Raw genomic sequence first — 54,887 nt, forward strand, 5'->3', positions numbered from 1 at the left:
AGAACCGGCATGATGAAGCGGTCGCAGGCCGGATCGCGGTCGTAATAGGCCTGGATATCGACACGCACGGTGGTCGGCCAATCCTTGTCGTCGGCCAGCATCGATTTGAAGGTCTGGCGGATGAGATCGGAGCCAATGTCCTGGTGCGCCAACCGCTCGGCCAGCCGGTGGATGACCGCCTCCTCCAGGCTCTCCTGGTTGAGGATGGTCGAATAGAGGAAGGCGGCGAGCAGCGGGTCGCGATTGACCGCGTCCATCGCTTCGTCCCGGATCGAGCGCCAGATCGGATCGACCGGCTGCAACGCGCTGTGTCGGGAAATGCTGATGCTGTTCATCGACGTCGTCCTGCCGCCTTGCCTAATATCGGGCCGCACATATAAGCCAGATCATAGCACGATTGAACTCAATTTTCCTTAGTGCTCTGTCAAATGGATTTGGTTCGCGGGAATTCAAGCCGGCATGGAAAATGAACTCTTGCTCGACAATGCCCTCAAACGCGAGCTTTCCGCCCTCTATGAGGGACGGGATCGCCACTACCACAACCTTGCCCATATCGAGGCGATGCTGGCGCTCGCCGGCGAGTACCGGAAGCTGCTCGGCGATCCCGAGGCCGTCGAGGCGGCGATCTGGTTCCACGACGCCGTCTATGACAGCCGGGCCAAGGACAATGAGGCGCAAAGCGCAGCGCTCGCGGAAAAGAAGCTCGCGGGCCGCATCGACGCCCAGCGCCTCGGCCGCATCTGCGCCATGATCCTTGCCACCGCAACACACCAGTTGCCGGGCTTCGAAGACACGGCCGCGGTGCGTGACGCCGCTCTTTTCCTGGACATGGACCTGTCGATCCTCGGCGCAGCGCCGGATGCATTCGATGCCTATGAGCGCGCGATCCGCGCCGAATATCAATGGGTGGAGGAGCCGATATGGCGGGCCGGACGTGGCGCGGTGCTGAACAGCTTCCTGACACGCCCGCACATCTTCCACAGCGAGGAATTCCGCCGGCGCTTCGAGCAGCAGGCCAGGCTGAATGTCACCCGGTCGCTCGAAGCGCTGCAAAAACCGGCGTGATATCGGGCTTGTGCCTTTCGGTTTATCGGGCTCTTACGCCGGGTCAAAGCGGATTTTCGGCGTAGAATTCCAGCACACGCCGCTTGAAGGTCTTGTCGCCGACGGCCAGCATATGGTCACGGCCTTCGATGTGGAAAGCCTTGGCGTTGGGCATCAGTGCGGCAAGTTCGTCGGGCGAGCCGCCAATGTCATCGGTGGTGCCGACGGCGATCAGCGTCGGCTGGGCGATCCGGGCAATTTCATCCTCGCTCAGCAACTCGCGGGAGGTGGCGATGCAGGCCGCGAGCGCCCGGCGGTCGCTGCGAGTCTGGTCGGCGAAGGCGCGAAACGAACGGCCGCGGGGATGAGTGGTCTTGGCCGGATCGTCGGCAAGAAGGGCTGCCGCGATCGGATCCCAATCGCCGACGCCGTCGATCATGCCGATGCCGAGACCGCCGAAGACCAGCGTCGCCACCTTGTCGGGATCCGACAGCGCCAGGAATGCCGCTATCCTCGCGCCCATCGAATAGCCCATGACATGGGCGCGCCCGATGCCGAGATGATCGAGCAAAGCAGCCGCGTCCGAGGCCATCCGGGCCGGGGTGTAATCTGCCTCTTCGTAGCTTTTCGATGACGAGCCGTGGCCGCGATTGTCCAGCGCAATGGCGCGGTAGCCGTCATCGTTCAGCGTCTTGAACCAGCCGGGCGAAACCCAGTTGACGTAATGGCTGGAGGCAAAGCCATGGATCATCAGCACAGGATCGCCCCGGCCCGATTCCGGCTGGCGGTCGAGGAAGGCGATATCGAACCCGTCATGGGAAAAAAACTGCATCGGCTATACTGCCCGCGTCCTCAACCGCCACCGCCGTTCGGCGCATCGCCATTGTCCGATGGCGGCACCTCGGGGCCTGATATGGTGCCAACGGCCGGATGGCGCACCAGGTCGCCATAATCGATACCGTTCCTGGCGGCGGTGCCCGCCTTGAGCTCAAGCACGAAGCGCACCGGCACGCCGGGCGAAATCAGCGCCTGGGATTGCGGCTCGCCGTGCTTGACCGCCCGGATCTTGCCATCCTGGCCGATAAAAACCAGGTCAAGCGGCATCGGCGTGTTCTGCATCCAGAAGTTGACCTGCTGCTGCATGTCGAAGACGAACAACATGCCGTGATCGTCCGCCATGTCCTGGCGATACATCAAGCCGGCCTCGCGTTCAGCATCGGTGTCGGCGATTTCGATGGAAAAGGAGCGATCTCCGCCTTTCGTCGCCACGACCAGCGGCGTCGGGTCCACCGGCAGGGTCATCACCCGGCTGTCGGCCGCCGTCGGTGCAGGCAAATAGAAATAGGCGCCCGCGGCGACGATGACGGCAGCCAGGACGCACATTGCGCCCGCCGTCAGCCAGTTCCTATGTGTCATGCGAAAATCCTCGGCAACCGCCCTAATGCGCGACCGGCAAGGTTCCCATATCGGGGTGGATTTCGGCAGCCATAAGGCCTTTGTCGCCGCGCCCGAAGCGGACAAGCACGACCTGCCCCGGCCGAAGCTCGGTGATGCCGTAGCGACGCAAGGTTTCCATATGGACGAAGATGTCCTCGGTGCCCTCGCCCCGGGTCAGGAAACCAAACCCCTTGGTGCGGTTGAACCACTTCACCAAGGCACGTTCCAGCCCGCTTTCGGGTGTCACCGAGACATGGGTGCGCTGTTCCTGCATTTCCGCGGGATGGACCGCTGTGGTGACATCCATCGAGAGAACCCGGAAAGCCTGCAATCCACGCTCGCCCTGCTTGACGAGGCAGACAACGCGCGCTCCCTCCAGAGCAGTCTGGAAACCATCCCGTCTAAGGCATGTCACATGGAGGAGGATGTCGCCTGAAACGCCGTCATCCGGGAGGATGAAGCCATAGCCCTTGGCTACATCGAACCACTTGATGGCGCCGGATATTTCGGTCAGATCGACGGCATCGCCGCCTTCGTCGCGCTTCATGGCGTCGCCAAGGGTTTCGGACCGCCCCGTCAAAGAGGCTTTTTCCCCCATAAGAATGCCCCCTTTTTTCAAGAACACCGCAACTGATTCTTGACACCAGATTAACACTGCGGCTTCCGGTGAGTGCAAGACCTGACGTGCCTTTTTTCACGGTTCATTATGCGAATACCGGATTTGTTCTTTGGCGGCGCCGGCAGCCGCCTGGGATTTGCCCTTTGGACGGCCCACCCCTATGTTGCGCCGCAACCCAACAAATCGAGGAAATCACATGCGCTATCTGCACACCATGGTTCGCGTCGCCGACATCGATGCTTCGCTCGATTTCTACTGCAACAAGCTCGGCCTGAAGGAAGTGCGCCGCTACGAGAACGAGCAGGGCCGCTATACGCTGATCTTCCTGGCCGCGCCGGAAGACGAGCAAAGCGGCATCGACGAGAAAGCACCGCTGGTCGAGCTCACCTACAATTGGGACCCGGAAGACTACAAGGGCGGCCGCAATTTCGGCCACCTCGCCTATGAAGTCGACGACATATACGCCACCTGCCAGCGGCTGATGGACAGCGGTGTCACCATCAACCGGCCGCCGCGCGACGGCAACATGGCTTTCGTCAAGTCGCCGGACGGAATCTCGATCGAACTTCTGCAGAAAGGTCCGGCGAAGGCAAAGGCCGAACCGTGGGCGTCGATGCCGAACACTGGAAGCTGGTGATCGATCACCTTTTCGAGCAGTCGGCAGCCGGCCTATGGCGGCGGGCGAGCTTGCGCCTATCTATGCGGCGATAGCGCCCGCCTCGAAAGCGGGCACCGTTTCGTGCGTTTCACCCTCGGAGATCCCTTCATGACGATCAGCCATGCCGATGTCACCACCGCACATGCAAGCCGTTATCTGCAGCAATTGTGCAAACATTGGGCGCACAAATTCCCCGTGGAATTCGATCCCAATCATGGCGCCATCGACCTTTCGCTCGGCCGCACCATCATGGATGCCGATGGAGCTGCGCTGCACATCACCGTATCGAGCGACGACCCCGGCTCTATCGAACGCCTCGAAAGCGTCGTCGCCGACCACATCAAACGCTTTGCGTTTCGCGAGGAGCTGACGTTCGACTGGAAACGCGCCGAGGCGGCGTAGGCTCTTGTCTGCGCATTACGGCAGGCATTAATCAGCCGCCGCCGGGCTTGCCGGCCATCTCCAGCAGCGCCAGCACCGAGCGCCAGTTGCGCGCAGTGCCCGGTACCTTCAGTACGCGTGGAATGAGATTGGCAAACACCGATTTGCCCAGTCCGTCGGGTGCATGCAGGTAAAGCACGTCGCCCTTGATCTCGAACCGCTCCGGACCCGTACATCTTTCGGCCAGCCGTGCCGCCTCCTCGGCGGTAGGCGCGCGCTCCAGCGCATACGCGTGCAGCTTTGTCGGCTCCTCGGCAATCTCCGGATAGGGATTTTCCCTGACCAGCCGTTCGACCCAGCCGAGATCGCGCACCATGATGCGCGAATGAAAACCCCATTTCTCCTCGAAAGCCGCTTCGATCTGTTTGGTCAGCGTGGCGGCGTCACCTTCCTTGGCCCGGAACACCGCATTGCCGCTCTGCACGTAGGTAGCGACATCGCAAAACCCGAGATCCTCCAAGAACGCCCGCAACTCGGCCATCCTGACGATGCGGTTGCCGCCGACATTAATGCCTGAAAACAGGGCGATGAAGACGTTTCCGCTCATATGATGAACCCGGCCAATGTCTCGTTGTCGGTGATATCCTGATACTGGACGCCTTCGGCCTCGAAATTCGCTTTCAGCAGATCGAAATTGCGGCGATCCTTGGTTTCGATGCCGATCAGAACCGAGCCGAAATTGCGTGCCGACTTCTTCAGATATTCGAACCGGGCGATGTCGTCGTCCGGCCCCAGCATTTCAAGGAAGTCGCGCAGCGCGCCCGGCCGCTGCGGAAAGCGGATGATGAAGTATTTCTTCAGGCCCTCGAAGCGCAGTGCCCGTTCCTTGACGTCCGGCAGCCGTTCGAAATCGAAATTGCCGCCCGAAACCACCGCCACGATGGTCTTGCCGCGGATTTCCTTCCTGGAAAAATCCTTCAGCGCATCGATAGCCAGCGCGCCTGCCGGCTCCAGCACCACGCCCTCGACATTGAGCATCTCGATCATGGTCGCGCAGAGCCGGTTTTCCGGGATCAACCGCACCGTGTCGGTGGCGAAGTCCTTGAGGTGACGCAGGGGCTCACGGCCGATCTCGGCGACCGCCGCGCCGTCGACGAAATTATCGACCTTGGCGAGTTTGAGCCGTTTTCCCGCCGCAAGGCTCTCGCGCAGGCTTGGCGCCCCTGCCGGTTCGCAAAAGACGAAGCGCGCCTCACGCCCCTGATCGGCGAAGTAGTGCGTCACCCCTGCGGCCAGACCTCCGCCGCCGACCGGCAGCATGACGATGTCGGGCATGCCCGCGCCGGGCATCTGGTGGGCGATCTCATAGGCGACCGTCGCCTGTCCCTCAATGATGTCCTTGTGGTCGAAGGGCGGCACCATATGAGCGCCGGCGCTTTCGGTGAATTCGATGGCGGCGCGATAGCAATCGTCGAAGAAATCGCCGACGAGCCTGATCTCGACGAAGTCGCCGCCGAACAGCCGCGTCTTGTCTATCTTCTGCTGCGGCGTCGTCACCGGCATGAATACAACGCCCTTTTTGCCGAAATGGCGGCAGACGAATGCAAAACCCTGCGCATGGTTGCCTGCGGAAGCGCAGACGAACAGTTCGGCCTGGTTGCCCTCGCCCAGTGCCTTGCGGAAGAAGTTGAAGGCGCCGCGGATCTTGTAGGAGCGCACCGGGCTCAGGTCCTCGCGCTTCAAAAGCACCCGCGCGCCGGTCTTCTTCGACAGATAGTCGTTCTCCTGCAGCGGCGTTTCCGGAAAGATCCGGCGGATCGCGGAAGCAGCGGTGGCAACACGGGAAGAGAAGCTGGTCATCGGAAAGCCACCTTGAACGCATGTCGTTTGGGAACGTCTATCATCGATTGGCCGCGGAACGACCGTTTGTCGCGAGCCTTGCCGCCGAGCAACCCGATTCCGTCTATTGCACAGGCGACCCCGTGAAACCATTGCCCCGTCACTCATGTTCCCAAGCGGTCGGCATTTAGTGACGCATTTGGCGTTAGTTGGAGGCGATTGTTAATGTAATTCTTGAAATTCATGCGGGTGCCAAGCCCCGAAAGGGCCCGCCCTGATGCCAGTCTGGCTTTCGTGCAACACTGCGGCGGCGGTCGCGAGACGCCGACCGCTTTTCGGCTGGGCACGACTTACTTCCGCCGCACTTGCGCTGTCGGGGAGACTTCGCGGAGGCGATTGGCCTTTCGGGCCGGAGTGGAATTTCAGACGTGCCGTTGAAGACGATTTTTGCCATTGGCCTAGCCTTGCTTGTCGCGGGTTGCGCGGGACAGCAGACTCAAGAGCTGCTCGGCAGCGCCATCGTGGCAGCGCCGGTGACCGAGATCGCCGGCAATCACAGCATCTTCATCGCCACCACGCGCAAGAAATCCGACGATCCGAACAAGGTCTTCGACGGCGAGCGATCGGCCACGCTGAACTACGCCCGCGTCAACGTCACCGTGCCCGGCATCCACCAGACCGGGCAGATCGAACGCCGCTCGCGCGGCAAATCGAACGATCCGGCCAAGTACTTCATGGCCTCCGAGGTCGTCGGCTACGACACCCAGCCGAAATTCGCCAGTGCGCTGAGTGCTGACATCGCGGCGCGCGGCGACCGCGTCATGGTCTTCGTCCATGGCTACAACACCGGCTTCGACGACGCCGTCTACCGCCTGACCCAGATCGTCCACGATTCCGGCTATCCCGGCACACCCGTGCTGTTTTCCTGGGCATCCGGCGCCAAGACCACCGACTATGTCTACGACAAGGAAAGCGCCAGCGCCGCGCGCGACCAACTCGAGGTGACGTTGCGTATGCTGGCGCAGACCGGGGCGCGGCGCATCGATATCGTCGCCCATTCGATGGGAACCTGGGTGACCATGGAGACGCTGCGCCAGCTCGCCATCACCGGCGACCGTGATCTCGGCGGCAAGCTCGGCGACGTCGTGCTCGCATCGCCCGACATCGATGTCGACGTGTTCAAGAGCCAGATGCGCCGCTATGGCAAACCCAACAAGCCGTTCATCCTGTTGTTGTCCGATGATGACCGCGCGCTCCGGCTCTCCGGTCTGATTGCCGGCGCGCGGCCGCGCGTCGGCGACTACAAGGACGCCGCCGACCTTGCATCCTACGGCGTAACGGTCGTCGACCTCTCCAAGATCAAGGGAGCGGACAGTTTCAACCATACGAAATTCGCCGACAATCCCGCGCTGGTGAAGATGATCGGCCAACGGCTGCGCGAAGACGATGGATTTGCCAGCGATCGCGACGTGACCGACCGCATTAGTCTGCTCGGGCAATAGATGCATCGCCGCGGGTTCGCGTGGCCCGCTCGGCCTTGCGGACGGTGTCGACCAACTTTGAACTGGACCGCGCCGGCCTCTGGCCTTATCGGAATATCCAACGACGTCACGCGTTTGACGTCCTCCTTTGCGGGAGCCGGCGTGTGACGGTGCATTCGAAGAGTTTCGTCGTCATTGCGTTCGCGCTGCTGGTCGCAGGCTGCGCCGGCCGAAACACGCACGATCTGCTGAACAGGACGACGGTTGCCGTACCCGCGTCCGACATCGCGGCCACCCACGAGATATTCGTCGCCACCACCCGCCAGAAGGCGACCAAGGACCCGCGGCAGGTGTTCGACGGCGATCGCTCCTTGACCACCAGCTTCGCCCGGGTCGACGTCACCGTGCCGAAAAGCCACAAGGTCGGCATGATCGAGCGTGTCCGGGGGCCTGCCAACAGCAATCCAGCCAAGGATTTCACCGCCAAGGATGTCGCGTTCTATGCGGATGCGCCGCAATTCGCCAAGGCGGTCGGTGCCGACATCGCCATGCGCGGCGACCGTGCGCTGGTTTTCGTGCACGGGTTCAACAATGGTTTCGACGACGGCATCTACCGGCTGACGCAGATCGCGCACGACACGAAATATCCGGGCACGCCGGTGCTGTTCTCCTGGGCCTCGAGCGGCAAGACGACGGGCTACATCTATGACAAGGAGAGCGCCAACGCGGCGCGTGACGACCTCGAGGCAACGCTCAGGATGCTGGCCAAGACGCGGGCCAAGAGTATCGACATCGTTGCCCATTCGATGGGAACATGGGTGACCATGGAGGCGCTGCGCCAGCTTGCCATCACCGGCGACCGCGATCTCGACGGCAAGCTCGGTTATGTCGTCCTGGCCTCGCCCGACATCGACGTCGACGTGTTCAAGAAACAGATGATCCGCTACGGCAAGCCGGACAAACCGTTCGCCATCCTGCTTTCAGCGGACGACCGGGCGCTCAAACTGTCTTCCCTGATCTCGGGCGACAAGCCCCGCGTCGGCGACTATGGCGACGCGGCCGATCTGGCCAGCTATGGCGTGTCTGTGGTCGATCTCAGCCAGACCAAGGGTGGCGACCGGCTGAACCACGCCAAATTCGCCGACAATCCGATCCTGGTTCAGTTGCTCGGCGACCGGCTGCGGGCCCCGGCCGGCCTGGCGTCGGACGAACCTCCAGTGCAGCTCAACAATCTCGGCCAAGGCCTCGGCAAGGCCGTCGGCTCGGTTGCCGAGATCGTCATCACCACGCCGTTCAAGGTGCTGACGATCGCCACCGGCGGATGAGCGAAGCGACCGCAACTGCTCTTATACGAAGAGGTCGACCTTCTGGAAGGTCGTCACGTCGATCAGGCCGACATCGGAAATCCTGAGCTCCGGAATGACGACCAGCGCCAGCAGCGAGTGCTGCATGTAGGCGTTGTTCAGCGAGCAGCCCATCTGGCGCATGGCCTCGGTCAGTTTGTCGGCCTTGGCTGCGACGATTTCGGCCCGCTCGTCCGACATCAGCCCGGCGATCGGCATTTCGACCAGTGCCAGTTCCTTACCCTTGGAAAACAGCACGACGCCGCCACCGACCTCGCCCAGTCGGTTGACCGCCAGCGCCATATCCCGCTTGTTGGTGCCGACGACGATGATGTGGTGGGCATCATGCGCCACGCTCGACGCCATCGCGCAATCGCCGATGTAACCGAAGCCGGAGACAAAGGCATTGGTGACGCCGCCGGTACCCCTGTGGCGCTCGACCAGCGCGATCTGGCAGACGTCGTTGCGGCGATCCATGGCGACCAGCCCGTCCTCGACGGCGAGATCCGCTTCCAGCGCCCGCGTCGGTGCCTGATTTTCGATGACCCCGATGACCCGGACCCGGACTTCGTTCGCGCCGTTGGGTGCCGTGATGTCGAAATCGTGGGCCTTCAGCTTCTTGCCGAGCTTGACGGTGTTCTTCGCCGCCTTGGGATAGTCGTAGACCGGAATGTCGATGTCGAGCTTGCCGGCCTTGGCCAGCCTGACGCCACGCGCATAGACCTCGTCGATGGTCATTTCGGCGAGATCCGAGACGATTAAAAGGTCAGCCAGCCGCCCCGGCGCGATCGATCCGATCTCGCGCTCCAGCCGGAAATGCTGAGCGGTGTTGAGCGTCGCCATCTGGATCGCGGTCACCGGTTTCAAGCCCTGGCTGATCGCGTGGCGGACCACGCGGTCCATATGCCCCTGGTGAACCAAGGTGCCGGAATGGCTGTCGTCGGTGCACAGGATGAAATTGCGCGGATCGATGCCGCCCTCGGTAACCGCCTTGATCTGCGAGGCGACGTCGTACCAGGCCGAGCCCAGCCGAAGCATCGCCTTCATACCCTGGCGCACGCGGGCGATGGCATCTTCGGCGCGCGTGCCCTCATGGTCGTCCTCCGGGCCGCCGGCGACATAGCCATGGAACGGCAAGCCGAGATCGCGCGAGGCATAGTGCCCGCCGACGGTCTTGCCGGCTTTCACGGTCGCGGCGATCTCGCCCGACATCACAGGATCGTTGGCGGCTACGCCAGGGAAATTCATCACCTCGCCCAGCCCGATGATATTTTCCCAGCCCATCGCCTCGGCGACGTCGGCGACCGTCAGTTCGGCGCCGGCATGTTCGAGCCCGGGGGCCGAGGGCACGCAGGACGGCATCTGGACATGCACGTTGATCGGCATGGCGACGGCCTCGTCATGCATCAGCCGCACGCCGGGCAGGCCGAGCACATTGGCGATCTCGTGCGGATCGATAAACATCGAAGTCGTGCCGTGCGGGATCACCGCGCGGCAGAATTCGGTCACCGTCACCATGCCGCTCTCGACATGCATGTGCGCGTCGCAAAGACCGGGCACCAGATAGCGCCCGCCGGCATCGACCACCTTGGTGCCCTGCCCGATGGCATGGCCGGCATTCGGGCCGCAATAGGCGAAGCGGCCGCCGGCAATGGCGATGTCGGTGCCGGCTACGATCTCGCCGGAGTGGACATTGACCCAGCGCCCGTTGCGGATGACGAGATCCGCGGGTTTCCTGCCCATGGCGACATCGACCAGATGTGTCGCCATTTCAGTCCATGGTCTGGGTTTGCTGCCCGACGGCGTGTTCGCCATGAAGCGACTCCTGTTTGCCCGACTGTGCCAAGCCGCCACGGTTTTGACCAGCCTCACACTTTCTCCCGATTGTTCCAAGACCGACGGAGAGCGTAAATCGGCCGCACAGAAATGCGATTCCGTTTTGCCGCAAATCGGGTTACCGTGCCTGCCAGGATCTTCCAGCTCTTCGTTCGGGCAGTTCGATGCGTCGCCTAATGCTTGCAAGTGTCGGTTTTCTTGCCGCTCTGGCCGCACCGGCTTTCGCAGCCGAACCTGTGGCCGATGTGCCGATGACCGCGCCCGGTTTCGACTGGACCGGCCACTATGCCGGCCTGCAAGGCGGTTATGGCTGGGGCAGTTCCGACATCTCGGGAACCGAGGGCGAGCCGTTTGCCGCCTCGCCAGACCTCGACGGCGGTTTCGTCGGTGGCCATGTCGCCGGTCTGTGGCAATTCGACCAGGCTGTGCTCGGCGCCGAAGCAGAGCTTAACTATTCCTCGGCAAAGGGCGCCGAAGAACTGGGTGCGGGAAATCTGCTCGGCACGGATGTCAAGTGGTTCGGTTCCATCAATGCCAAGGCCGGCTATGCGATGGATCGGTTCCTGATCTACGGCATCGGCGGCGTCGCCTTTGCCGGCATCGAAACCTCGCAAGATGCCGGTACCTCGTTCGACAACACGCGAACCAGCATAGGCTGGACGGTTGGCGCCGGCATCGACTATGCGCTGACCGACAGGTTCGTCGTCGGGGCGCAGTATCGTTACTATGATTTCAGCAAGGAGCATTTCGATGCGCCGGACGATTTTCTCGATCGCGACCAGAATGTGAAGCTGAATACGGTCGGCATCAATCTGAGCTACAAGTTCTGAGCCCCATCGCCGCGCCCGGTCACCGGGCGGGATCATGCTCGATCTCGCATGGTCCGCGACGGCAATTCTACGGCAATTCCAAGGACTGAGGGGCCGGCGTCCCCAGTGGGCGGGGGGATGGGTTGGGCCTGGTAGACGCCGGCCTCGACGGATCAGATCCGCCGCGCAGACACCGTATCATTGCCTGCGGCGCGCGGAATTGCGTGATCGCACCAGTATCACCATGCCCGCTTGTCTGAACGTCACCGGCGCAGCACTTGATGCCGCGTGCCGTTTATGATCCTGCCCTCGCACGCAGGCGCGCGTCCGCCATCGCAGTACCCGCGCCCGATCGCGCAGTGAACACTCAAAGAATTGCATCGAGAAAAGAGCCATCGAACCCGCAAGTGCGGACGAAGGTCCAAGAACATCAGCAAGACCTTGGTCCGAATACCTACAGCAGAGGTCCGATCAGCTCTCCTGCAAGGAACGTACTCGCATTCCTTTCATTTGTTGAACGGGTGCAGCAATGGTCCTTCATGTGCCCACGAGAGCAGGGTTGCCATCATTGCACCCTCAACCCCCTGCTCAGTTCGCAGGCAGAAAGCTCAAATCGAGATCTCGTGCGGCTTGAGCTGTCGTGAAACTACCCCGAGGGATCTGGAATGGAGAAACACTTATGAAAGCGATTTTTCTGACAAGTGCCATGGCGCTCGTTTTCGTTGCAATGCCGGTTGTCGCTTCGGCGGCAGAAGCCGACGTCGTCATCAAAACCCATCGCCATCATCACCGTCACGTGGCAGTGATCAACGATCAGGGCCATCGCCTCCATCATCGGCGCCATGGCACGGTGGCTTTCTATGACCAAGGTCGCCGGCATCATCGCCGCGACACCGTCGTCATAACGGGCTCAACTGAACGCCGTCACCACCGGCGTCACCCAGTGGTGATCTACGACAGCAACGACTAATATTGTGCAATCCGGCCCGGCTGATCGCCAACCCTGCCGGGCCGTGCCCGCGAGCGGCGGACCGACAACAAGGGAAGGAAGCCAGGCGGGTCTTCCCTGTTGAAAATGAGTGCTTAATCGCAGCCCGGGTATGAGAGGCCGGTCGTGCTCTCCAGCTTGAGCTTCTGGTCCCTCAAGAGGGCGCCAGTAAAAAATAAACGCCGGCGACCAGTGTCGATGTCAAACAAATCGCCATTGCCACGACCACCTTGGTCGCGAACCGCTCGGCTCTCGCGCAAAGCGCGTCAGCAAAATCGTCGCTCTGGATACTTTTCAAGAGCGGCTTGGTGTCGACGCCAGCCATGTGATTGTCGTTGTCGGGGATTGTGACACGGTCACGGCCATCAGTTTTGATGGAACCAGGGGTCATGCTTTGCCTCACGAAGCGTCGGATTGACATCAGCCACCGTTCGACGGCGCTGCCGGATTCGCCGATGCGGACGGCACTTTGGCTTTGGGAGCGTCAATCTTGACGCCAAATATTTTTTCCGCCTGCCAGAACAATGGCCACGGCAGCGCTGCCGCCAGAATTTACCACAGCGGGGCCGGCTGCCATGATCGGCCTCCAGTTGAAGATCATTAGCAAACGCAACGCACGCTTCCTACCGGCGGTTCCACTGCTGGGGCTTGGGTCCTATTGAACATGCGACCAAAGTCAGATCGTGGCGCGCAAAAGGCCCAAACCCACGGTTGTTTGGAACCCACGCGTCTAAGAGCGATTGCCTGACAGGCCATTGAACGATGGTTCCCCTGATCGATGGCCAGCATTGGGAGCCCTTGCCAACCCTGGCAATCCTTCGGGCGCCACCGCGCTTCGCGTCAAGCCCAACGAGAGAGAAAGGAAGCAACAATGAGAACCGATCTTACAACCGTCGTAGCGGGATTCCTGCTGCTTGCCGGCATCGGTGCCGCCGCCGCACAGGATGTGGTCATTCAGCCGCAGGACGAAACCGTCATACAAGAATACGTAAAGAAACAGCCTCTGGCCTCAGTCAAGATTCCCGGCGTTGAGCTCAATGTCGGGACCGCCCTGCCCGATACAGTCGAGCTTCATGAAATTCCCAACGTCAAATATCGCTATGTCGTCGTGGACAATCACACCGTCGTCGTGGATCCCGGCACACGCAAGATCGTAAAGATTATCCAGTGAGCGCTTGAACGCCACGATCCGCCGTTTCAGGTCGGCGGATCGTGGCAACGTTCGCCGAGGGCCCATAGCCGACGGCGCGCCTCGGCGCACGGTCGCCGAGCCGCCGCTAGAAGACCCGGGTGGCACCCGTTGGTGGCGGCTAGGCTCTGCAGAGCATTGAAGTAGAGTTAAGGTGGTGCGGACGACGGGAATCGAACCCGTACGATCAGAGATCGAGGGATTTTAAGTCCCTTGCGTCTACCAATTCCGCCACGTCCGCGCGCCTTTCGTTTCAACTACCTAGGCGATCTCGTCAATTAGGGCCATGCAGTCCCAAAAAAGCGTTGTGCAAAACACGTTCGTTTTCATTCGCCCCGCACCGATTCTTCGTCCCGCAGGGGCGACCGGTATCGGTCAAACAGCGATCGGATGGAGCTTCAGATGCTGGATCAGGATGATGGTCTTGGCGTCGATGATGCGGCCATCGGCAATGCCGGCCAGAGCCTCGTCGAGCGGCATTTCCAGCACCTCGATGTCCTCGCCTTCGTCCGCTGCGCCGCCACCGGCCGAAATGCGGTCGGCGGGCGAATAGAGGGCGGTGAAGAACCAGAGCCGCTCGGTGACGCTGCCTGGGCTCATGTAGGGCGAAAACAGCCGCTCCACATGGTTCAGCCGATAGCCGAGCTCTTCCTCCGCCTCCTTGCGGATGCAGGTCTCCGGATCGTTTTCGTCGAGCAGTCCCGCGCAGGCCTCGACCAGCGGCTCGCGGTGGCCGGTGACATAGGCGGGATAGCGGAACTGGCGCACTAGGAGCACGGTCGAACGATGGGGATCATAGGGCAGGATCACCGCGCCATCGCCGCGATCGTAAGTCTGGCGGATTTGTGTCTCCCATTGTCCGTCGCGGCGACGGTAGTCGAGGACGGTCTTCTTCAGAACCGCCCAGTCGTCGGATAGGATTTCTTCAGAACGGATGCGGATACGATCTTCCATCGGCTGCCTCCACGTTACCCGGGAGGCGTAGCCGCGAACCAGCGTTCACGCAATCGGGGCAGCGGTTGGTCCAGCAAGCATTTCACTCTCTCGTGTGTGGCATGGCGGCGATCGATCGCCTAAATAGCGCATCCTATTCCCGGAGTTTCGTTCATGACCACATCGCTTTTCCAGCCGATCACGCTCGATGACTTGAGCTTTCCCAACCGCATCGCCGTCGCGCCGATGTGCCAGTATTCGGCCGAGGACGGCTCGGCGAGCGACTGGCATCTCCACCACTGGATGAACCTGGCAATGTCCGGCGCCGGCATGGTGACGGTCGAGATGACCGATGTCGAGCGGCGTGGCCGCATCAGCCATGGCTGCCTCGGCCTCTATTCCGAAGACAATGAAGCCGCTGCGCGCCGCGCCCTGGACGCAGCAAGGCGCGTGGCCGCACCCGGCACCAAATTCGGCACTCAGCTTGCCCATGCCGGCCGCAAGGCCTCGAACCGCAAGCCTTGGGAGGGCGGCGGACCGCTGCAGCCGAACGAGGATCCCTGGCAGACCGTCTCGGCTTCGGCAATCGCCTACGATACCGGCTGGAACGTGCCGCGAGCGCTGGAGGAAGAGGAGATCCTCCAGCTCATCGAGCGGTTCGCCGAGGCGGCGAGGCGGGCCGAACGCGCGGGCTTCGACTTCATCGAGCTGCACGCGGCGCACGGCTACCTGATCTTCCAGTTCCTGTCGCCGCTCTCCAACCAACGCACGGACAGCTGGGGCGGCTCGCTGGAAAACCGCATGCGTCTTGTCGTCGAGATCGCCAAGGCGGTGAAAAAGGCAGCGCCAAAACTGATGCTGGGCGCCCGGCTGTCGGTCAAGGATTGGGTCGATGGCGGTTTCGACGTCGAGGATGCGATCGAAGTGGCGAAAGCGCTGAAGGCCGAAGGCGTCGCTTATCTCTGTTGCTCGAGCGGCGGCAATTCGCCCTTGCAGAAACTGCCCTCCGGCCCCGGCTATCAGGTACATCTGGCGGAAGCCGTGCGCAGGGGCGCCGGCATCCCTACCCGCGCGGTCGGTCTGATCGACGATCCCAAACAGGCAGAGGCGATCATCGCCGAAGGCCGCGCCGACATGGTTGCGCTGGCGCGCGCCTTCCTCGCCGACCCGCGCTGGGGGTGGCGAGCGGCCGCCACGTTCAGCGAGGCGATCCATCCCGCGCCGCAGCTCGCGCGCTCGGTGACGACGATGCAGCACTGGATGAAGGCGGCGGGTTGAGCGGCCCTTCCGAGAAGGCGGAACGCGTCGTCGGACGACCGCCGCAATAGAGCTTCCAAGGAGGTCTGGGACGTTTGGGCGCAGGCTGAAGACACGGTTGCAACCAAATTGACTGCTTTGCGTTGCGGCCATGATGGACAACAAGCCTTTTGAAACACCGGTCGTGGTCGAACTCGGCCATGTCGGCAAATATCGCCACATCCGCAGTACCCAAGAGGCGGCGGAGTGCCTGATGACGGTTTGGCCGCTCAATCGCGGCCCCCGTCATCGTGATGCTCTCGACACTTGCCTCAAAGTGCTGGAAGGTTATCGTTCGACAGCGGATGCGCGCCGGGCCCTTATCGAAGCCGCCAGGGAATCGGAAGTGCTGGTGCCAGACGACAAGCTGTCCGACGACCGCCTGCATTGAGCGGACGGACCTTTAAACCGGAGGTTTTTGATGGCGAAGCTGACTTACAAGATCGTCGAGCATGACGGCGGCTGGGCCTACAAGGTCGGAGCGACCTTCTCGGAGACGTTTCCCACGCATCAGGACGCGTTGCGGGCCGCCGAGATCGCTTCAGCCGAGCAGCAGGTCGCGGGGTCGACGGACGGCATCCAGTACGAGGATGCCGACGGCAAATGGCATGAGGAACTGGCTGATGGACGCGACCGGCCGCAGACCGAGGTTTCCGACTGATCTTTCAGCCCAAAACCCGATCGCCCCAAAGGCCGGCCGCCCCGGAGCGCCGACCGCGGACGTCGGGAGAGAAAAACGTCCTACGGTCAGCAGGGAGCTTACGGCTGATTATTTGCCGCAGTACTGGTCATTGACGTTGCCTTGAGCATTGGCGTCCGGACCTGGAGTGTTGTGAGCACATGGGCCCATCCCACCGGTATTGCCTTGGGTGCTCAACCCGGAGCCGTATGCGTTGATGCTCCCGGTGGTGCTCTGGTCGATGGCTGATGAATCCTCATTGCCGAACAGCGACCAATTGTTCCACCAACTGTCATGGTTGTAATACCTGCCGTCCGTCGACTGCGCCATCGCCGATGTGGCAAGACCGGCCGTCAGAACGAATGCCGCGAAAAGTTTTTTGTACATTGGATCACTCCGTTTTGTATTCGTCGCCTTGGGTGCGACACGGGGCAAACCAGTCATCAGCCGAATGGTTCCTTGAATTCCTTGTGAAGCGTCGGTGAAGCCTAATCCCGAATGCGCGAGCCACTGTGCCCTGGACGAAGGCAGCGACCCGCATGGCGAAACTGATCTGGGGAGGTGCCAGTCCCGTTCAGGAAGACGATCGCCTCCGGCGGCCACCGACAGGTTGAAATGCGGAGATAGATGATCCTCGGCCGCCCGGCCACGCCAGGGTACTTAGGGCGCCAATATTCGGGGAATACCGCGATACGGGCACAGTTTGTTCACCGGTCGGATGGCATTGCCGCTGGCCGCGTGCCGCGCTATTTCAGGCGACCCGTTTTTGCCGGAGCCATCGATGTCCGAAATCGTTACCGCCGCCATGCTCGTCATCGGCGATGAGATCCTGTCCGGCCGCACCAAGGACAGGAATATCGGCCATCTGGCTGACATCATGACGGCCATCGGCATCGACCTGAAGGAGGTGCGCATCGTTCCCGATGAGGAAGACGAGATTGTCGCCGCGGTAAATGCGGTGCGGGCCCGCTATACCTATGTGTTCACAACCGGCGGCATCGGGCCGACCCATGACGACATCACAGCCGATTCGATTGCCAGGGCCTTCGGCGTGCCGTGCGAATACGATGCCAAGGCCTATGCCCTGCTGGAAGCAAGCTATGCCGCTCGCGGCATCGAATACACCGAGGCCCGCAAGCGCATGGCCCGAATGCCGCGCGGCGCCGACCATATCGACAATCCGGTGTCGGTCGCGCCCGGATTCCGCATCGGAAATGTCCACGTGATGGCGGGCGTGCCCTCGATCTTCCAGGCCATGCTCGACAATGTCGTGCCGACGCTGAAAGCCGGCACGAAAATGCTGTCGGCAGCGGTGCATTGCCCGTTCGGCGAAGGTCTCGTCGGCGGGCCGCTGGGCGAGATCCAGAAAGCGCATCCGGACACGATCATCGGCTCCTATCCGAAATACGGCGACGGCAAGTTCTGGACCGAACTGGTGGTCCGTGCCCGCAGCCAGCAGGCCCTGGACGCTGCGCGCGCCGATGTCGAGGCGATGGTGGCCGGCTTTGCCAGCAGCGCGAGCTGATCCGGTCCAGGCCGGAACCAAGCACAACGCGGCGACGTTTCCTTGCCGCGGGCGGATCGCTCGCAAAATGAGGGGATCACCATGCGCTTCAAGACCATCGTCGCCATTCTGCAGAACGAGCAGGACGCGGAGCGAGTGCTCGACTTCGCCATTCCGCTTGCCGGCCGCTTCCAGAGCCATCTGATCGGCATCCACGCCGAAGCGCTTCCGGTGCCCTACACGTCGGCCACCGGCTTTCCCGACACCGAGTTCCTGCAGGTTTCGGCCGACATGAACCGCGAACGGGCCGAAAAGCTGCGGGCCGCGTTTCTCAGGCATATCGAGAATTCCGGCCTGTCCTTCGAATGGCACAGCCTGGAGAGTTTTTCCGGCGACAGCGCCCTGACCGGCATTTCAAGCGTGCGTGCCGCCGACCTGATCATCGCCGCGCAGCGCGAGACGGGCGGCGATGCGAGCGCCGACGTCGACACACTGGTCTACGACGCCGGACGGCCGGTGCTGGTAGTGCCGCACCTGGGTCCACTGATCACCACCTTCAAGCGTGTGCTGCTTGCCTGGAACGGCAGCAAGGAGGCCGCACGCGCCGCCTTCGATGCGCTGCCCTTCATCATCGAGGCCGACAAAACCGACATTCTGGTCATCGATCCGCCGGACACGCTCGATGAACGCCCCGAGGCCGCCGGAGCGGAAATCGCTTCCGCCTTGTCGCGTCATGGCGCCAGCGTGAGTGTCTCGGTGCAGAGATCGGGCGGCACCTCGGTCGACGAGGTGATCCAGACCAGGATCGCGGAGACCGGCGCCGATTTGCTGGTGCTTGGCGCCTACAGCCACTCGTGGCTGCGCCAGCTCCTGTTCGGCGGAGTGACGCGCTCCGTGCTGCGCACCGCGCCGGTGGCGGCTTTCCTGTCGCGGTAAGTTCACAGTGTCGTTTGCGGCCGCTCTTGCCAAGCGCGAGGTTTTCCAGTTACTTCCGCGCGCATTCCCCTGTTTTCTGCGCGCGACCGCGCGTGCTGCGGAGTGCGCGAAAGATGTCCCTTCCCGAAAAAGCCTTTCCGGTCTCCTGGGACCAGTTCCACCGCGATGCGCGCGCGCTCGCCTGGCGGCTTGCCGGCACCAACAAGGCGCAATGGAAAGCGATCGTCTGCATCACGCGCGGCGGCCTCGTGCCGGCGGCGATCATCTCGCGGGAGCTTGGCATACGCGTTATCGAGACGGTCTGCGTCGCCTCCTATCATGACTACAGCAGCCAGGGTCAGCTGCAGGTGCTGAAGGAGGTCACGCCGGCCCTGCTTGCCGACGACGGCGCGGGCGTGCTGATTATCGACGACCTGACCGACACCGGCAAGACGGCTGGCATCGTGCGCGCCATGATGCCGAAGGCGCATTTCGCCACCGTCTACGCCAAACCGAAGGGGCGGCCGCTGGTCGATACTTTCGTCACCGAGGTCAGTCAGGATACCTGGATCTATTTTCCCTGGGACATGGGCTTCACCTACCAGAAGCCGATCGCTGACGATCACGCCGGCTGATTCGCGGCAAGCAACCTGCTGCAAATCGAGCCGCAGGGAAGTCTCATCCACTAGGCAAAGGGTCTCGCGAGGCTGGCTGGCGCGCGGAAATCGGCGTCTATTGGCGAAAATCGGCCATCCTGATGAAAGTTTTTACTTTTATTGCCGACAATTGGCCGTAAGATTCGTGAGACGGCAAACGATTCTGGAGGCTGGGGCTAGCTTCTCCGATGCTGACGAGGCCAACGACGCACAACCATCTGGCCGAAAGGGTCCGGCGACTCTTCGGCACCGCGCCGTGCCGTCTGCAGGTAGCCGCCCTGCCCTGGCGCGAAACCGGAAACAGCGTCGAGATCATGCTGATTACCAGCCGCGATACCGGCCGCTGGGTGCTTCCGAAGGGCTGGCCTGAAGCCAGGGAGCCGCTTTGCGAAGCCGCGGCGCGCGAGGCTGTCGAGGAAGCCGGACTGCGCGGGACGATCTCGCATCTCGAGGCCGGCCGCTACTTCTACGCCAAGGCCCTGGCCTCCGGCGAGGAAGTGCCATGCGAGGTATTGGTGTTCCCGCTGCATGTCGACAAGGTCGCCGACCATTGGAAGGAAAAACGCTCCCGCACCCGCAAATGGGTCAGTTCGAGCGAAGCGGTGCGCATGGTCAACGAACCGGATCTTTGCCAGATCATCGCCTATTTCTGCGCCGACCCGCGTCGGTTTGCCTGAACCGGGACCGGCCGCGCCACCAAGCAGCTCGGACGGGGGCGCCTGCGGCGTGAATGCTTTTCTAATGAAGACGTAATAGGATCTGATCCGATCCTGGCGTTTTACCGATGACAAATCCCGCAAATCCCAATCCAGAGAGATCCGACGAGCACAAGCGCGAGCATCGCCAGCGCGTGCTCAAGGGCGGCACGATCATCACGGGCATCTCGAATTCGGAAGTTGGCTGCACGCTGCGCAATCAAAATGAAGGTGGCGCCGAACTCAAGGTTCCGCCCGAAGCAACGATTCCGGATCATTTCCTTCTCTATGTGCCCGTCGACGGCATCGGCTATCGATGCGAGGTCCGCTGGCGCCGCAACGGCCGGATCGGGGTGCACTTCACCGGAACCGAGCCGAAGCCCAGGACGCATTACGGCTGATCCGCGACGTCGGATGCGCCAGATGGTCTGTGCCTGGATCACGCCCCGGAGCCGTCGCGAAGCCTGACAAGCGCGTCTTTGTCCCCTCGGCCGGGGGCTACCGCGGCAGCTCCATTCTATCCCCGTTATCCACATGTGTGACACACAAGATGTTGAGGTCACAAAAGCTACGCAAACGAATCCTTGACGGCGCAAAACGAGTCGCCTTTTATAGGCCATGCGCTCCTGTTGAGAGCGCGACCGGAAAGTTCTGAGCCCGGTCTTTTTCCCGGATTATGTGCGTTTTTCCCCACATTTCCGCCTGTTTACGAGGCTGGCGGAAGCGTTGGGATTGTGGGGCGTGGGCGATAAAAGGGAGAATTGTCGGACTGGAATAAATTGTCTGTTAACACTATATTTAGTGTTTGCAGGCAGGTTCGACGCTAGATAATGTGAATTTCCCTCGAGTGAGGGAATCGGAAAAAATCAGTTTTGAGGGACCCGCGGGTTCGTCGGTGAGTTGGACAGGCGCTTCGCAAGAAGTTTGACCAGCAAGGCGGACGAAGACCGCGAAAATGGAGAGCCGGCCGTTTTCGAACGCCGGCAGACGGCGGACATGCGCGTTTCGCATTGGGAGCAGAAATCTCCTGACGAAAGCGCTATATATAGACAAAAGGGACCGGACCAATGCGCATCGAGCGTCGTTTCACCAGACAGGGACAATCGGCTTACGCGGAGATCGAATTCCGCAAGGCGCTCTCCGAGATCAAGAATCCGGATGGCTCGGTGGTGTTCCGCTTGGACAATATCGACGTGCCGGCGCAATTCTCCCAGGTCGCCGCCGACATCCTGGCGCAGAAATATTTCCGCAAGGCCGGCGTCCCCGCGCGGCTGAAGAAGGTCGAGGAGAACGATGTTCCCTCCTTCCTGTGGCGCTCAGTCGCCGACGAGGCCGAACTTGCCAAGTTGCCGGAAGCCGAGCGCTACGGGTCCGAGATCGACGCCCGCCAGGTCTTCGACCGGTTGGCCGGCACCTGGACCTATTGGGGCTGGAAGGGCGGCTATTTCAAGTCGGAGGAAGACGCGCGCGCCTTCCGCGACGAGCTTGCCTATATGCTGGCCACCCAGCGCGTGGCGCCGAACTCGCCGCAATGGTTCAACACCGGCCTGCACTGGGCCTATGGCATAGACGGCCCGAGCCAGGGCCACTTCTATGTCGACCCGTTCACCGGCAAGCTGACGAAGTCGAAATCCTCCTACGAGCACCCGCAGCCGCATGCCTGCTTCATCCAGGGCGTGCAGGACGACCTCGTCAATGAGGGCGGCATCATGGATCTGTGGGTGCGCGAGGCGCGCCTGTTCAAATACGGCTCGGGCACCGGCTCCAATTTCTCGCTGCTGCGCGGCGAGGGCGAAAAGCTGTCCGGCGGCGGCCGTTCGTCCGGCCTGATGAGCTTCCTCAAGATCGGCGACCGCGCCGCGGGCGCCATCAAGTCGGGCGGCACGACGCGCCGCGCCGCCAAGATGGTCATCGTCGACGCCGATCACCCCGACATCGAGGAATTCATCGACTGGAAGGTCAATGAAGAGCAGAAGGTCGCCTCGCTGGTGACCGGCTCCAAGATCGTCAAGAAGCATCTCGAAGCGATCATGAAGGCCTGCGTCAACTGCGAAGGCCATGACGACGACTGCTTCGACCCCGCCGTCAACACCGCACTGAAGCGCGAGATCAAGGCGGCCAAAAAGGACGCGGTGCCGGAGAACTATATCTACCGCGTCATCCAGTTCGCCAAGCAGGGCTACACCTCGATGTCGTTCAAGACCTACGACACCGACTGGGATTCCGACGCCTACCTCACCGTCTCCGGCCAGAACTCCAACAATTCGGTGTCGCTGAAGGACAATTTCCTGCGCGCCGTCGAGGATGATGCCGACTGGCATCTCACCGCCCGCAAGGACGGCAAGGTGCTGAAGACGCTGAAGGCCAGGGATCTCTGGGAAAAGATCGGCTACGCCGCCTGGGCATCCGCCGATCCGGGCCTGCACTTCAACACGACGATGAACGACTGGCACACCTGCGCCTCCGCCGGTGCGATCCGGGCCTCCAACCCATGCTCGGAATACATGTTCCTCGACGACACGGCCTGCAATCTCGCCTCGATCAATCTGCTCCCCTACCGCAATGCCGACGGCACGATCGACATCGCTGCCTATGAGCATACGGTCAGGCTGTGGACCATCGTGCTGGAAATCTCGGTCATGATGGCGCAGTTCCCGTCAAAGGAGATCGCCAAGCTCTCCTACGACTACCGCACGCTGGGCCTCGGCTATGCCAATATTGGCGGCCTGTTGATGACCTCGGGCATTCCCTACGATTCCGATGAGGGCCGCGCCATCTGCGCCGCGCTCACCGCCGTCATGACCGGCACCGCCTACGCCACCTCGGCCGAGATGGCGTCCGAGCTCGGCGCCTTCCCCGATTACGACCGCAATGCGCAGAACATGCTGCGCGTCATGCGCAATCATCGCCGCGCCGCCTATGGCGACAAGGACGGCTACGAGAAGCTGGCCGTCAACCCGGTGCCGCTGGTCGCTTCCGACCTCAAGCAGCAGGGCCTGGCGACGCACGCTAAGGCTGCCTGGGACCGTGCCATCGAACTCGGCGAGGAGCATGGCTATCGCAACGCGCAGGCGACCGTCATCGCGCCGACCGGCACGATCGGGCTGGTCATGGATTGCGACACAACAGGCATCGAACCCGACTTCGCGCTGGTGAAGTTCAAGAAGCTCGCCGGCGGCGGCTATTTCAAGATCATCAACCGCGCCGTGCCGGAAGCGCTGCGCACGCTGGGCTATTCGGAAAGCCAGATCGCCGAGATCGAGGCTTACGCCGTCGGCCATGGCAATCTCAACCAGGCGCCCGGCATCAACCCCGGCTCGCTCAAGGCCAAGGGCTTCACCGACGACAAGATCGCGGCGCTCAACGCGGCGCTGAAGTCGGCCTTCGACATCAAGTTCGTCTTCAACCAGTGGACGCTGGGCGCCGACTGGGTGAAGGAGACCTTTGGCTTCACCGACGAGCAGCTCAACGACTTCTCGTTCGAGATGCTGCCGGCGCTGGGCTTCTCCAGGAAGGACATCGAAGCCGCCAACATCCATGTCTGCGGTGCGATGACGCTCGAGGGAGCGCCCTTCCTAAAGGCCGAACACCTCCCCGTGTTCGACTGCGCCAGCCCCTGCGGCAAGATCGGCAAGCGCTCGCTGTCGATCAACAGCCACATCCAGATGATGGCGGCGGCACAGCCCTTCATTTCCGGCGCCATCTCCAAGACCATCAACATGCCGAACGACGCCACGGTGGAGGACGCCAAGAACGCCTACATGCTGTCGTGGAAGCTGGCGCTGAAGGCCAACGCGCTCTACCGCGACGGCTCGAAGCTGTCGCAGCCGCTCAATGCCTCGCTGCTCGCCGATGGCGAGGAGGACGAGGACGAGGCGATCGAACAGCTGGTCGCCGCGCCCGCCGCGCAGCGTGCGGTGCAGGTTACCGAAAAGATCGTCGAGCGCGTCGTGGAGCGTCTCTACCGCGACCGCGAAAAGCTGCCGAACCGCCGCAAGGGTTACACGCAGAAGGCGGTCGTCGGCGGCCACAAGGTCTATCTGCGCACCGGCGAGTTCGACGACGGGCGTCTCGGCGAGATTTTTATCGACATGCACAAGGAAGGCGCGGCCTTCCGGGCGATGATGAACAATTTTGCCATCGCCATCTCGCTCGGCCTGCAATATGGCGTGCCGCTGGAGGAATTTGTCGAAGCCTTCACCTTCACCAAGTTCGAGCCGGCCGGCATGGTGCAGGGCAATGACGCGATCAAGAACGCCACGTCGATCCTCGACTACGTGTTCCGCGAACTTGCGGTCTCTTATCTCAACCGCCACGACCTCGCCCATGTCGACCAGTCGGATTTCGACAAGACGGCACTTGGCCGCGGCATCACTGAAGGCAAGGCCACGCCCTTCTCCAAGGGCCTCTACCGCGGTGCCTCGCCGGTCAAGCTGGTGTCGGGCGCCGAACCCAAGGGATTCGGCGGTTCTGCCCCGGCCACGGCCCCTGCCCGCGTGGCGCCGACGGCCTTCTCCGGCTCCAACGTGCTGGCGCTGAAGCCGGCGAGCGACGAGGCCATCGCCTATAAGCGTGACTATGAGGAACGCGCCAGGGAGCTGGTCGAGGACATCGCCGAGGAGGAAGCCGAGGCTTCCGGCGCCGAGGGGCTATTCTCCGACGCCGCCGCGCACGAGGCCGCGGAAGCCAAGGCGCTCGCCGCCACCCGGCGCCAGCAATCGCTGATGCAGGGCTACACCGGCAACGAATGCTCGGAATGCCACAACTTCACCATGGTGCGGAACGGCACCTGCGAGAAGTGCGATACGTGTGGAAGCACGAGCGGGTGCAGCTGACCATATGAACACCAACTTCATATCGCATTTGCGGCTAAAGAACTGGAGAAACTTTCGGGACGTTGACATAACGCTTCAACCGAGGGCGTTTTTTATCGGGCCAAACGCGTCAGGAAAATCCAATATTCTTGACGCGTTCCGGTTTCTTCGAGATTTAGTTAGTGTTGGTGGGGGATTAGCAGAAGCAATACGAAGGCGAGGAGGAATATCCCACGTTCGCTGCTTACATGGGCGCATCCCATCTAACGTAGAGATCGAAGTTGGAATCGTTTTAGACAATGTGCAATGGGAATATCTTTTAAGCTTCAATCAAAATAGATCGGAAGATCGCCCGCGTATAGTTGCAGAGCGGGTCAAGAACGATTCGACCATAGTTCTGAATCGAGATGTTGAAATTGAGAAATCAGACGATCCTCTAACACTGACGCAAACGCAACTGGAGCAACTTTCGACAAATAAAAACTTCCGCGACATCTATGACTTCTTTCAATCTATTAGGTATTCGCACGTGGTTCCGCAGATCATTCGCGATCCGCGTCGCACTATTGATGAGACTGAAGATCCATACGGTGGCGATCTGCTGAAACGAATTAATGAGACTCCGAAAAAACGTCGCGCCGCCCGTTTGAGGCGAATGAAAGAAGCGCTCGCTATTGCCGTCCCACAATTTGAAGATTTAGATTTTGAGGTGGATGAAGCGGGTGTACCCCATTTAATGGCTGCATACAGGCACTGGAGAAAGAACCCAACAAAACAACGGGAAGAAACCTTCTCTGACGGGACACTAAGACTGCTTGGCCTGCTTTGGGCGATAGGAGAGGAGGCCGGACCGCTTCTGTTAGAAGAGCCTGAATTGTCACTAAATGATGCAGTCACCAATCAGATACCCCGGATGTTAGCACGGATGCAGAGGTTGACGGGCCGTCAAGTCCTAATAACAACTCACTCCAGCGCACTTTTGAGTGACAAAGGTATCGGGCCAGCTGAGGTACACATACTAGAAGTGACAGATAACGGAACTGAAGTAAAAACTGCCTCTAACATTCCAGATGTCAGAAAAATGTATGAAGCGGGCTTGAACCTCTCTGAAGCGTCTATGCCACTTGTTCGCCCAAAGAATATAGAACAGCTGTCACTTTTTTAGGTGCAATTTCTTGATATATGTGGCGTCGGAAGGTGATGTTGACGCAGAGGTTTGCAAAGCAATCTGCAAATACTGTGGATTCCAGGAGATTAGAACTTACCCGTCCGGTGGAAAGACAAAGCTAGATCCTAAAATCCCGGCGTACGTAAAGGCATCTCAGCATATGAAATGGCTGGTAGTTCGGGATCTAGATCAGGAGTATGACTGCGCACCCTCACTAGCTCAGGCTCTAACGAACTTTCATAGCTCACCGAACTTTTCACTCCGTATAGCAACGCGAGCTATCGAATCTTGGATATTGGCTGATCACGAAGCCGCGGCGGAATGGCTTTCTGTTAGTCAATCCAGAATTCCGGTGGCTCTGGATACGCTAGCTAATCCCAAGCAAACGCTGGTGAACATAGCACGAAAGTCGCGGAGCCGTTCTGTGCGAGCTGCCTTAGTCCCTCCTGAAAGTTCGGGAGCAGCTGTGGGGGCTGAATATGAAAGCGAACTTATTAAGTTCGTCAAGAACAGCTGGAGTGTACAGCGAGCACAGAACTCGACCAGATCACCGTCACTAGGCAGCTGTATTTTTCGAGTACGCTTGATGAAAGAATGATATCGGCGCACAAATATTCCTGATTTATCTCGCATCATCTACCCATCTGCATGTCGCTTTTCGGGTGCGCGGCCGGGCCGAGGTAGAGGCCTTCTTTTGCGCGGTACTTGAGGCGGTGCCAAGGACAATGGCGCGCCTGGCCCGCGGCCGGATTACGGGGTGAATTACTACGCCTGCTTCGTGCTTGATCCCGATGCTACAACATCGAGGCGATGATCAATGAGTCTTCAATCCGCGTCGGCCACCATCTGCCGGCCGCCGGCCCAGGCGCGCCATTGCCGTTCGTCGCCGTGGAAGACGTTGAGATCGATGCGGCCGGTTACGCCGTGCGACAGGCCGGAGCCGGAATATTGCCAGAACAGCCATTTGCGGCCGGGATAGACTTTTGAGGGGTGCTGCGCCACGGCGCGCAGCCAGAACGAATAATCGAGGAATTCGCCGCGGAGATTGTCGCGGTAGAAATCGGGCGCGGTGTAGATGATGGGCCGCTGGCCGTAGTGGCGTTCAAGCTTGTCCATGAACACCTGCATCTTCTCCAGCACCTTCTCGCGCGACGGGCGCCGCTTGCAGCTGGATTCGCCGTTCCATTCGACATCGATCACCGGCGGCAGGGCGCCCTCGACCCTGGGCACGTTGCGGATGAACCAGTCGGCCTGCTCGCCGGCGGTGCGGCACCAGTAGAAGAAGTGATAGGCGCCGCGCTTCAGCCCTGCGGCGTCGGCGTTGCGCCAATTCCTGGTGAACATCGGATCGAGATGGTCGCCACCGTCGGTCGCCTTGATATAGGCGAAGTTGGCCCCCTGGGCGCGCAGCTTCTCCCAGTTGACGTTGCCTTGCCAGCGCGACACGTCGACACCATGCACGGCAAGGTGGCGGGGCGAGGAGCGGCCGAAATTGATCGGCTTGGCATCGCGAAAGCCGTAGCGCGTGACAGGCCCGGCCAGCATCGGCGGTGCCGCCCGCGACAAGAGCTTCGGCGGCGATACCAGCGCCGCCGGCTCGACGACCGGCGGCTCGACGCTGTCCGGCAGGTCGGGCGCCGGAAACGCCACCGTCTCTTCCTCCGCCAGGCCGTAAGGTCGGACATTCTCGTCCACCGGCATGGCTTCCGCCATCCTGCGTTCGGCTGCCATTCTCCGTTCGGCCTTGGTCACTGGGGCGGATGCGATCGGCGCGCTTGGTCGCACCACCGAGTTGGTGATCTCGTTCGACGGCTTCTGGATGTCCAGCGCGTCCATGCCGGATGTCGACGAGCAGCCGGCAAGGCACAGCGTTGCGATCACGAAACTGACGGCGCCTGGTAACCGCATCTGGACCTGTACTCAAACACAACAGACCGAAGGCAACGGCCGACGGACAAACCAGGTCTAGTTATGAACGAGAAATTACCAATAAAGATTGAATCAAGTTTTTAAGCATCTTGGGCACGGTTCCGAGTGTCGGCCGTGCGCGGTGACAAGCGCAATCTAGGCCTGCCGATCCTATCGCCTGAAGACGCCGATCATCGGCCCCAGGTTCCAGTAGTCGTCATTGCGGCCGATGGCCGGCGCGAGCAGGCTCGATATCGACCCGTCGAGGAACAGCGCATTGTCGCAGCCGAGCCCGTCGCGAAACAGGCGTGCGAATGCATGGAATGTCACCGTGCCATTCGAAATGGCGAAGACGACGACGCCGTCCTTTCGCACCCCGACACCGTCGCGCGTCTTGCGCGAGGTGCTGTCGGCCCGGAATTTCTGGTGCAACTTGCCGTTGATCACCAGCATCGGCCCGGACTGCGTGGCATAATCGGTGGGCGGACGCTTCTCTAGGAAATCCCTTGTCGCGCGGACCGCGGCCTTGCCGTCGCTGATGTAGAAAATACCATTGGGCTGGAGTGAAAAATTGCCGCTTCCCGACCCGACCTTCGCCGAGGCCAGTTCCTGCCCGCGCTCGACATACAGGCCGACCGGCGCGAGGTTTGGATGGTACATTCCGGCATTGATGGCGAACAGCATCGTGCGCCCGGCCCGCCGCTGGGCATCGTCGAGATTGTGCAGCGATTGATAGGGCTTGCCGGCCGGATCCTTCCAGAACAATTCGATCCGATATTGCCTGGGATCGACCTCGCAGACCAGGTAGCTGGTGGCCTCGAAGACGAGGTCGCGGCACGGCGGCAACGAGGCGAACCATTGGCCGACCCCCATGCCGATCGCCGCCGCCGACGGCAGCGCGGTCTTGATCAGCGCGAGCAGTAATGGCGCGGATTGGAGGACAGTCAAAAGATCCATGCGCGCACCGGATTTCCAGTTCCAACGAGCCGCCGCCAGCATTCGCCGGCACGACGCAAGAACGGTCCCAAGCGGGAATGGATCAAACGGCCAAGGTCGACATGCGGCTGCCGACGCAAGACATCGGCGACATCATTGAACAGAGCTGACGAGCCGCTCGTCGCCGCCAAGGATGGAAACCCAGCGACCGCTGTTGTCGCTCGCCTGTCTCTTCAGGTAGCGATAGCCTGTCTGGTTCCAGAGGCGAACCTTGTCGCTGAGATTGTCGAGGATGAAATCGCCCTTGTCGGTGCGCACCGTAAGCACTGCGTGGCCTTCGCCGTCGGGCTTGCGCACCACCGTCATCAGCAGATTGGCAATGGCAATGCCGGCGGCCTGGAGTTCGCGCTGCTTTTCAAGCGCGTAGTCTTCGCAGTCGCCAAACCCGTTATCGGGGTAGGCCCACCACTCATCCTTGCCGTAGTTGTCCATGTCGCTCATCGGCTTGACGCGGGTGTTGACCGAGAGATTTACGGCGGAAATTTCCCGCAACAGCTGGCCGGTCATGCTCTCCGGAGCGTTGGCGGGCGAGCGGATGGAGCATTCGGCAGAATGGACCTTGCAAAAATCATAGTGCCCGATCGGCTGGGAGGTTTGCCCGCCGATAGTCATGGAAAGCGGTCCCGCATTCGCCAAACCCGCGGCCGAACAAAAAGCCGTCAGCGCAAACGCAAACCCCAAACCCCTCGCCTTGCGGCGCCAACCCACCGAGGATGCCATACGGCCCCACCCATCTATTTTTGTTAACAGAACGTTAAAGATGGATTTTGCCTGGAGTCAATGAAGGCGGCCGATCACATCTTTGGCGATCGACTCATGCCCGACCGGGGTTGCGCCGAAGCAACACCGGCTCGCACGTTCCTGGAGTTGCCTTTTAGTCCCTTGTCTGAAGTCGGCGGAAAACCGCTGCGCGCTTTTCCGGGATTGCTTCAGGCAAGCCATCCCATCGCCAGGCCCAGCAGCAAAGCGATGCCGAGCACGCCGCGATAAATGACGAAAGGCCAGGCCGAGAAGCGTTCCAGCACACGCATCAGGCTCCATATAGCAAAGAAGGCGGATAGCGAGGCAACCACCAGGCCGACCGCGAGGATCGACCAGCCATGGGCATCGAGATGGGCCTTGTGCAGTTCCCAGACCTCCTTGAGACCGGCGAGTGCGATGGCCGGCAGCCCCAGCAGGAATGAAAAGCGCGCCGCTTCTTCCCGCTTAAAGCCGAGCCCCAGTGCTGCCGTCAAGGTCGAACCGGACCGCGAGACGCCCGGGATCAATGCGCCGATTTGGGCGATGCCGACGAGCAGCGCATCGGCCATGGATGCCTGGCCCATGGTGCGCGCATGGCGGGCACGGAGTTCGGCCAGCGCCAGCAGGAGTGCCATGACGATGCAGGCCCAGCCGATGACCCCGAGGCCGCGCAGCGGCGAATTGCAGGCGTTGAGAAGGCCAGACAGAGCCACGCCGGCGATGGCGATCGGGATCGTCGCCAGCACGATCCAGAGCGCCAGCCGGAAATGTCGGTCGGCGAAATCGCGCCGTTTCAAGGCACTGACCGAACCGGACAGGATGTCCCTGACATCGTTCCAGAAGTAGCTGATCACCGCGGCGAGGGCCGCAAGCTGCATGGCGGCGGAGAAAGCGGAGCCGGGATCCTGCCAGCCCAGCATCGCCGGGACGACGCGCATGTGGGCGGTCGAGGAAATCGGCAGCAGTTCGGTGATGCCTTGCACCAAGCCGAGAAATGCGACCTTGGCGTAGCCCAGGCCGACAAAGCCCATGTCCATGCCTTGCATGCAGCTGTCGGCCATGTCGAATTCCATGTCAGAGAGATCGGAGTTGCGCGGGGAACGACTGGGGCGATCGGCCCCTGGGCAAGCCATACCGCCATGGGACGGAAAATCAATTTACGGATTTGTGAACTGGCACCCGGGAATGGGCGTCAGCGAGTGCGGAAGGCGCGTTCGAATATCAACACCGCGCCGCCTCGGCGCGTTGGCAGCACCAGGCAGTGGCCAGACCGGCCCGGCGGGTCGGCCTGCAAAAACTGGAGGAAATCACGATGCGATCAGGGGCACAGCCAGAGTTTCTGGCACGCCCTGGCGATCACGTGCGCCGGCGGCACAACCGGCTCCTCGACGGAAGGCCGACGCGCCCGTTCGAGCAGCATGCGCACCTGTTCCGGGCGCACACGATCGCGCTCCATCACAAGCAGGACCATCGGATCGCTCAAAAGCTCGTCCAGGGTACTGATGCTGTCGTTCATCCGTCGTCTCCTCGAATGCCGGCCCGCACCGGTTAAATAGGGAGACAATGATGGCTCGCCAATGACGCTTTGCCGGCTTTCGCGTGACTGTTTCGGTTATTTCGTGACTGTTTCGATTAATTTTTGTCACGGTCACGTAATTTCACCCTTCTGTTGGCCCGCTTCATCCGGCACAGCTCATCGGTTTCGGCGCTCAAGCGCCGATCCACCTTCTTTCATAAGGCGGGAAGGGAGGCCGGAGGCCTCAGGCAGGCGGCGCGCCTTCGTGCTGCGGCAAGCCGTCATCGAGCACCACCCAGGGCTGCTTGGAGGCGGTCCAGATGTGCATCTGCGGCTTGAAGACGGACGATCGTCGAGTGACCCGGTGGTGACGCCTATAATGCCGGCGGCATCGCGCCGCGAAAACATCGTCGTACCGCAGCTTGGGCAAAACCCGCGTTTAATATCCGGCGAGCTGTTCGCGGTCGCCAACGGCCCTTCGACCGTCACATCGTCGATGCGAAACAGCACACGCGCATTGAAGGCGGCGCCGATCGCCTTTTGACAAAGCCGACAATGGCAGATGCGTTCGTTGACGGGCTCGACGTCGGCGCGATAACGCACCGCCCCGCACAGGCATCCGCCCTGATAGTTAGCCATTGCCGTATCCATTCCCGAGAAGATTTGATGCGAGACTATCGAGGCCGGATATCGGGTCAATTCAAAAGCATTGATACGATCCCATCGACTGCAGCGATAAAACTGCCGGCCGCCTCAAGGGAGACCGCCGGCAGCCAATGCCGGCAAGCTATTCGGTTTCGCCGACCACCTCGTCCCAGCTCTTCACCTTGGTCTCGCCGTTGAGGAACGGCAGCGCGGCGGCCGTCAGCTCTGGAGCGAAGAAGACGTCGTAGTGGGTGCGGTTGGGCAGGATCGCCAAGCGGTTCCGTGACAGGTTTTCACGCATCCAGCCGGCGTCCTTCAAACCGCCGCCGAGCATCTGGTAGAACTTGATCTCGTGCTCGGGCTTGTACATGTCGCTGTCGCCGTAGGCCAGCATGACCGGCATCTTCAGCTTGGGAACATCGGCCGAGTAGTCGTAGTTCTGGCGCATGAAGTTGCCGAGCGTATCGAGCAGCTTCGGGAACTCCTCGGGATGCGGCGCCACGGCGACGTAGGATTTGTACATCGGCGTGTCCTTCATGAAATCGGCCGCTGCCGCGCTCACTTGCGCCTGCTGCGGGCGCATCTCGTCATAGAAACCGTCGGCGGCATAGCCGGTCGAGACCAGCACAAGCCGGCGCACCGTTTCGGGGTGCTGGACGGCCATCCGGAAGGCGACACCGCCGCCCAGCGAATAACCCATGACGTCGACCTCGCCGTAACCAAGCCGTTTGACGATATCAGCCATGTCGTCGCCCATCGCCTCCAGCGTGAACGGCCGGTCGCCAAGCGCGGTGCGGCCATGGCCTTGCAGGTCGACGGTGATGACAGTGCGATGCTCGGCAAGCTTCGGCAGGATGGGGGCGAACATGTCCGCTGTGCCGAGACCGCCATGCAGCAGAAGCAGCGGCTCACCCTTGCCGTAGACGGCATAATAGTAATTCAGGCCGTTGATCGGCAGCAGGCCGGATTTTTCAGGCTTCGGCGGTGTCTTCGCTTCGGTCGTCATGGCAGATTTTACCTCGTTTGCGTTGGCGATGCCCGGACAGGCGAGAAGCGCCGTGGCCGAAGCAAGAATGGCGAAAAGCAGGGCTTTGGACATATCGATCTCCTCCAGTCTGTCCGTGTGTCGGTGCGTTCTTGAGCTGGCTGGTGCATCGGCCCCAACCTGGGCGAAAACCGATCGAGAATATTGGTCTGACCGGCTTCCGTCCCAAGGACGAACCAGCGAAATGCAAACCGACATCATCAAGGAGAAATTCCGGGGCTTTCCCGTGGATGGGGATCAACGGCGAAATCGAGGACGCGTCAGTGGCGCTTGGCTTGCACCAGATAGGCATCAATCTCGGTCTCGCCGAGCCACTTGGCCGCTTCCAGCCGATGCAGGCCTTCTACCAGGATATGACGCTTGCCGTCGTGACGGACCTGGATCGGCATCTTCATGCCATTTTCCAGAATGTCCTCAGCGAGATGACGGACCGTCTCGGGATGCAGCGTCTTCTTACGCGCCGTCGGCACGTAGATGTCGTCGACCTTGACCTTCTGCACTCTGAGCATGTCGACCCCCGGGGCGGAACGCCGCCTTGTCCTGAGATAGTCGCTTTGTTGACGAGGGCCAAGGGCATGGCGACGAATAGGGCGGAGGCAACCGGGTTTGTCTGCCGCCGCGCAGTCGATATTGCGTATCAGCCTTTGTAGATACGGTCCTCGAACGGCGTCTCGGCAATCAACGCCTGCAGCCCTGACAGCAACGCCTTCTCGGCGCGGTTCATCGCCTTGTCCGGATTGACCAGCAGGAAGATATCGATGGCCGGCGGCGCATCATAGGGCGGCAGCCGCCACAGCGCGCCGTCGGCCACATCGCGCCGCGCCACATGCAGCGGCAGCGGGCCGATGCCGAGCCCGGCGACGATCATGCGCCGCACCTCCTCCAGGCTGGACGAAACGCCCACGACATCGGCGTTCAGCCGTGCTTCGCTACGCAACAGTGCGACCGGCCGCAGCGCATCCGAAATATGGTCGGTCTGGAACGATACTGACGGCTCGTCGCGGAGATCGGCGAGCGTCAGTCCGGTTTGCCCATAGAGCCTGTGCCGCGGCCCGCAAAAGAAGCCGAAGAACTCGCGATAGACCATGTCGTATTGCAGCGCCGGATCGCGCTGGCTGACCAGGCAGACGCCAAACGAAGCACGGCGCTCCCTCACCTGCTTGGCCACTTCGGTGCTTGCCGCGACCGAAATGGTGATGCTGGCGCGCGGATAGTTGCGGTGGAATTCCGACAGCGCCCGATCGAACAGCGGCGAGACCACATGGCTGGCGGTCGCGATCATGACGTGGCCGGTGACATCGTCGCTGATGCCGCGCATCAAGAGCGGCAGCTGCGATATGGTGCCGAACACCTCGATGCTCTGCTCGTAGAGAAGCCGTCCAACCTCGGTGAGCTCGAAGCGCGTCGCATCGCGTTCGACCAGCCGCCGGCCGACCCGGTCTTCCAGCCGCCGCAGCGCATTGCTGACGCTTGGCTGCTTGAGGTTCAGCCTCTCGGCGGCACGCGTTATGCTCTTCACCTCCGCGATGACGACGAATGTCCGCAAAAGGTTCCAGTCCAGATCCCAGACCAGCCGTTCGGGGCGCGGCAATGCCATTCCTGATATCTATGCTCCCTATTTCCATTATCTATTTGCGCAATGCTACCGCAAAGGCAATCATTGCCGTCAGGAGTGCGCCCCAACGCCTCCCAAGAACAAGCCTTCGCGCTCCATCCAGAGGACAGGTTTCAAATGAACAAGGTATTTTCCGGCATTGCCGTCGCGGCGCTGCTGTTTGCGTCTTCCTTCGCTAACGTCTCGGCCAGGGCCGATGACCTCGAGAAGGTCAAGGCGGCGGACGAATTGAAGATTTCCATGAGCGGGCAGTATCCCCCCTTCAACTTCGTCAACGACCAGAACGAGGTCGTCGGCTTCGACGCCGATATCGGCAAGGCCATCGCCGAGCGTATCGGCGTCAAGGGCACCATCATCACGACCGCCTGGGACGGCATCATCGCCGGCCTGCTCGCCAACAAATACGACACCGTGGTCGGCTCGATGACGATCACGCCGGAGCGTGAGAAGGTGGTCGATTTCGTCGGCCCCTACTATCACGCCGGCCGTGCGGTTTTCGTCAACCAGGATTCCAAGGTGCAGAGCCTCGACGAACTCAAGGGCAAGACCCTTGGCGTGACGCTCGGCGAAACACATGAGAAATGGGCGCGCCAACAGGGCGGCTGGGACATCCGCACCTATAAGGGGCTGCCGGAATTGCTGCTTGAGCTGAAGGCGGGCCGCGTCGACGCCATCGTCGTCGACAACATTCCGGTCATGGTCGCCGTCAAGGAGACCGGCGAGAAGGTACGCAAGCTCGACACGCCGGGTATCGAAGGCGGCAGCGTCGCCATCGGCATCGCCATCCGCAAGGACAATCCCGAGCTCAAGGCCGCCATGCAGAAGGCGCTGGACGGCATGATGGCCGATGGTACCTACGAGAAGATATCGATGCACTGGGTCGGCAGCGACATCCGCTAACTTCGCCAGGCTTCGGCGGTCCAGGCCGCCTGAAGCCGAAAGCCACTGCGCCGGGCCATTCCATGGATTTCTCCTTGATGCAGCGCGTCTTCCCGTTCTTCGTGGAAGCCGCCTTGGTGACGCTGGAACTGACAGCGCTGGCCCTGGTTCTGGGGCTGGCCGTGGCAGCACTGGCCGCGACCGCAAGAATGTCGAGATCGGCGGTCCTGCGGGCCATCGGCACGCTCTATGTGAGCCTGTTCCGTGGCACACCGTGCCTGATCCAGCTCTTCGTGCTCTATTTCGGCGGTCCGCAGATCGGCATCAATCTGGATCCGTTCGCGGCCGGCGTGATCGGCCTCGGCCTCAACATCGGCGCCTATATGGCGGAGTCAATCCGAGGCGCGGTGGTTGCGGTCGACCGGGGCCAGACGGAGGCGGCCCGCACAATCGGATTCGGCCGGTTCCAGACCTTGCGCAAGGTCGTGCTGCCGCAAGCCGCCCGGCTGATGATCCGCCCGCTTGGCGTCAACACGGTCGCGCTGTTGAAAGGCTCGGCCCTGGTGTCCACCATCTCGGTCGTGGAATTGACCTACACCGCGCAGCGCTTCATCGGCTCCACCTACAAGCCGTTCGAAATCTTCGGCGTCGCGGCCCTGCTCTACATGATCATGGTCTATGCCGTCGCCCGCATAGTCGACATGCTCGACAAACGCTTCGCGATTGTCTGAGGCAGAACACGATGCAAGGCCTGGATTTCACAGTCATCGCGCCCTACTGGGATCTTCTGCTGACCGGCGCCTGGTGGACATCAGTGCTGACGGTCTCGGCGGGAGCGCTCAGCTTCGTCGGCGGCATCTTCTTTGCCGTGATCGTACTTTACGCGCCGGCAATCCTGGCCTACCCCGTACGCGCCTTCATGTGGGTATTCATGGGCACGCCGCTGCTATTGCAGCTCTTCCTGATCTATTTTGGCCTGGTGCAGGTCGGCATCGACATCCCTGCGCTTGCGGCCGGCATTGTCGGCCTTGGACTGCATTTTGCCGTCTACAATGCCGATGTCATCCGCGCAGGCATCGTGGCCGTCGATGTCGGCCAGACGGAAGGCGCGCGCAGCATCGGCTTCGGCAAGTGGCAGACGCTGCGCCACGTCGTGATACCGCAAGCCATCCGCAACACGGCGCCACCGATCGGCAGCAATTTGATCGCGCTGTTGAAGGAATCCTCCATCGTCTCGGTCATCGGCATTGCCGAACTGGTTCACTCGGCGCAACTGGCGATCAGCGAAACGTTTCGCCCTTTCGAATTCTACATCACTGCCGCCGCGCTCTACTACATTCTCAACCTCGTGCTCGAAGCGGCCCTGCATCGGTTCGAAAGACATGTGGAGGTTTCCCGATGAGCACGCAGCGGCCGATGGTCGAGGTCCGCGGCGCACGCAAATCGTTTGGCGCCGTCGAGGTCCTCAGAGGTATCGACCTGTCGGTCGAACGTGGGCAGATCGTCGCCATCATCGGCCCGAGCGGCTCCGGCAAGAGCACGCTGCTGCGTTCCATCAACCATCTCGAGGGTTTGAACAGCGGTGAGGTCTGGCTGGACGGCCTGCAGGTCAACCAGAAGCTGCATGGCCAGGCGTTCGAAAGGCACATCAACAAGGTGCGCCAGCAGATGGGCATGGTGTTCCAGCACTTTAACCTGTTCCCGCATTTGACCGTGATCGAGAACATCACGATGGGGCCGGTGATCCTGAAAAGCATGCCGAAAGCCGAAGCTCGTGCGCTGGCGCTTGGTCTTTTGTCCAAGGTCGGGCTCTCCGACAAGATCGACGCCTATCCCTCGCGTCTTTCGGGCGGGCAGAAGCAGCGCGTGGCGATTGCCCGCGCGCTGGCCATGCAGCCCAAGGTGATGCTGTTCGACGAGGCCACCTCGGCGCTCGATCCGGAGCTGGTCGACGAGGTCAACGCGGTGATGAAGCAGCTTGCCGCCGAGCACATGACCATGCTCATCGTAACGCACGAAATGCGCTTTGCCGGCGAAGTGGCCGACAGGGTGCTGTTCATGGATGGCGGCGTGGTAGTGGAAGAAGGCCCGCCGGGCGACATCTTCCGCGCCCCGCAAAAGGAACGCACCCGCACCTTCCTCAAGAAATACCTTTCAGCCTGAGCATGACAATGACCAGATTGACCACTGAATTCCCCGATTTCGGATTGACGCCAGAGCAACGCCGGCACGCGGTGCGCGGACACTACTACGAATGGCCAGGTATGGATGGCGAGCGCGGTGAAATCTGGTGCTACAGCGACCGGTTTTCCTATCGCGCCGGCGAGACAGTGACGCTGCATGTCAGTTCGACGGCTCCGTCCTTCATCATGACGATCGTCCGCGACGGTGGCACCGAGACAAAGGTATTCGAGAAGTCCGGCATTCCGGCGCGTTGGCAGGAAAGTCCAGACCAGTGCTCGGCCGAAGGCTGCGGCTGGGAAGCCTCGTTCGAATTCCGCGTCGGCAGCGACTGGCCGTCCGGCGCCTATCGCGTGACGCTGACCGCGGACGGCCGTGACGGCAAGCCGATCCAATCCTATCATCTTTTCATCGTCGCGCCCCTGCCCGGCAAGAAGCCAGGCCGTGTGCTGCAGGTGGCGGCGACAGGCACCTGGCTCGCCTACAACACCTGGGGCGGCTCCAATCACTACCAGGGCATCACCGGGCCGGACCGTAACCAATATTCTCCGATCGTCTCGACGCAGCGCCCCTGGTGCCGCGGCTTTGTCGTGCTCCCCAAGGAGGCGCCGCGCGTGCCGCTGGAGGTCGCGGTGCCACCCAGGACCGTGCCGCGCTATCCTCACATGGAATGGGCGCTTGCGACGGGCCATTCGAAGAAATACGCCTCGTCGGGCTGGGCGAGCTATGACAGCCATTTCTTCCGCTTCGCCGAACGGGCGGGCTACGCCGTCGATCTCGCCAGCCAGCACGATCTGCATTTCTCGCCCGACATTCTCGATGGCTACGACTGCGCCGTCTTTGTCGGCCATGACGAGTACTGGACCTGGGAAATGCGCGATGCGGTCGACAGCTACGTCGAACGTGGCGGCCATGCGGCGCGCTTCGCCGGCAACTTCATGTGGCAGACGCGGCTGGAGGATGAAGGCCGGCGGCAGGTCTGCTACAAATACCGCGCCCGAGCCGAGGACCCCGCCTATCGCGGCGGCGACGTCACCCGCGCCACCAATTCCTGGGAGGCGCCCGAGATCGGCCGGCCGGGTTCGGCGACCTTCGGGCTCAACGCCACACGCGGCCTCTATGCCGGATGGGGCGGCTGCGCGCCACGCGGCGTGCGCGGCTTTCCCGTGTATCGGCCCGAGCACTGGGCCTTTGCCGGAACCGGCATCTACTATGGCGACCTGCTTGGCGCCGACAGCCATGTCTATGGCTATGAGGTCGACGGGCTGGATTTCGAAATCCGCGGCGGCCTTCCCTACCCGACCGCGACCAGCGGCGCACAGGACGGCTTGCAGGTTCTCGCCGTCGGCATGGCCAGCCAGGTCGAGGAAAGCGCCGACATCCCGATCGAGGATCAGTTTCTCACCGACGAGGATGGTCGCTTCAGCGCCGAGACGCTGTTCGGCGATCGGAGCGACGCCAATCTGGAAAAGGTCAAACGCGGCAACGGCATGATCGTCAGTTTCCCGCGCGGCAAGGGCGAGGTCTTTCACGCCGGAAGCTGCGAATGGGTCGCCGGCCTGCTGAGGCAGGACCCGATGGTCGAACGCGTTACCCAAAATGTCCTCGATCGTTATCTCGGAAAGTCCTGACATGTCGAAAGCCCAGACCGCCGCCCCGGACATTGACGCCCGGCGCCAATCGCATCTGTTCTACCTCTCCAGCCTGCGCCGGCCGCTGATCGACCGTGCCGAGGGCATCTATATGTGGACGCAGGACGGCCGCCGCTTCATCGACGGATCAAGCGGCCCGATGGTCGCCAATATCGGTCATTCCAACCGCAATGTGCTCGACGCCATGAAGCGGCAGATGGACCGCGCCACCTTCGCCTACCGGCTGCATTTCGAGAACGAACCGGCAGAAGAGCTGGCGCGTGAGCTGGCCGGCAAGCTGCCCGAAGGCATGGATCGCATCTTCTTCGTCTCAGGCGGCTCGGAAGCGACCGAATCCTGCATTAAGCTGGCGCGGCAGTGGGCGGTGGCCACCGGCCAGGCCAGCCGCTGGAAGGTGATCACGCGCTTCCCCTCCTATCACGGCGGCACGCTGGGTTCACTGTCGATCACCGGCGACTACGCGCTGGCCGAGACCTTCACGCCAATGATGCGGGTGATGCCGACCGTGCCGGCACCGGCGGCCTGGCGCAACCGCGACAATCTCTCGATGGAACAGCGCGGTCTCCGCTATGCCGACATGCTGGAGGAGAAGATCCTGGCCGAGGGGCCGGAGAGCGTGGTCGCCTTCATCATGGAACCGATCGGCGGCGCGGCGACAGCGGCGCTTGTCGCGCCGGACAGTTATTATGGGCGCATCCGCGAAATCTGCGACCGCTACGGCATCCTGCTCATCCATGACGAAGTGATGAGCGGCGCCGGCCGCACGGGAAAATTCCTCGGCGGCGACCATTGGAACTGCAAGCCGGACATCGTCGCGCTATCAAAAGGCCTGGGATCGGGTTACGCGCCGCTCGGCGCGCTGGCGGCGCCGATGCAGCTGGTGCAGCCGCTGCTCGCCTCCGGCGGCTTCCAGCACGGCCATACCTATGCCGGCAATCCGCTCGCCTGCGCCGCAGGGCTGGCCGTGCTCGGCGAAATGGACCGCCTCGACCTGATCGCCAATGCCGCCGCCATGGGCGATGTGCTGATGGACGGATTGCGAGAGCTAGCCGAGCGCTTCCCGTTCATCGCCGACGTGCGCGGCAAGGGCCTGCTCACCGGCGCCGAGATGCTTGCCGATCCCGAAACGCTGCGGCCGATCGACCAGAGCAGGAAGGCGACGCAGCGCCTGCTCGACCTCGCCTATGAGCGCGGGCTGATCATCTACGGCCGCAAGGTCAAGGGCGGTGTCGACGGCGACAATTTCATGGTCGCACCACCGATGATCGTCACCAGCGAGCAGGTCGGCGAGATCATCTCCATCATCGGCGACTCGCTCGAAGTCCTGGCTGCCGAACTCGACCTTCCGGTCGAAGGCCGGGGATAAAACAATGGCGCCGAGAAAGGTCATCATCACCTGCGCCGTCACCGGCTCGGTGCATACACCGTCCATGTCGCCTTATCTGCCGGTAACGCCGGACCAGATCGCGGCGGATGCCATCGCCGCGGCCGAGGCCGGCGCCTCGATCCTGCACTTGCATGCCCGCGACCCAAAAGACGGACGGCCTACGGCCGATCCGGACGTGTTCATGCAGTTCCTGCCGCGCATCAAGCAGGCGACGTCGGCGGTGATCAACATCACAACCGGCGGCTCCTCCCTGATGACGCTGAACCAGCGGCTGGCGGCACCTTTGCGGGCCGAGCCCGAAATGTGTTCGCTCAACATGGGCTCGATGAATTTCGCGCTGTTCCCGATGCTCGACAAGCCAAGGGAATGGCAACACGAATGGGAACCGAAGCTGCTGGAAGCCACACGCGACACGATCTTCAAGAATACCTTCGCCGATATGGAGGGCGTTCTCGAGAGACTGGGCAAGGGCTGCGGCACGCGTTTCGAATTCGAGTGCTACGATGTCGGCCATCTCTATTCGCTGGCGCATTTCCGCGACCGGGGGCTGGTGTCGGGGCCGCTGTTCATCCAGTTCGTGCTGGGTATTCTTGGCGGCATTGGCGCCGATCCGGACAATCTCATCCACATGAAGCGCATCGCCGACAAGCTGTTCGGCGACAGCTACCAGTTCTCGGTGCTGGCCGCGGGCCGCCACCAGATGCCGCTGATCTCTATCGCCGCGGCCATGGGCGGCAATGTCCGTGTCGGGCTCGAAGACAGTCTCTACGACGGCCGCCAGCTGGCGAAATCCAATGCCGATCAGGTGCGCCGTATCCGTGGCATTCTCGATGGACTGTCGCTGGAGGTTGCCACCCCGGCCGAAGCACGCGACATGCTGGCGCTGAAGGGTGGCGACAGGGTAGCGTTTTAATGCGACTGGCTGAGATGATAGTGCTCCGTCACACCTTGGCTCCCTGCTTGCCATGACAAGTCCGGAAAAAATCCTCCTCCGCCCCGGACGAATCGAAGACGTCGAAACCATCCATGCCGCAATTCTGAAGCTCGGCACCCATATCGGCGCGCCCGAAGAAATCGTCTCAACGCCAGACGATCTCAGGACCTGGGGCTTTGGCGAAAGACCTGCCTTCTCGACCCTGATCGCCGAAGTCGATGGCGAATTCGCCGGACTGTGCCTCTATTTCCCGATCTTCTCGACCTGGATGGGGCGGCCCGGCGTCTATGTGCAGGACCTCTATGTCGAGGACCGGTTTCGCGGTCGCAGGATCGGCGAGCGCCTGCTGCGGCGCGTCGCGACCGAGTGCCGCAAGCAAGGCGGCGCTTATCTCAGATTGTCCGTCGATACCGACAATGAGAGCGCAAAGGCCTTTTATGAAAGGCTGGGCATCGCCTGGTCGAGCTACGAGCAGACGCAGAAGATCATCGGCGACGCTTTCTTCGCCTTTGCCGACGCGCCGGAGGAAAAAGAATGAAAGCCTTCTACGCGCAGGAGCAGAAGCGCCACGACCCCAAGGCTTTCCTTTCCAGCGGCGCCCCGCAGCCCAATCCCGAAAAGCCGGAGCGCGTCGAGAGATTGTTAGCAGGCGCAAAATCGGCCGGCTGCACGATCGAGCGGCCGCGCAATCACGGACTTGGTCCGGTCGCGGCGGTGCACACGCCCGAATATCTCGATTTCCTCGAGCATATCTACACGCGTTGGCAACGCATTGAGGGTGCCTCGGCTGAAGTGATCCCCAACATTCACCCGATCGCGCGCAACGGCTCCTATCCGGCCTCCGCGGTCGGCCAGGCTGGGTACCACATGGCCGACACGGCCTGCCCGATCTCTGGCGAGACCTGGCAAAGCGCGCTGTGGAGCGCCTGGAGCGCGGTCGAGGCGGCGGAAGCGGTGATGGCGGGCGCGCCGGCCACCTATGCGCTTTGCCGCCCCCCCGGTCACCATGCGTTCGCCGACGTCGCCGGCGGCTTCTGCTTCATCAACAATTCGGCCGTCGCAGCACAGGTACTGCGCCGCCAAGCGGCACGGGTTGCGATCCTCGATGTCGATCTGCATCACGGCAACGGCACGCAAGGCATCTTCTATGCGCGGCCCGACGTGCTCACCGTGTCGCTGCATGCCGACCCGGTGCGCTTCTATCCGTTCTTCTGGGGACATGCCGACGAGCGCGGCGAAGGCCCCGGTCTCGGCTATAATTTCAACCTGCCCTTGCCACGCAAATCCGCCGACGCGGCGTTTCTGGAAGCGCTTCAGGTGGCGTTCCAGCGTATCCGCGCCTTCGCGCCCGACGCGCTGGTCGTGGCGCTCGGGCTCGACGCGTTCGAGGGTGATCCGTTCGGCGGGCTTTCGGTGACGACGCCAGGTTTCTCGCGCATCGGCGAAGCCATCGCCAAGCTCGGCCTGCCGACGGCAATCGTCCAGGAAGGCGGCTATCTCTGCGACGAACTCTGTGACAACCTCACCGCTTTCCTGACCGGGTTCGGCACCAAGGCACGCTGACAGGTCGAGCTGCGCCTGAGACCTCCATCGGTCAGAGCGAGAGCGGGAAATTTTCCACGCAATGTTTCGATCGGAAAATCCACCATCGTCTCCATCCCGCTGTTATTCCCAGACAATTCAACTTCCGAGTCGATCAAGGACAGGGATTGCCGACCCGCTGATGAATGGCGTCCACTGCCTTCTGCATCTCTTCAGTCCAGACAACCTCCACTGAAGACAGCGCCATTTCCAGCTGCGAAATGGTCGTGGCACCAATGATGTTCGACGTGACAAAGGGCCGGCTCGATACATAGGCGTTGGCGAACAGCGCCGGCTCCAGGCCGAAGGAGCGCGCCAGCTCGTTGTATTCAAGCTGCGCCTCGGCGGCATTGGGGGTCTCGTAACGCTGGCCGCGGTTGAAGAGCTGCGAGCGCGACCCCTGCGGGCGCGCGCCGTGATCGTATTTGCCCGAGAGATAGCCCTGCGCGAGCGGCGAATAGGCAAGCAGCGAGACCTCTTCGCGATCGCAGACTTCGGCGAGGTTCACCTCGAAGGTCCGGTTGACCAGATTATAGGCGTTCTGGATCGAGGCGACCCGTGGACCAATAGCTTTGTCAGCCTCTGCAATGAAGCGCATGACGCCCCAGGAACTCTCGTTGGACAGGCCGAAATGGCGGATCTTTCCGGCCTTCACCAGGTCATCGAAGACGGCAAGCGTCTCCGCGATCGGCGTTTCTCCGGTCGGCGCCCCGACGGAATCAGCGCGGCGCGCCACGGCCCCGACGCGCGTCGGATTGGCGCCCCAGGGTATGTCCCGCTCCGGCCAGTGGATCTGGTAGAGATCGACATAGTCCGTGCCGAGCCTGGCCAGGGACTTGTCGACGGCATCGAAGATATCGGCGCGCACCAGCTGCGACGGCCTGTCGCCGCGAAACCAGCTGTTTGCGGTGCGACCGACGACCTTGGAGGCGAGTATCACCTTGTCGCGGTTGCCCTTTGCCTTCATCCAGCTGCCGATGATCTTCTCGGTCCGCCCTTGCGTCTCCGCCTTGGGCGGGATCGGGTAGAGCTCGGCAGTGTCGATGAAATTCACCCCGCGCGAAAAGGCCAGGTCCATCTGGGCGTGGCCGTCGGCTTCGGTGTTCTGCTGGCCCCAGGTCATCGAACCGAGGCAGATCTGGGTGACAAGAAGATCGGTCCGACCGAGACGGCGTTTGTGCATGGAAGTGTGCTCCGGCGGGAAAAGCTTGCGCGGCTGCGCGGGGAAGGAATTTTCATCCTACAAGAAAGCAGAGGCGCTCTCCAAGCCTCGGCAAACCGACTTTTGCGTGAACCAGACTGCGCTAGCGGCGAGCCCCTGCCAGGGCGCGCCGCTTGGCCTCGTCGATCAGCATGTTGGCCACCTGCATGCGGATCATGGCGCGCTGGCGCAGGTGCGGCGCGACGCGATCGGGATGGTTGGAAAAGGCGAAACTGCGGCGCATGCGACCAAAGTCGGCGACAGCCTTAGGCGTGTCCAATCCCAATTCCACGGCAATCGATTCGGGATCGATCGGAGGCAGTTTTTCTTCGGGCCTTGTCTCTTCGCCCGCAAGTGCCAGCTTCGCATGATCGAGCAGGGCCGCGAACTCTGCGGCGAGATCCGCGCCTGCCTCGCGATATTCCGTGGCAAATCCGCTGCCAGAAACCTTGATGCGGCCCGAATGGAGCTCGTCGGCGACGGAAAGATAGTCAAACGGAATGGATGGGCGAGTGGCCGCCTCTTCGCCTCCCCCGTCCTTGTCGGAGGCGACGAAGAGGTCATCGAGCAACGAAGCGAAATCCCGCTTGGCGCTGGTAACGATGTCAGCCTCCCCAGTCTCACGGTGTGTTCGAGACATCCACCTTAGGGTCGGCTCGTTAAAAATGCATGCCGCCGATTTTAACAATTGAAGGTTTACGGGGCCGGACCACGCCGGTCAGTCACAAAAAGCCGGACTGCGGTTGGTGCAGTCCGGAATTCGCCAGAAGCGGCGAGGAAAAACCGGCCATCTGCCAGCGAGAGGGATACGATTCGCGATCTGCGAAAGTTTCAGGCGATGCAGGATCATGGCAGAAAAATTTTGCAGAGCATGGCAGGCATGCAAATGCTGCACTGCACAATCGTCACGAATCCCCTATACTCGGACGCTGGGAGGTCCAACAGGGGCCTGGATTATGGGGTTCTTCACTGAAATGTTCGCGCGGCCACGGCCGCAGGAACATCTGCGTTATCGTGCCGCGCTCGCGCTGCTGCATTCCATGAGCAATGCGGACCGCGCCGACATCGGCATCAAGCCCGCCGATTTCCCGCGCATCGCCCGCGAAATGTCCGTTCGCTAGTTCGGCCAGCCAGGGATATTCCGGCTCCGGACGGGCAACGCCTTGACGACGTGATCCGTCAACGCGAGCCCAGGAACGTTGCCTTGCCCAGCGGCACGCCATTATGGCGAAGAATGTCGTAGGCGGTGGTGAGGTGGAAATAGAAGTTGGGCATGGCCAGATGCAGGAGATACTGCAAACCGGCCATCGAGACCTCGCGCCCGCCGAGCCTGACCTCGACAATCCGCTCGTCCGAACCTTCCAGATCGGCCGCGGAGAACGTCGCCAGATGGTCAAGCGTCTTAGCGATGCGCGCATGCAATTCGGCAAAGCTCGCCTCGTTGTCCTCGTATTTGGGAACCTCCCGGCCGGCGAGCCGCGATGGGGCTCCCTTGGCATGGTCGGTGGCGATCTGCACCTGCCTGGTCAAGGCGAACATGTCGGGCGCCAGCCGCGCCGTCAGGAACACCTGCGGGTCGATCTTGCGCTCGCCGGCGTTTTGTTCGGCCGTGGACAGCACGCTGGACAGCGCTTTCAACCGGGCCGAAAACACAGCCACCGATACTTCATACATGGATAGGGTCACGCAATTATCTCCCGGGGCATTTGAAGCGCCGCGAGCGCGAACTAGCGCCTTCCCGGGCGATTCTTCAAGCGATACCCGCAAGGCGTCACCACGTCGCCGCAATCACCGTGGTAGAATCTCCGTTACCGCGTGGAGATTCCCGATGAGACACGCTTTTCTCGCAGCGACTGCCTTGTTCTCCCTTGCCTCGATCGCCCAGTCGGCACCTGCCGACGAGGCGCCCTACGTCGATGACAGGTCGAGCGCCGAGGCAGTTGTCCGCTCGCTCTACAGTGCCATCAACCGGCATGAATTCGCACGTGCCTGGGGTTATTATGGCGATACCAAGCCGGCCAAGGACTTCGACAGCTTCGTCAAGGGCTATGACGGTACCGACAAGGTGGATGTCAGGACCGGTGCCGTATCCAACGAGGGCGCGGCAGGCAGCATCTACTACAGCGTGCCGGTCGCCATCCAGGCAACCGACAAGAAGGGCGAGGCGAAGGTCTTTGCCGGCTGCTACACGCTGCGCCAGGTCAATGCCCAGATTCAGGCGCCGCCATTCCAGCCGATCTTCATCGACAGCGGAGCGCTGAAGCCGTCGAGCGCGGACTTCGAGGAGGCTGTGCCGGCTAGCTGTGGCGACGGCCCGCCGCCGCCGAAGAGGGATGCAGCGCTGGAGCAGGCCAAGAAGGCTTTCCTGGCCAGCTATAGCGACCAATGCGACAAGGATCTCGCGGCCAAGGAGCCGGAGATTTTTTCCATCAAATACAGGGACAAGGATGCGGCGGCCGGCGATCCCGACAAGGAAACGCGCCTGTTCCATTTTTCCTGCTCGGCGGCCGCCTACAATGAAAGCTCGATCTACTACATGACCGACGAGGCGAACGGCGTCAGGCAACTGCAGTTCACCGAACCGGAGATGGACATCCGCTACGTGAACAACGACAGCGAAGGCAAGGTCGAATCCATGCACATCGTCGGCTTCCGGACCACCGGCTGGGCGACCAATTCCAGCTACGACCAGGACGCCCACACGATAACCACCTTCAACAAGTGGCGCGGCGCCGGCGATGCCTCGTCAGCAGGCACCTATCTGTTCCGCAACGGCGATTTTTCACTCGTCCAGTACGACGTCGACGCCTCCTATGACGGCGAGGAAAACCCGCAAACGGTTGTCGACTACAACACCGCTCCCTGAGCCCCGCGAGGTCCGATCACGGCGCCTTCGACAGCATCCAATTCAACGCGCGGCGCCAATCGACCATGCGGATTGGGGTGCCGTGCGTGCCCGTCTCGAAGCGCACGAAGCGGGTCGGATAGGCTTTCGACTTGGCGATGATGGACCGGAAGAAGGATTCCTGGTTTGCCACGGGAAAGACCACGTCATGGCTGCCCTGACCGAAGAAAACCGGCACGTGGCGCCTGAAGGCTGGGCTGGAGAAGAAACTCTCGTCCCACAGCGAGCCAAGCAGCAGAAGCCCATCGATTTGCCCGCCCGTGTCCGTGCGGGCGGCAAGCTTCCAGCACAATGCGCCGCCCATCGAGCCGCAGGCGACGAAGATCTTCGCGCCCGGCGACTGTTGCGCATAGTGCTCGATCAGCGCCGCGACCTGTGCCGCCCCCTTGTCGCCGAAATCGGGGAAGTCAGGGCTGAGATAAAGGCCGCCATTGCCTGCCATCAGGTTTTTGATGCGGTTGAAATTGCCGCCGAAGGTGAAGTCATCGACACCTTGCTTGCGGCTGCCGCCTTGTCCGTGCAGGTAGAGCACGATGACGGAAGCTCCTTGCGTCTTGCCCACAGCGATGTGCCTGACGTCGCCTGCATCGGTTTTCAACAGCAGATCCTGCTGCACCTTGCGCACACCGGTATCGGTATACTGCGCATGGACGCGCTTTTCCGGCATCTCGTCGCGCTGGTTGATGTCGCGCATCTCGCGGTAGTCGATCACCGTGTAGGCGCCGTCTGACGAGAGCGTCGCGGGATAGGCGAACAGATCGTCCTTGAAGGGTTTTAGTTGGAGAGCAGAGGCCTGGGCAGCAGAAAACAGGAAAAATATCGAAATCAGAAAGGCAGGGAGCGTGAGCACCCCCCTCTGGCATGCCGGCCATCTCCCCCTCAAGGGGGGAGATTGGCAGTTTCGGTGGCTGCGCCCTTCTGCCGGCCTTCGAGATTGGCGAAAGCCGAAATGATGTCCAATCTCCCCCCTTGAGGGGGAGATGGCCGGCAGGCCAGAGGGGGGTGCGACGGTACGATTAGCCATGCCCAAGGCATGCGTTTTTCGACTTCGCTTTGTCAATCCTGCAGCACGCCGCCGGCGCCCTCAAGCGCCTCGCGAGTGTCAACATCGACGGATGCGCCCTCGCCGATCTCTACATCGACGACGTCAAGTCCTCCGGCTTCGACAAGGTGGCGTGCGCCGGTATCACCTTCGAGATGGGCGACAGCCGGGAACAGCGAGCGCGGCAGGAGGACCGGATTGCCGCGTTTGCCAAGGTGCGAGGCGCGGACGACCAAATTGCCTCCCGCCCCGCGAAACGCATCGATCAGCCGGTCGAGATCGCCGGTCGAGACACCCGGCATGTCTCCGAGGACGATCATCGCACCGGCGGCATCTCCCGGCAGATAGGCCATACCGGCTTTCAGGGAGGTGGAGAGCCCATCGGCAAAATCGGGATTGTCGGCGAAAGTCACGTCCAGGCCCGATAACGCGCCGCGCACCCGCTCACGCTGGTGGCCGGTAACGACGATCGTGCCCGAAGCTTTTGAGGCGAGCGCACGCTCTGCTGTACGGCGGACCAACGGTTGGCCGTCGAAAAGCGCCATAAGTTTGTTCGGCCCGCCCATGCGGCTCGAACGGCCTGCCGCCAAAAGCACGATCCCGACCTTGAGCCGGCTTACGGCCGGCAGCGGTTCGCGCGGCTGCGGGCGTGTCGGGATTTCCATCAGCAGGCCGCCGACGCCCATGCCGGCGATGTCGGTCGCCGTTACGTCGAGGCCGGCGATCAGCCGGTCGAGCACCCAGTCGAAGCCGTTCTCCTTGGGGCTGCGGGCGCAGCCCGGCGCGCCGATGATCTGCTTGCCGGCGACCCTGCCGAGCACCAGCAGATTGCCGGGGTCGACCGGCATGCCGGCGCGGATGACAGTACCGCCCGCTTCCTCGATCGCGGCCGGAACGACGTCGGCGAAATCGCTCATGGCCGAAGCGCCGAAGATCACGACCATGTCGTTATCGCGCGCCAGCGAGGCGGCCGCCTCGGCAACCGGCGCAACCTCGTGCGGCGTGCGGCGCTCGGCCGTCAGCCGCCCGCCCGAACGCGCCAGCCGTGCCTCGGTGACGCGCAGCGTCTTGTCGAGCACGCTCGGCTTGACGCCCGGCAAGACGGTCTGGATAACACCGACACGAATGGGCCGATAGGCATTGACGGCAAAGATCTCGCCGCCGGCGCAGATTTCCATGACCGCATCGACCAGCGCCGACCCAACGGCGAAGGGAATGATCTTCACGGTTGCCACCATCTGGCCCTTTTCGACCGGCGCATGCTGGCCAAGCGTGGCGATGGTGATGGTTGGATCGACGGCATTGATGGCGTCGATCATCGCGCTGTTGACGGTGAAGACGCCAGCGGCTTCGGCATGGAGGTTGACCCGCCCCGTCGCGGCAGGCTTGGCCGCGACATTGCGGTGGCGCATACCGGTCGCGATCCGTTCGGCGGCGGCGTCTTCGCCCAGATCGCCGGGAGAAAGCACGGCCGCGACGACTTCGCTGATGCCCGCCGCTTTCAGCACCCCGACATCCTCTGCACTCAGCCGATGCGCTTTGCGGAAACGTCGCTCGCCGACCGTCGTCGCGTGCGCAAGCACGGCGCCTTCGGCCTGTTCGATAGGAACCGGGCCGAATTTCACGCTGCGGCTTCCCTGGCTTCAAGACCGCGCGAGCGAAACGCGTGAATGACCTGCGCCAGCACGGCGACGGCGATCTCGGCGGGGCTGGCCGCGCCGATATCGAGACCGATCGGCGCCTGGATGCGACCGATCTGCTCGGAACTGGCGCCCAGCGCCAACAGGCGCTCGACACGCTTGGCATGGGTTTTCCTGCTGCCGAGTGCCCCGACATAGAAGCACCTGGCGTCGAGCGCCGCCTTCAGCGCGAAATCGTCGATCTTGGGATCGTGGGTGACGGCGGCGACCGCCGTATAGCTGTCGAGTGGCTGTCGTTGCAGCACCTCCTCAGGCCATTCGGCGTGCAACGCGACGTCGGGAAAGCGGTCCGACGTGGCAAAAGCCGTGCGCGGATCGATGATCTCGACTGGATAGCCGGCGATCCTGGCCATCGGCGCCAGCGCCTGGCTGATGTGCACAGCGCCGATCACCACCAGGCGCGGATGCGGCAGATGCGCGTTGAGAAAAAAGGTGCGCCCTTCCGCTTCGACCGAGCCGGAATTCCCGGTGCGGAACGCCTTGCTGATCGCGGCACCGAGATCGCCGGCGACCGGATCGCCTTCGCGCACGATACGGTCGCGGCCGTCACCAAGATCGGTGACCAGGATCGCGGCGCGGCGGGCGCGGCGCTCGGCGTTGAGTGTTTTCAGCGCATAGGGATCCATTGAAGATCAGCCTAGCCTTTCCACATATACTTTGATGCGGCCGCCGCAGGAAAGGCCCACCTGCCAGGCGGTCTCGTCGGCGACGCCGAATTCCAGCATTCTGGGCTTGCCGGTGCCGATGACGTCCATGGCCTCCGTCACCACGGCGCCTTCGACACAGCCGCCCGAAACCGAGCCGTGGAAATTGCCGTCGGCGTCGATGACCAGATGGCTGCCGGCCGGGCGTGGCGCGGAACCCCAGGTCTCGACAACGGTCGCGATGGCGACATCCTTGCCTTCCTTCATCCAGCCTTCCGCGATGATCAGCGGGTCACGGGCCTCGTCGAGATAAATGCTGTCGCTCATCGTTGCTTCTCTCAGGGTCTGTTTTTCCCGGAAATATGTGTGTTCAGCAGCATATGGCTACGCGGCGCGCCTCGCGCCACCCTCCATCCATCGCCGCGGATCGACGGCATATCCAGGCTTCCGGTCCAGCGAGGCGCAGAGATCGGCGAGCGCGTCGAGATTGTGCACGGCACGGAATTCGTCGACATGCGGCAGCATCGCCCTGACGCCGCGGGCGCGCGCCTGGAAACCGTCAAAGCGCAGCAAGGGGTTCAGCCAGATCAGCCGCCGGCAGGATTTGTGCAGACGCTCCATTTCCTCCGACAGGCCGTCGACCTCGTCTCGCTCCAGCCCGTCGGTGATCAAAAGCACCACCGCGCCCTGTCCTAGCACGCGCCGCGACCATATCAGGTTGAACTCGGCCAGCGTGTCGCCGATGCGCGTGCCGCCCGACCAGTCCTTGACCGCGGTGGAACAGTCGGCCAGGGCGGCGTCGGGATCGCGATGGCGCATCTGTCGGCTCAGATTGGTGAGCCTGGTGCCGAAGACGAAAGTGTGCACGCGCCGGCGCTTTTCCGTCAGAGCATGCAGGAAATGCAGGAAGATGCGCGTGTACTGGCTCATCGAACCGGAAATGTCGGCAAGCACGACCAGCGGCGGATACACTTCGCGGGGCGAGCGGAACTTCGGCAGGATCAGTTCGCCGCCTGTGCGTGCGGCCGAGCGCATCATGGCACGCGGATCGATGCGGCGACCGTGCGCATCGGCCTTGAAACGGCGCGTCCGCACCATGTCGAAGGGCAACCGCAGTTCGGCGATCGCCTTCCTGGCGTCGGCCATCTCGGCGGCATTCATCTGAGCGAAATCCTTGGCCCTCAGCACCTCGTTGCCGGAGAAAGTAAAGCGCGCGTCGACCTCGATCTCGGGGATTTCCCGCGCCGGCTGGTTCCTGCTGTGGCCTTCGAACATCGCCTGGCCGACACGGCTTTCGGCCGCGCGTGGCTTCTGCTTCTCCCTGGTATCGGGCGCCACCGGCGAAAGCATCGCCAGCATCTTTTCGATCAGCTCACGCGACTTCCAGAATAGCCGGAAGGCCTCGTCAAAGGTGGCATGGTCCTCATGCCGCGACACCAGCACGGCATGCAGCGTCCAGTAGAAATCGTCGCGCGAGCCGATGCCGGCGGCAAGTACCGCCTCGATGGCATCCTTGACCGAGGCAGGCCCGACCCGCATGCCTGATTTGCGCAAGACACGGGCGAAATAGACGATGTTGTCGGCGATGTGGCCGTCGACGGTCGCCTCCTTGGGTTCCGCGCGAGGCATGGCCATGGGCCCTACTCCGCCGCCGAAAGCTCGGCCTTCACCTCATCGAGGATACGCCGGCCTTCGCCCTCGCCGATGCGGGCAATGTCGTCCTGGTATTTCAGCAGCACGCCGATCGTGTCGGAGACGGTTTCCGGGTCGAGCGCGACTTTGTCGAGTTCGGTCAACGCGCCGGCCCAGTCGATGGTCTCGGCAACGCCCGGCATCTTGAACAATTCGATCTGGCGCAGCTTCTGGATGAAAGAGACCACCTCCGCCGAAAGCCGGCTGTTCGCCTGCGGCACCTTGCGGCGCACGATCTCCAACTCCCGCTCGGCGCTGGGATAATCGACCCAGTGATAGAGGCAGCGCCGCTTCAGCGCATCATGGATTTCGCGGGTGCGGTTGGTGGTGATGATGACGATCGGCGGCTCCTCCGCCCTGATCGTGCCGAGTTCGGGCACCGTCACCTGGAAATCGGAAAGGATCTCGAGCAGGAACGCCTCGAACGCCTCGTCGGTACGGTCGAGCTCGTCAATCAGGAAAACCGGGGCGGCGCCGGGCTTGCCGGTCAGCGCATCGAGCACCGGACGGCGTATCAGGTATTTTTCCGAGAAAACGTTGCGCTCCATGTCGGAGCGGTCAACCTTGCCGGCCGCCTCCTCCATGCGGATCTCGATCATCTGCGCGGCATAATTCCACTCATAGACGGCGGACGAGACGTCGAGACCCTCATAGCATTGCAGACGGATCAGCCGGCGGCCGAGCGCCTCTGCCAACACCTTGGCGATCTCGGTTTTGCCGACGCCGGCCTCGCCCTCGAGGAACAGCGGCCGCTTCATGCGCAGCGACAGGAAAAGCACGGTGGCCAACGACCGGTCCGCCACATAGTCCGCGCCGGTCAGGAGATCGAGCGTCTCGTCGATCGTCCGCGGCACGGGGCGCGGTTTTAGCTCAGTCATTCCTTCTCCGTGGACGCCTCTGCCCCGCTTTCCAGAACGTGGTAGCCGCGGGCGTGATAGATCAGCGGCCGCAAATTATCGCCCATGCGCAGGCCTGTCACCTTGCCAAAAAGCACACGATGGGTGGCCAGGTCCTTGGTGTCGATCAGTTCGCAGTCGAACACAGCCAGCGCGCCCTTCAAGGTCGGCGCGCCGGTGGAGATCACATCCCACTCGCCGAGCGCGAAACGTTCCTCGACCGGCAGGCCGGTGATGCCGGAAAAGCCGATCGACAGCGGCTCCTGGTGCGAGGCAAGCGTGTTCAAGGCAAACCTGCCGTTCTTCACGAACGGCTCGTTCTTGGGATTTTCACGGTTCAGGCAGACCAAAATGGTCGGCGGCGTATCGGAAACCGAACAGGCGGCGATGACCGTCGCGCCACGCTTGCCGGCCGGCCCGTCGGTGGTCACCACATGGACGTGGCCGGCAAAATGGCTCATCGCGTCGCGATAGGCCTGCGGTCCTATGTCGTTCTTCTTCAACACCGGAGATTTTCCATAGCCTGAACCCTACCGCTATATATGGCTAGATATGACATGCCACAAGCGAAGTGCTTGGCCCATATCCCGAAATTCGCGTGTTGCGCCAAGACCGGGCAGCCTTTAGGTCTTGGCGGGAGTGGCGCCGGGACCATCCGGGCTCGCTTGGAGGAAGTCTTCGACAGGATGCGACCCGGGGCAACGATATCTGCCGCGCTGGCCTGGCTGCTGCTAACCGGCGCCGCCAACGCCCAGACGCTGCTCGTCGGCGTTGCCGCGCCGCTCTCCGGATCCTCGGCGATCCTTGGCAGGCAGATCGAAGCCGGCGCCGAAGTAGCGGCCCAGGCGAACGGCATCGAGCTCAAGACCATCGACGATGCCTGCACGGCCGATGGGGGGGCCGCGGCAGCCCGGGAATTCGCGACCGCCAAGGTCAATGTCGTCGTGGGATTTCTCTGTACGGAAGCGATCGAGGCGGCGATGCCGATCTTGAAGGACGCAGGCATCGCCGTCATCACCGTTGGCGTGCGAACCGAAAGCCTGACTGACCGTCGTCCCAAGACCGGCTGGCCGGTCTACCGGCTCGGACCGAGGGGCGACGACGAGCGCAATGCCGTCGCCAACACCCTTACCCGGCTTTGGCAGAACGAACTGTTCGCCGTCATCGATGACGGCACCATCTACGGCCGTGAGATCGCCGAGACGTTGCGGGCGGCGGCCGAACAGGCGGCGCTGAAGCCGGTGTTCGTCGATACGTTCCGGCCGCAGCTCGACAACCAGATCGGTCTGATTGGCCGGCTAAAGAAGGCCGGCGCAACCCATGTCTTTGCCGGTGGCGACGGCGACGACATCGCCATCATGGGTCGCGACGCCGCGCAACTCGACGCCGGCATCGTATTCGCCGGCGGCGAGAACCTGCGCACGCCGCCCGGAGCGGTGCCCT

The 54,887-nt window shown here is 62.1% G+C and carries 58 protein-coding genes, 1 tRNA gene and 2 pseudogenes (2 of these 61 running past the window's edge); 31 read left to right on the forward strand and 30 right to left on the reverse strand.

The features are described 5' to 3' along the window. Window positions 1-335: the beginning of a serine O-acetyltransferase gene (cysE, locus tag FJ443_RS26250; RefSeq protein WP_140522109.1), read on the reverse strand. It extends 514 nt beyond the left edge of the window; 335 of the gene's 849 nt are visible here — the first part of the coding sequence; the start codon lies at window positions 333-335; its stop codon lies beyond the left edge, outside the window. A 124-nt stretch (window positions 336-459) separates the two neighbouring features. Between cysE and FJ443_RS26255 the strand changes: the two genes are divergently transcribed. Further along, entirely contained in the window at window positions 460-1,065 is a 606-nt protein-coding gene (locus tag FJ443_RS26255) for a hypothetical protein (RefSeq protein WP_140522107.1), read from the forward strand. Window positions 1,066-1,108: 43 nt separating this feature from the next. Here FJ443_RS26255 and FJ443_RS26260 read toward each other — a convergent pair whose 3' ends face one another. The 3 genes from FJ443_RS26260 to FJ443_RS26270 are packed head-to-tail and all read right to left on the reverse strand — an operon-like array spanning window position 1,109 to window position 3,028. Continuing rightward, window positions 1,109-1,876 (reverse strand): alpha/beta hydrolase, encoded by a 768-nt coding sequence (locus FJ443_RS26260; RefSeq protein WP_140558495.1) that lies wholly within the window; start codon window positions 1,874-1,876, stop codon window positions 1,109-1,111. 20 nt (window positions 1,877-1,896) lie between these two features. Beyond that, the gene (locus FJ443_RS26265) at window positions 1,897-2,460 is read right to left on the reverse strand and encodes a DUF192 domain-containing protein (protein WP_140522103.1); all 564 of its coding nucleotides are present in this window, start codon (window positions 2,458-2,460) and stop codon (window positions 1,897-1,899) included. A 22-nt stretch (window positions 2,461-2,482) separates the two neighbouring features. Then, window positions 2,483-3,028: a cold-shock protein gene (locus FJ443_RS26270; protein ID WP_181165163.1), complete on the reverse strand. Its 546-nt coding sequence runs from the start codon at window positions 3,026-3,028 to the stop codon at window positions 2,483-2,485. A 268-nt stretch (window positions 3,029-3,296) separates the two neighbouring features. On the opposite strand from FJ443_RS26270, the gene gloA reads away from it, so the two are divergent. Then, a complete protein-coding gene (gene gloA, locus FJ443_RS26275) occupies window positions 3,297-3,737 on the forward strand; it encodes a lactoylglutathione lyase (protein WP_140522101.1) in 441 nt (146 codons plus the stop codon). Window positions 3,738-3,866: 129 nt separating this feature from the next. Next, window positions 3,867-4,160 carry a DUF2218 domain-containing protein gene (locus tag FJ443_RS26280; protein WP_140522099.1) on the forward strand — a complete coding sequence of 98 codons (294 nt, stop codon included), beginning with the start codon at window positions 3,867-3,869 and terminating at the stop codon, window positions 4,158-4,160. 31 nt (window positions 4,161-4,191) lie between these two features. Here FJ443_RS26280 and FJ443_RS26285 read toward each other — a convergent pair whose 3' ends face one another. Together FJ443_RS26285 and ilvA are read right to left on the reverse strand one after the other, a co-directional pair. Next, entirely contained in the window at window positions 4,192-4,746 is a 555-nt protein-coding gene (locus FJ443_RS26285; RefSeq protein ID WP_140522097.1) for a DUF1697 domain-containing protein, read from the reverse strand. Next, window positions 4,743-5,999 carry a threonine ammonia-lyase IlvA gene (gene ilvA, locus FJ443_RS26290; RefSeq protein ID WP_140666318.1) on the reverse strand — a complete coding sequence of 419 codons (1,257 nt, stop codon included), beginning with the start codon at window positions 5,997-5,999 and terminating at the stop codon, window positions 4,743-4,745. Before ilvA ends, FJ443_RS26285 begins: the two co-directional genes overlap by 4 nt. Before the next feature lie 407 nt (window positions 6,000-6,406). On the opposite strand from ilvA, the gene FJ443_RS26295 reads away from it, so the two are divergent. Both FJ443_RS26295 and FJ443_RS26300 read left to right on the forward strand, forming a co-directional pair. Continuing rightward, window positions 6,407-7,480, forward strand: coding sequence for an alpha/beta hydrolase (locus tag FJ443_RS26295; RefSeq protein WP_140637954.1), 1,074 nt, complete (start codon window positions 6,407-6,409; stop codon window positions 7,478-7,480). A 143-nt stretch (window positions 7,481-7,623) separates the two neighbouring features. Next, window positions 7,624-8,784, forward strand: a complete 1,161-nt coding sequence (locus tag FJ443_RS26300; protein ID WP_140666320.1) for an alpha/beta hydrolase — start codon at window positions 7,624-7,626, stop codon at window positions 8,782-8,784. Between the two features lie 21 nt (window positions 8,785-8,805). Here FJ443_RS26300 and ade read toward each other — a convergent pair whose 3' ends face one another. Further along, complete coding sequence (gene ade / locus FJ443_RS26305) at window positions 8,806-10,617, reverse strand: adenine deaminase (RefSeq protein WP_140493720.1); 1,812 nt, start codon at window positions 10,615-10,617, stop codon at window positions 8,806-8,808. Window positions 10,618-10,802: 185 nt separating this feature from the next. On the opposite strand from ade, the gene FJ443_RS26310 reads away from it, so the two are divergent. Both FJ443_RS26310 and FJ443_RS26315 read left to right on the forward strand, forming a co-directional pair. After that, window positions 10,803-11,468 (forward strand): outer membrane protein, encoded by a 666-nt coding sequence (locus FJ443_RS26310; RefSeq protein ID WP_140561012.1) that lies wholly within the window; start codon window positions 10,803-10,805, stop codon window positions 11,466-11,468. A 658-nt stretch (window positions 11,469-12,126) separates the two neighbouring features. Further along, window positions 12,127-12,417, forward strand: a complete 291-nt coding sequence (locus FJ443_RS26315) for a hypothetical protein (RefSeq protein WP_140558505.1) — start codon at window positions 12,127-12,129, stop codon at window positions 12,415-12,417. A gap of 172 nt (window positions 12,418-12,589) precedes the next feature. Here the strand turns inward: FJ443_RS26315 and FJ443_RS26320 are convergent, their stop codons facing one another. Continuing rightward, a complete protein-coding gene (locus FJ443_RS26320) occupies window positions 12,590-12,826 on the reverse strand; it encodes a hypothetical protein (protein WP_140517659.1) in 237 nt (78 codons plus the stop codon). Between the two features lie 480 nt (window positions 12,827-13,306). Between FJ443_RS26320 and FJ443_RS26325 the strand changes: the two genes are divergently transcribed. Beyond that, window positions 13,307-13,606 (forward strand): DUF1236 domain-containing protein, encoded by a 300-nt coding sequence (locus FJ443_RS26325; RefSeq protein ID WP_140493726.1) that lies wholly within the window; start codon window positions 13,307-13,309, stop codon window positions 13,604-13,606. 173 nt (window positions 13,607-13,779) lie between these two features. Here FJ443_RS26325 and FJ443_RS26330 read toward each other — a convergent pair. Together FJ443_RS26330 and FJ443_RS26335 are read right to left on the reverse strand one after the other, a co-directional pair. After that, window positions 13,780-13,865 (reverse strand) — tRNA-Leu (locus FJ443_RS26330). A gap of 134 nt (window positions 13,866-13,999) precedes the next feature. Further along, window positions 14,000-14,578 (reverse strand): NUDIX domain-containing protein, encoded by a 579-nt coding sequence (locus FJ443_RS26335; RefSeq protein WP_140517660.1) that lies wholly within the window; start codon window positions 14,576-14,578, stop codon window positions 14,000-14,002. A gap of 153 nt (window positions 14,579-14,731) precedes the next feature. Here FJ443_RS26335 and FJ443_RS26340 point away from each other — a divergent pair, with 153 nt between their 5' ends. From FJ443_RS26340 to FJ443_RS26350, 3 genes are all read left to right on the forward strand, one after another. Further along, entirely contained in the window at window positions 14,732-15,835 is a 1,104-nt protein-coding gene (locus tag FJ443_RS26340) for an NADH:flavin oxidoreductase/NADH oxidase (RefSeq protein WP_140666322.1), read from the forward strand. 130 nt (window positions 15,836-15,965) lie between these two features. Beyond that, window positions 15,966-16,244, forward strand: a complete 279-nt coding sequence (locus FJ443_RS26345) for a DUF982 domain-containing protein (protein ID WP_032920128.1) — start codon at window positions 15,966-15,968, stop codon at window positions 16,242-16,244. 30 nt (window positions 16,245-16,274) lie between these two features. Continuing rightward, complete coding sequence (locus FJ443_RS26350; protein ID WP_140493732.1) at window positions 16,275-16,514, forward strand: DUF2188 domain-containing protein; 240 nt, start codon at window positions 16,275-16,277, stop codon at window positions 16,512-16,514. 108 nt (window positions 16,515-16,622) lie between these two features. Here FJ443_RS26350 and FJ443_RS26355 read toward each other — a convergent pair whose 3' ends face one another. Continuing rightward, window positions 16,623-16,919 (reverse strand): hypothetical protein, encoded by a 297-nt coding sequence (locus FJ443_RS26355; RefSeq protein WP_140494988.1) that lies wholly within the window; start codon window positions 16,917-16,919, stop codon window positions 16,623-16,625. 394 nt (window positions 16,920-17,313) lie between these two features. Between FJ443_RS26355 and FJ443_RS26360 the strand changes: the two genes are divergently transcribed. From FJ443_RS26360 to FJ443_RS31830, 8 genes and pseudogenes are all read left to right on the forward strand, one after another. Beyond that, window positions 17,314-18,057 (forward strand): competence/damage-inducible protein A, encoded by a 744-nt coding sequence (locus tag FJ443_RS26360; protein ID WP_140666324.1) that lies wholly within the window; start codon window positions 17,314-17,316, stop codon window positions 18,055-18,057. 81 nt (window positions 18,058-18,138) lie between these two features. After that, window positions 18,139-18,972 (forward strand): universal stress protein, encoded by an 834-nt coding sequence (locus FJ443_RS26365; RefSeq protein ID WP_140493736.1) that lies wholly within the window; start codon window positions 18,139-18,141, stop codon window positions 18,970-18,972. 113 nt (window positions 18,973-19,085) lie between these two features. Beyond that, window positions 19,086-19,586 (forward strand): xanthine phosphoribosyltransferase, encoded by a 501-nt coding sequence (gene gpt / locus FJ443_RS26370; RefSeq protein WP_140493737.1) that lies wholly within the window; start codon window positions 19,086-19,088, stop codon window positions 19,584-19,586. A gap of 209 nt (window positions 19,587-19,795) precedes the next feature. Then, window positions 19,796-20,284 (forward strand): NUDIX hydrolase, encoded by a 489-nt coding sequence (locus FJ443_RS26375; protein WP_140493739.1) that lies wholly within the window; start codon window positions 19,796-19,798, stop codon window positions 20,282-20,284. Window positions 20,285-20,391: 107 nt separating this feature from the next. After that, the gene (locus tag FJ443_RS26380) at window positions 20,392-20,703 is read left to right on the forward strand and encodes a PilZ domain-containing protein (RefSeq protein WP_140493741.1); all 312 of its coding nucleotides are present in this window, start codon (window positions 20,392-20,394) and stop codon (window positions 20,701-20,703) included. A gap of 666 nt (window positions 20,704-21,369) precedes the next feature. Further along, window positions 21,370-25,137 (forward strand): vitamin B12-dependent ribonucleotide reductase, encoded by a 3,768-nt coding sequence (locus tag FJ443_RS26385; RefSeq protein WP_140666326.1) that lies wholly within the window; start codon window positions 21,370-21,372, stop codon window positions 25,135-25,137. 4 nt (window positions 25,138-25,141) lie between these two features. Continuing rightward, entirely contained in the window at window positions 25,142-26,281 is a 1,140-nt protein-coding gene (locus tag FJ443_RS26390; protein ID WP_140666328.1) for an ATP-binding protein, read from the forward strand. 641 nt (window positions 26,282-26,922) lie between these two features. Further along, window positions 26,923-27,112: pseudogene (locus FJ443_RS31830) on the forward strand (VOC family protein); the annotation flags it as partial. Here the strand turns inward: FJ443_RS31830 and FJ443_RS26400 are convergent. From FJ443_RS26400 to FJ443_RS26440, 9 genes and pseudogenes are all read right to left on the reverse strand, one after another. After that, entirely contained in the window at window positions 27,110-28,192 is a 1,083-nt protein-coding gene (locus FJ443_RS26400) for a GH25 family lysozyme (RefSeq protein ID WP_140517671.1), read from the reverse strand. The pseudogene FJ443_RS31830 and the gene FJ443_RS26400 overlap by 3 nt on opposite strands. A 171-nt stretch (window positions 28,193-28,363) precedes the next feature. Continuing rightward, window positions 28,364-29,149, reverse strand: a complete 786-nt coding sequence (locus tag FJ443_RS26405) for a phosphodiester glycosidase family protein (protein WP_140666330.1) — start codon at window positions 29,147-29,149, stop codon at window positions 28,364-28,366. Between the two features lie 132 nt (window positions 29,150-29,281). Continuing rightward, on the reverse strand, window positions 29,282-29,908 hold the full coding sequence (locus FJ443_RS26410) for a transglutaminase-like cysteine peptidase (RefSeq protein WP_140583315.1): 627 nt from the start codon (window positions 29,906-29,908) through the stop codon (window positions 29,282-29,284). Window positions 29,909-30,117: 209 nt separating this feature from the next. Then, window positions 30,118-30,990, reverse strand: coding sequence for an undecaprenyl-diphosphate phosphatase (locus FJ443_RS26415; RefSeq protein ID WP_140666332.1), 873 nt, complete (start codon window positions 30,988-30,990; stop codon window positions 30,118-30,120). Window positions 30,991-31,247: 257 nt separating this feature from the next. Next, complete coding sequence (locus tag FJ443_RS26420; RefSeq protein WP_140493757.1) at window positions 31,248-31,445, reverse strand: hypothetical protein; 198 nt, start codon at window positions 31,443-31,445, stop codon at window positions 31,248-31,250. Between the two features lie 244 nt (window positions 31,446-31,689). After that, window positions 31,690-32,084: pseudogene (locus tag FJ443_RS26425) on the reverse strand (GFA family protein). Window positions 32,085-32,232: 148 nt separating this feature from the next. After that, a complete protein-coding gene (locus FJ443_RS26430; RefSeq protein ID WP_140656024.1) occupies window positions 32,233-33,189 on the reverse strand; it encodes an alpha/beta hydrolase in 957 nt (318 codons plus the stop codon). Window positions 33,190-33,395: 206 nt separating this feature from the next. Next, a complete protein-coding gene (locus tag FJ443_RS26435) occupies window positions 33,396-33,644 on the reverse strand; it encodes a ParB N-terminal domain-containing protein (RefSeq protein WP_006206067.1) in 249 nt (82 codons plus the stop codon). A 128-nt stretch (window positions 33,645-33,772) separates the two neighbouring features. Continuing rightward, window positions 33,773-34,732 carry a LysR family transcriptional regulator gene (locus FJ443_RS26440; RefSeq protein WP_140564662.1) on the reverse strand — a complete coding sequence of 320 codons (960 nt, stop codon included), beginning with the start codon at window positions 34,730-34,732 and terminating at the stop codon, window positions 33,773-33,775. Window positions 34,733-34,867: 135 nt separating this feature from the next. Between FJ443_RS26440 and FJ443_RS26445 the strand changes: the two genes are divergently transcribed. The 9 genes from FJ443_RS26445 to FJ443_RS26485 all read left to right on the forward strand — a co-directional run bounded on the left by FJ443_RS26445 (window position 34,868) and on the right by FJ443_RS26485 (window position 43,346). Then, complete coding sequence (locus tag FJ443_RS26445; RefSeq protein ID WP_140564664.1) at window positions 34,868-35,650, forward strand: ABC transporter substrate-binding protein; 783 nt, start codon at window positions 34,868-34,870, stop codon at window positions 35,648-35,650. Between the two features lie 62 nt (window positions 35,651-35,712). Next, window positions 35,713-36,360 carry an amino acid ABC transporter permease gene (locus tag FJ443_RS26450; protein ID WP_140564666.1) on the forward strand — a complete coding sequence of 216 codons (648 nt, stop codon included), beginning with the start codon at window positions 35,713-35,715 and terminating at the stop codon, window positions 36,358-36,360. Window positions 36,361-36,371: 11 nt separating this feature from the next. Continuing rightward, the gene (locus FJ443_RS26455) at window positions 36,372-37,031 is read left to right on the forward strand and encodes an amino acid ABC transporter permease (RefSeq protein WP_140561000.1); all 660 of its coding nucleotides are present in this window, start codon (window positions 36,372-36,374) and stop codon (window positions 37,029-37,031) included. Beyond that, window positions 37,028-37,792 (forward strand): amino acid ABC transporter ATP-binding protein, encoded by a 765-nt coding sequence (locus FJ443_RS26460; RefSeq protein ID WP_140493771.1) that lies wholly within the window; start codon window positions 37,028-37,030, stop codon window positions 37,790-37,792. The genes FJ443_RS26455 and FJ443_RS26460 overlap by 4 nt, the downstream gene beginning before the upstream one ends. Window positions 37,793-37,800: 8 nt before the next feature. Next, window positions 37,801-39,441, forward strand: coding sequence for a N,N-dimethylformamidase beta subunit family domain-containing protein (locus FJ443_RS26465; RefSeq protein ID WP_140666334.1), 1,641 nt, complete (start codon window positions 37,801-37,803; stop codon window positions 39,439-39,441). Between the two features lies 1 nt (window position 39,442). Beyond that, complete coding sequence (locus tag FJ443_RS26470; RefSeq protein ID WP_140666336.1) at window positions 39,443-40,828, forward strand: aspartate aminotransferase family protein; 1,386 nt, start codon at window positions 39,443-39,445, stop codon at window positions 40,826-40,828. 4 nt (window positions 40,829-40,832) lie between these two features. Then, window positions 40,833-41,762: a 3-keto-5-aminohexanoate cleavage protein gene (locus FJ443_RS26475; protein WP_140666338.1), complete on the forward strand. Its 930-nt coding sequence runs from the start codon at window positions 40,833-40,835 to the stop codon at window positions 41,760-41,762. A gap of 52 nt (window positions 41,763-41,814) precedes the next feature. Beyond that, a complete protein-coding gene (locus FJ443_RS26480) occupies window positions 41,815-42,321 on the forward strand; it encodes a GNAT family N-acetyltransferase (RefSeq protein WP_140517682.1) in 507 nt (168 codons plus the stop codon). Further along, window positions 42,318-43,346, forward strand: coding sequence for a histone deacetylase family protein (locus FJ443_RS26485; RefSeq protein ID WP_140560994.1), 1,029 nt, complete (start codon window positions 42,318-42,320; stop codon window positions 43,344-43,346). The genes FJ443_RS26480 and FJ443_RS26485 overlap by 4 nt, the downstream gene beginning before the upstream one ends. Before the next feature lie 133 nt (window positions 43,347-43,479). Here FJ443_RS26485 and FJ443_RS26495 read toward each other — a convergent pair whose 3' ends face one another. Further along, on the reverse strand, window positions 43,480-44,547 hold the full coding sequence (locus tag FJ443_RS26495; RefSeq protein WP_140517684.1) for an aldo/keto reductase: 1,068 nt from the start codon (window positions 44,545-44,547) through the stop codon (window positions 43,480-43,482). A gap of 121 nt (window positions 44,548-44,668) precedes the next feature. Beyond that, window positions 44,669-45,136, reverse strand: coding sequence for a hypothetical protein (locus FJ443_RS26500; protein WP_140494990.1), 468 nt, complete (start codon window positions 45,134-45,136; stop codon window positions 44,669-44,671). A gap of 385 nt (window positions 45,137-45,521) precedes the next feature. Here FJ443_RS26500 and FJ443_RS26505 point away from each other — a divergent pair, with 385 nt between their 5' ends. Next, entirely contained in the window at window positions 45,522-45,686 is a 165-nt protein-coding gene (locus FJ443_RS26505) for a hypothetical protein (RefSeq protein WP_140493788.1), read from the forward strand. A 58-nt stretch (window positions 45,687-45,744) separates the two neighbouring features. Here FJ443_RS26505 and FJ443_RS26510 read toward each other — a convergent pair whose 3' ends face one another. Then, window positions 45,745-46,251 carry a DUF1993 family protein gene (locus tag FJ443_RS26510; RefSeq protein ID WP_140517685.1) on the reverse strand — a complete coding sequence of 169 codons (507 nt, stop codon included), beginning with the start codon at window positions 46,249-46,251 and terminating at the stop codon, window positions 45,745-45,747. A gap of 142 nt (window positions 46,252-46,393) precedes the next feature. Here FJ443_RS26510 and FJ443_RS26515 point away from each other — a divergent pair, with 142 nt between their 5' ends. Next, window positions 46,394-47,431, forward strand: a complete 1,038-nt coding sequence (locus FJ443_RS26515; RefSeq protein ID WP_140493792.1) for a DUF1176 domain-containing protein — start codon at window positions 46,394-46,396, stop codon at window positions 47,429-47,431. Window positions 47,432-47,447: 16 nt separating this feature from the next. Here FJ443_RS26515 and FJ443_RS26520 read toward each other — a convergent pair whose 3' ends face one another. From FJ443_RS26520 to FJ443_RS26555, 7 genes are all read right to left on the reverse strand, one after another. Next, a complete protein-coding gene (locus FJ443_RS26520; RefSeq protein WP_181168347.1) occupies window positions 47,448-48,290 on the reverse strand; it encodes an alpha/beta hydrolase in 843 nt (280 codons plus the stop codon). A 236-nt stretch (window positions 48,291-48,526) separates the two neighbouring features. After that, window positions 48,527-50,137, reverse strand: a complete 1,611-nt coding sequence (locus FJ443_RS26530; protein WP_140666343.1) for a molybdopterin-binding/glycosyltransferase family 2 protein — start codon at window positions 50,135-50,137, stop codon at window positions 48,527-48,529. Beyond that, the gene (locus FJ443_RS26535; protein WP_140560992.1) at window positions 50,134-50,838 is read right to left on the reverse strand and encodes an XdhC family protein; all 705 of its coding nucleotides are present in this window, start codon (window positions 50,836-50,838) and stop codon (window positions 50,134-50,136) included. The genes FJ443_RS26530 and FJ443_RS26535 overlap by 4 nt, the downstream gene beginning before the upstream one ends. 6 nt (window positions 50,839-50,844) lie before the next feature. Further along, window positions 50,845-51,183, reverse strand: a complete 339-nt coding sequence (locus FJ443_RS26540) for an XdhC family protein (protein ID WP_140560991.1) — start codon at window positions 51,181-51,183, stop codon at window positions 50,845-50,847. Window positions 51,184-51,240: 57 nt separating this feature from the next. Beyond that, window positions 51,241-52,485, reverse strand: coding sequence for a VWA domain-containing protein (locus tag FJ443_RS26545; protein ID WP_140666363.1), 1,245 nt, complete (start codon window positions 52,483-52,485; stop codon window positions 51,241-51,243). 11 nt (window positions 52,486-52,496) lie between these two features. Then, window positions 52,497-53,426, reverse strand: coding sequence for a MoxR family ATPase (locus FJ443_RS26550; RefSeq protein WP_140666345.1), 930 nt, complete (start codon window positions 53,424-53,426; stop codon window positions 52,497-52,499). Continuing rightward, on the reverse strand, window positions 53,423-53,950 hold the full coding sequence (locus tag FJ443_RS26555) for a flavin reductase (protein ID WP_140493802.1): 528 nt from the start codon (window positions 53,948-53,950) through the stop codon (window positions 53,423-53,425). Before FJ443_RS26555 ends, FJ443_RS26550 begins: the two co-directional genes overlap by 4 nt. A gap of 180 nt (window positions 53,951-54,130) precedes the next feature. On the opposite strand from FJ443_RS26555, the gene FJ443_RS26560 reads away from it, so the two are divergent. Next, window positions 54,131-54,887, forward strand: the 5' portion of a protein-coding gene (locus tag FJ443_RS26560; protein ID WP_140522069.1) for a branched-chain amino acid ABC transporter substrate-binding protein. It continues 317 nt past the right edge of the window; 757 of the gene's 1,074 nt are visible here — the first part of the coding sequence; it begins with the start codon at window positions 54,131-54,133; its stop codon lies off the right edge, out of view.

Source organism: Mesorhizobium sp. B2-6-1 (assembly GCF_006440475.1).
Taxonomy (GTDB): Bacteria; Pseudomonadota; Alphaproteobacteria; order Rhizobiales; family Rhizobiaceae; genus Mesorhizobium.

What these genes read in the sequence shown, in the direction of transcription:
- FJ443_RS26255 (WP_140522107.1), top strand. Translation starts at nt 460, where the DNA reads ATGGAAAATGAACTCTTGCTCGACAATGCCCTCAAACGCGAGCTTTCC.
- FJ443_RS26260 (WP_140558495.1), bottom strand. Translation starts at nt 1,876, where the DNA reads ATGCAGTTTTTTTCCCATGACGGGTTCGATATCGCCTTCCTCGACCGC.
- FJ443_RS26265 (WP_140522103.1), bottom strand. Translation starts at nt 2,460, where the DNA reads ATGACACATAGGAACTGGCTGACGGCGGGCGCAATGTGCGTCCTGGCT.
- FJ443_RS26270 (WP_181165163.1), bottom strand. Translation starts at nt 3,028, where the DNA reads ATGAAGCGCGACGAAGGCGGCGATGCCGTCGATCTGACCGAAATATCC.
- gloA (WP_140522101.1), top strand. Translation starts at nt 3,297, where the DNA reads ATGCGCTATCTGCACACCATGGTTCGCGTCGCCGACATCGATGCTTCG.
- FJ443_RS26280 (WP_140522099.1), top strand. Translation starts at nt 3,867, where the DNA reads ATGACGATCAGCCATGCCGATGTCACCACCGCACATGCAAGCCGTTAT.
- FJ443_RS26285 (WP_140522097.1), bottom strand. Translation starts at nt 4,746, where the DNA reads ATGAGCGGAAACGTCTTCATCGCCCTGTTTTCAGGCATTAATGTCGGC.
- ilvA (WP_140666318.1), bottom strand. Translation starts at nt 5,999, where the DNA reads ATGACCAGCTTCTCTTCCCGTGTTGCCACCGCTGCTTCCGCGATCCGC.
- ade (WP_140493720.1), bottom strand. Translation starts at nt 10,617, where the DNA reads ATGGCGAACACGCCGTCGGGCAGCAAACCCAGACCATGGACTGAAATG.
- FJ443_RS26310 (WP_140561012.1), top strand. Translation starts at nt 10,803, where the DNA reads ATGCGTCGCCTAATGCTTGCAAGTGTCGGTTTTCTTGCCGCTCTGGCC.
- FJ443_RS26315 (WP_140558505.1), top strand. Translation starts at nt 12,127, where the DNA reads ATGAAAGCGATTTTTCTGACAAGTGCCATGGCGCTCGTTTTCGTTGCA.
- FJ443_RS26320 (WP_140517659.1), bottom strand. Translation starts at nt 12,826, where the DNA reads ATGACCCCTGGTTCCATCAAAACTGATGGCCGTGACCGTGTCACAATC.
- FJ443_RS26325 (WP_140493726.1), top strand. Translation starts at nt 13,307, where the DNA reads ATGAGAACCGATCTTACAACCGTCGTAGCGGGATTCCTGCTGCTTGCC.
- FJ443_RS26335 (WP_140517660.1), bottom strand. Translation starts at nt 14,578, where the DNA reads ATGGAAGATCGTATCCGCATCCGTTCTGAAGAAATCCTATCCGACGAC.
- FJ443_RS26340 (WP_140666322.1), top strand. Translation starts at nt 14,732, where the DNA reads ATGACCACATCGCTTTTCCAGCCGATCACGCTCGATGACTTGAGCTTT.
- FJ443_RS26345 (WP_032920128.1), top strand. Translation starts at nt 15,966, where the DNA reads ATGATGGACAACAAGCCTTTTGAAACACCGGTCGTGGTCGAACTCGGC.
- FJ443_RS26350 (WP_140493732.1), top strand. Translation starts at nt 16,275, where the DNA reads ATGGCGAAGCTGACTTACAAGATCGTCGAGCATGACGGCGGCTGGGCC.
- FJ443_RS26355 (WP_140494988.1), bottom strand. Translation starts at nt 16,919, where the DNA reads ATGTACAAAAAACTTTTCGCGGCATTCGTTCTGACGGCCGGTCTTGCC.
- FJ443_RS26360 (WP_140666324.1), top strand. Translation starts at nt 17,314, where the DNA reads ATGTCCGAAATCGTTACCGCCGCCATGCTCGTCATCGGCGATGAGATC.
- FJ443_RS26365 (WP_140493736.1), top strand. Translation starts at nt 18,139, where the DNA reads ATGCGCTTCAAGACCATCGTCGCCATTCTGCAGAACGAGCAGGACGCG.
- gpt (WP_140493737.1), top strand. Translation starts at nt 19,086, where the DNA reads ATGTCCCTTCCCGAAAAAGCCTTTCCGGTCTCCTGGGACCAGTTCCAC.
- FJ443_RS26375 (WP_140493739.1), top strand. Translation starts at nt 19,796, where the DNA reads ATGCTGACGAGGCCAACGACGCACAACCATCTGGCCGAAAGGGTCCGG.
- FJ443_RS26380 (WP_140493741.1), top strand. Translation starts at nt 20,392, where the DNA reads ATGACAAATCCCGCAAATCCCAATCCAGAGAGATCCGACGAGCACAAG.
- FJ443_RS26385 (WP_140666326.1), top strand. Translation starts at nt 21,370, where the DNA reads ATGCGCATCGAGCGTCGTTTCACCAGACAGGGACAATCGGCTTACGCG.
- FJ443_RS26390 (WP_140666328.1), top strand. Translation starts at nt 25,142, where the DNA reads ATGAACACCAACTTCATATCGCATTTGCGGCTAAAGAACTGGAGAAAC.
- FJ443_RS26400 (WP_140517671.1), bottom strand. Translation starts at nt 28,192, where the DNA reads ATGCGGTTACCAGGCGCCGTCAGTTTCGTGATCGCAACGCTGTGCCTT.
- FJ443_RS26405 (WP_140666330.1), bottom strand. Translation starts at nt 29,149, where the DNA reads ATGGATCTTTTGACTGTCCTCCAATCCGCGCCATTACTGCTCGCGCTG.
- FJ443_RS26410 (WP_140583315.1), bottom strand. Translation starts at nt 29,908, where the DNA reads ATGGCATCCTCGGTGGGTTGGCGCCGCAAGGCGAGGGGTTTGGGGTTT.
- FJ443_RS26415 (WP_140666332.1), bottom strand. Translation starts at nt 30,990, where the DNA reads ATGGCCGACAGCTGCATGCAAGGCATGGACATGGGCTTTGTCGGCCTG.
- FJ443_RS26420 (WP_140493757.1), bottom strand. Translation starts at nt 31,445, where the DNA reads ATGAACGACAGCATCAGTACCCTGGACGAGCTTTTGAGCGATCCGATG.
- FJ443_RS26430 (WP_140656024.1), bottom strand. Translation starts at nt 33,189, where the DNA reads ATGTCCAAAGCCCTGCTTTTCGCCATTCTTGCTTCGGCCACGGCGCTT.
- FJ443_RS26435 (WP_006206067.1), bottom strand. Translation starts at nt 33,644, where the DNA reads ATGCTCAGAGTGCAGAAGGTCAAGGTCGACGACATCTACGTGCCGACG.
- FJ443_RS26440 (WP_140564662.1), bottom strand. Translation starts at nt 34,732, where the DNA reads ATGGCATTGCCGCGCCCCGAACGGCTGGTCTGGGATCTGGACTGGAAC.
- FJ443_RS26445 (WP_140564664.1), top strand. Translation starts at nt 34,868, where the DNA reads ATGAACAAGGTATTTTCCGGCATTGCCGTCGCGGCGCTGCTGTTTGCG.
- FJ443_RS26450 (WP_140564666.1), top strand. Translation starts at nt 35,713, where the DNA reads ATGGATTTCTCCTTGATGCAGCGCGTCTTCCCGTTCTTCGTGGAAGCC.
- FJ443_RS26455 (WP_140561000.1), top strand. Translation starts at nt 36,372, where the DNA reads ATGCAAGGCCTGGATTTCACAGTCATCGCGCCCTACTGGGATCTTCTG.
- FJ443_RS26460 (WP_140493771.1), top strand. Translation starts at nt 37,028, where the DNA reads ATGAGCACGCAGCGGCCGATGGTCGAGGTCCGCGGCGCACGCAAATCG.
- FJ443_RS26465 (WP_140666334.1), top strand. Translation starts at nt 37,801, where the DNA reads ATGACCAGATTGACCACTGAATTCCCCGATTTCGGATTGACGCCAGAG.
- FJ443_RS26470 (WP_140666336.1), top strand. Translation starts at nt 39,443, where the DNA reads ATGTCGAAAGCCCAGACCGCCGCCCCGGACATTGACGCCCGGCGCCAA.
- FJ443_RS26475 (WP_140666338.1), top strand. Translation starts at nt 40,833, where the DNA reads ATGGCGCCGAGAAAGGTCATCATCACCTGCGCCGTCACCGGCTCGGTG.
- FJ443_RS26480 (WP_140517682.1), top strand. Translation starts at nt 41,815, where the DNA reads ATGACAAGTCCGGAAAAAATCCTCCTCCGCCCCGGACGAATCGAAGAC.
- FJ443_RS26485 (WP_140560994.1), top strand. Translation starts at nt 42,318, where the DNA reads ATGAAAGCCTTCTACGCGCAGGAGCAGAAGCGCCACGACCCCAAGGCT.
- FJ443_RS26495 (WP_140517684.1), bottom strand. Translation starts at nt 44,547, where the DNA reads ATGCACAAACGCCGTCTCGGTCGGACCGATCTTCTTGTCACCCAGATC.
- FJ443_RS26505 (WP_140493788.1), top strand. Translation starts at nt 45,522, where the DNA reads ATGGGGTTCTTCACTGAAATGTTCGCGCGGCCACGGCCGCAGGAACAT.
- FJ443_RS26515 (WP_140493792.1), top strand. Translation starts at nt 46,394, where the DNA reads ATGAGACACGCTTTTCTCGCAGCGACTGCCTTGTTCTCCCTTGCCTCG.
- FJ443_RS26535 (WP_140560992.1), bottom strand. Translation starts at nt 50,838, where the DNA reads ATGGATCCCTATGCGCTGAAAACACTCAACGCCGAGCGCCGCGCCCGC.
- FJ443_RS26540 (WP_140560991.1), bottom strand. Translation starts at nt 51,183, where the DNA reads ATGAGCGACAGCATTTATCTCGACGAGGCCCGTGACCCGCTGATCATC.
- FJ443_RS26545 (WP_140666363.1), bottom strand. Translation starts at nt 52,485, where the DNA reads ATGCCTCGCGCGGAACCCAAGGAGGCGACCGTCGACGGCCACATCGCC.
- FJ443_RS26550 (WP_140666345.1), bottom strand. Translation starts at nt 53,426, where the DNA reads ATGACTGAGCTAAAACCGCGCCCCGTGCCGCGGACGATCGACGAGACG.